The organism is Bowmanella denitrificans (assembly GCF_039522935.1).
Lineage (GTDB): Bacteria > Pseudomonadota > Gammaproteobacteria > Enterobacterales > Alteromonadaceae > Bowmanella > Bowmanella denitrificans.
Window position 1 is genome coordinate 1 of the sequence record NZ_BAAAEI010000023.1, and the last position, 57,671, is coordinate 57,671.

Consider the following 57,671-nt stretch of genomic DNA (forward strand, 5'->3'; position numbering starts at 1 on the left):
CCTAATGAAGTTCTGACTGCATCATAGCAGCTCTAATTAGGTGGCCAAATTAACTATGCCACTACAGCGTTTCACCACCGAGCCGTTGAGTTCGCTAAGATGATTACCTGAAACCTCTGTGAAATCTCCGTGCCTCTGCGGTGACAATTAATCTGCGCAAAGTATAAAAAACCACAGAGACACAGAGATCACAGAGTGGTTAAAGGTATTATCAGTGCGAGCTTTTCTTTGCGCCCTTAGCGTCACAGCGAGAAGTATCCTGGTATCGACCGAAGGTCGGTTCGTGGTCGCCCAATTTATTACCTCGAAAGACACAAAAAACACGAAAACTCTCTCGCTGAGCCGCTGAGTTCGCCAAGAGCAAGCCCTGAAACCTCTTTGAAATCTCCGTGCCTCTGTGGTGAATATCTAACTGCGCAGAAGGATAAAAACCACAGAGGCACAGAGAACACTGAGGGGGTGAAGGTATTTTCACGGCGCGCTTTTCTTTGCGCCCTTAGCGTCACAGCGAGAAGTATCCTGGTATTGACCGAAGGTCAGTTCGTGGTCGCCTAATTTATTACCTCGAAAGGCACAAAAAACATGAAAACTCTCTCGCAGAGCCGCTGAGCTCGCCAAGAGCACGCCCCGAAACCTCTGTGAAATCTCCGTGCTCTCTGCGCCTCTGCGGTGACAGTTAATCTGCGCAAAGTATAAAAAACCACAGAGACACAGAGATCACAGAGTGGTTAAAGGTATTATCAGTGCGAGCTTTTCTTTGCGCCTTAGCGTCACCGCGAGAAGTACCCCTGTCTCTTCTTGTGTATTTGTGGTTAGCACTATTGCCCCAACTGTTCGACCAGAAAGTCAAACACCAGGCGCAAACGGGCACTGGTATGCAATTCCCGGTGGATCACCAACCACAATTCCACATCATAGGCCGGCATACCCGGTAAGGCCCGTTCCACCAAAGGTTCGTTGTCGCCTACATCTTCCACCATAAAGCCCAGACCGGCGCCTTGTTTCACCAATTGCCACTGCACCAAGTGATTGGCCACCACAAAGGGAAAATTGGCAGCAGTCAGGGTAAAGCCGCGCTTTTTCAGCTCGTCCTGCATGATGGTGCTGTGCTCAAAAGCCATAAAGTCCGCTTGGTTTAAATCTGCCGGCACACTGCGGCGACTGAATTTCTGCAAGTAACTTTTAGCCCCATATAAATGGGCTCGTTCATCCCTGAGTTTTCTGGCAATCAGATCAGGCTGGGTTGGGCGATATGAGCGCAGGGCGATATCGGCTTCACGTCTTAGCAGGTCACTGCTTTCATTGGTTGCCAGCAACTCTATCTGGATCCCTGGTGCCTGTTGATGCAGTTTGCTCAGGACTGGCGGCAGAATATGCGCAGCGGCGGATTCTGATGCGCTGATACTGACTTTACCCACCAGGCTTTTGGCATGGCTGCCGGCTGCCATATACAGTTTCTCGGCAGCTTCCTGCATGGCCCGCACATAGACCAGCAGTTCATGGCCGCTGGGGGTCAGCAATAATCCCCTTGCCGAGCGTTCAAACAAGGTCGCCCCCAGTTGCATTTCCAATGCGCTAACCTGCCTGCCCAAGGTCGGTTGCGTGATCTTTAACACTTTGGCCGCTGCTGAGAACGAACCCTGTTCGGCGGTGATTAAGAAGGCTTTTGCATGGTTCCAGTCAAAGTGTCTATCCTGCCAGGTCATACATTTTTGCATAGCTGAAGTGAATATTTCGCCATTCTAACGTCTTTTATGCATGGCTATGATGGTGTTTTGTCAACAAATACGAGATAACCATGCAGGAAAGTGTCAGATTCTGGGATAAGGTCGCACAGAAGTACGCCAAAAGTACCATTGCCGACATCCCATCTTATGAACACAAACTGGCGGTAACCCGGCAATATTTTCGCCCCGACAGCAGGGTGCTGGAACTTGGCTGTGGTACTGGGTCAACCGCGCTACTGCATGCCCCTTATGTGGCGCATATTCTGGCCACGGATATTGCAGCTAATATGCTGAAGATTGCCAGGGAAAAAGCCACCGCCGCAGGTGTCAGCAATATCAGCTTTGAGCAGGGTAGCTACGACGCTTTAAATCCGCAGGTGCCGCTGGATATGGTGCTGGCACTGAATCTGTTGCATTTGGTGAAAGATCGGAAAAGTATGATAGAGCAAGCATTTAAGTGGCTGAAGCCAGGTGGTGTGTTTATTACCAGCACCGCTTGTCTGGGGGACAGTGCCTGGAAATATATAGGCCTGATTGCACCCCTTGGCCGGTTATTGGGTTTAATGCCGCCGGTCTATGTGTTTACTTTGGCGCAACTGCAGCAAAGTATCATTGCGGCCGGATTCGAAGTAGATTATGTGTGGCAGCAGGAAAAAAGCCCCAGCGTTTTTATGGTGGCAAAGAAGCCAGCTTAACGGTTATTTTGCGCTGCTTGGAAAATCCTAATTTTGATTCAGGGAGCAAGATGTCAGCCTTTATCCAGGTCAACAACCTGAGTAAATCCTTTAAGAAACTGCATGCAGTGAAAGGGATTAGCTTTAGTGTGCCGAAAGGAATTTGTTTTGGACTACTCGGGCCAAATGGCGCGGGTAAAACCACCACCATTGAAATGATGGAAGGCATTGTCGGTATGGATGGCGGTGAGATTCTGTATGACGGCGAGCCCCTTAGCCGGGCTATGAATCAGCGAATTGGCATACAGTTCCAGCATACCGCCCTGCAGGACCATCTGACCGGTCGTGAATGCCTGAAAATGTTTGCCAGTTTTTACAGCCATGCCCTGGCGGTGGATGACCTTGTCGAGCTGTGCCAATTGGCCGATTTTGCCGATCAGGATCACCGTAAGTTATCCGGCGGTCAGAAGCAGCGTTTACTACTGGCCATTGCCCTGGTCAATGACCCGCAAATTCTGTTCCTGGATGAGCCTACCACCGGCCTCGATCCCCATGCCAGGCGTAACTTCTGGGATCTGATTAACCGTATCAAGGCATTGGGTAAAACCATCGTTCTTACCACCCATTATATGGACGAAGCGGAGTACCTATGTGATGACATTGCCATTATGGACAAAGGCCTGATTATTGCCCGCGGTGCCCCCAGAGAGTTGTTGGCCGAGCATTTTAACGGGGTGCTGATTCGCTTGCGTCAGCAGCCGTTGTCACAGGAAGTGCTGGAGCAATGCCAGCCGAGACTGGATGGGGCTTATTGGTATATCAATACGGATAAGGTCGAGAAAACCCTGAAACTGCTGGTGGAACAACAGGTGGAAATGGATGGTTTACATGTAAAGTCAGCCAACCTGGACGATTTATTCCTTAAACTCACCGGGCATGGCCTGCAGGGCAATACAGAAACACAGGAGGTGGCTAGTGCTGGCTAGGTTCTGGGCGGTATTTAAAGCACGTAATCTGGAGTTTTTTCGCGACCGTTCTTCATTAGGATGGAATCTGGCCTTTCCCATACTATTGGTGGTGGGATTTGCCTTTATTTTCAGTGGTGATGGCCGGGCTGCCTATAAAATCGGGGTGATGCAGGAAGGCACAGACAACAGCTTCTTTCACTTAAAGCATGTGGAATATGTTCATTATCAGGACTTGATCCTGGCTCAGAACAAACTGAAGCAACATCAGCTGGATTTATTGGTGGAACCCACCAGTCAAACCTACTGGGTCAATCGTTCATCGCCACAAGGCTATTTTGCCGCCGAGCTGCTCACAGGGAAGCTACCCAATTATCAGCGCCAGGAACTGGATGGGCGTGAAATTCGTTACCTGGACTGGGTGCTGCCCGGTATTCTGGGCATGAATATGATGTTTTCCAGCTTGTTTGGGGTGGGCTATGTGATAGTGCGCTATCGCAAGAGTTCGGTGCTGAAACGCTTAAAAGCCACGCCACTTAGGGCCGTGGAGTTTCTGGGGGCGCAGATCCTCTCCAGGCTGTTTATTGTGTTGAGCATTACCAGCTTTGTATTTATTGCCTGCAATAGTCTGTTTGATTTTTACATGCTGGGTAGCTATCTGGACTTGCTGCTGGTGACGGCGCTTGGCGCGGCATCCATAATTGCCATGGGCCTGCTGATGGCCAGCCGCAGCCAAAGTGAAGAGCTGACCGGTGGCCTGTTGAACCTGATTAGCTGGCCGATGATGCTGTTGTCAGGAGTGTGGTTTTCACTGGAAGGCGCACCGCAAGCCATTGTGCAGGTTGCACAGCTATTACCTCTTACCCATTTACTTGAGGCCGCCAGAGCCATTATGAATGACGGTGCCGGTTTGGCCGACATCCAATACCACTTGTGGGCGCTGCTGGGTATGACATTAGGGTTTATGGGCTTGGGTGCTTTGCTGTTTCGTTGGCATGGGGATGGCCGCTAGAAAGCCTTTGAGAGACCGAGGAGAAACATATGTTGCGAATGCTCTTTGTTGTCGCGGTTTGGTTTGCAGCCAGTTCGCCTATGGCGGCGGAAAGCCTGCCAGTCTTCCATCGTTTACTGGCATTTAATCAGCAGGGGGAGCTGCTGGTTGTCAAGATTAAGGACCGAGAGTTGTGGGTAACACCTGGTTGGTATCAGAACAACAATCTAACTGTTAAAGAAGGGCTGGAAAAACTGGCTGGCACTTATGGCTTAACCATTAGCGATCTCAAGTTGAGCGGGGTATTTACCCTGAGGATGGGAAAAGAGCAAAGTCCTTCCACGCGCTTGATATACCTGGCCAACACTCAGGGCCAGGGTGATATCCTTCCTGAAGGAATTGACAAAATAGCCTGGCAGCCACTTACCGAGGCCCTGCAAACCATTAACCTTGCACATATTCGCTACCAGGTTAAACAGATTATTGCGAATCCCCAGACCGTCTGGGGAGGAACCCAGAAAATGCGCTGGGAAGAGGGGATCAATCGATTTGAGGTGGTAGAAGACTTTTATCCGCTATTTGCTAAGGATTAAGGAGTCACCATAATTACCGGTTCGGATTGAGGTTTGTGATTTACTTTGTTCTTTAATCTTCGGCAAAGTAAACCACCATACGCAAATGCCTGTGCTCATCCACCAACAGGGTTTCATGTTGATAAGTTGTTTGCTTTGTTTTGTTTGTGATCAGTGTCATTAATCCCCGGCGCGGTGGTTGATTATCCGGGCTGTTGTACCAACGTTTGAAATCGGCAGACAACAATGTCAGCTCGCTGACCAGGCTTTGCATTTGATTGTCTTCTACTGCGATCGCTCGATCATATTTGAACTGCGCCAGTAATTTCGGGGCATCGTCCTGCCAGTTAACAATACGATTGCGGAAATCCGGGGCCGAAAACACCATACGCAGCAAGTTGCGCTCCTGATGCGACCTTTCGCTGAATGTAAACAGCTTATCTGCCGCAGCATTCCAGGCAATCACGTCCCAACCCAGGTTTATCACATAGGCTGGCCTGGCCAGCTCATCCATCAGCTTTTGGGTAAGAGGGCTGACGGTTAGCAGTTGATGCGCCTCAGGAGGCGGTGGGCGTTTATGGGCCAACATAAATAGATAGCTGCATTGTGCATCATCCAGCTTGAGCGCCTTGGCTATGCCTAATAGCACCTTTTCAGAGACTTGAATATCGCGACCCTGTTCAAACCAGGTATACCAGGTTAAGCCTACACCGGCTAAGGCGGCCACTTCTTCGCGCCGCAGCCCGGGGGTTCGCCTGGTGCCGTGTGACGGCAGACCAACATCGGCAGGGGTAAGCCTGTTTCGCTGCTGGCGCAAGAATTCTGCAAGTTCATGCTTAGTGCGTTGAGCGCCCAGTTCAGTCATGGCTATTACCTTTTATACTAGGATAATTGCTTAAATTGTACTGGGATAATATTGGCAGGATGATGTGCCTTTCGCAATGAATCCAACGTATTTGGGGAGCGTAGAATGGCACAAGGTATTGATTTAATTTCTGAGCAGCGCGGCGTAGGTGAGACTGCCAACCAAAAAGCCGGGCTGAGAGAGTGGCTGGGGTTGGCATTGCTGGCCTTACCGACCTTACTTCTGGGTATAGATTTGACCCTGCTACACCTGGCCCTGCCGGCATTGGCGATTGATTTGCGTCCTAACAGCATTCAGGCGCTTTGGATTATTGATATATATGGTTTTATGATTGCCGGTTTTCTGGTCACTATGGGCGTGTTGGGTGACCGCATCGGACGGCGCAAGTTATTGCTGGCGGGGGCTCTGATGTTTGCCTTGGCGTCGGTAATGGCAACTTATTCGAGCAGCGCCACCATGCTGATTATTGCCCGGGCCTTGCTCGGAGTTGCCGGGGCCACGCTGATGCCCTCGACGCTGGCGCTGATAAGCAATATGTTTAAAAACGCCCATCAAAGAGGCTTGGCCATTGGTGTATGGGCGACTATGTTCGCATTGGGCATGGCGTCAGGCCCTGTTATTGGTGGCTTGTTACTGGCCCACTTTTGGTGGGGAGCGGCCTTTTTGGTTGCCTTACCGGTGGTAGCCTGCCTGCTGGTCCTTGCGCCTTTATTACTACCTGAATACCGCGCGCCTGTTAGCGGGCGAATCGACATACTCAGTATTGGGTTGTCATTGCTTGCCATTTTGCCTGTGGTTTTTGCGATCAAACAGTTTGCTAAATACGGTGCTGTTGTTAGTGCGATGCTGCCATTGGTCATGGGGGCGCTGTTTATACTGTTGTTTATTAAACGTCAGAGAAGGTTATCGCATCCCTTTGTTGAACTCTCCCTGTTTACCAGCCGTCACTTCAATATTGCTTTGATTATACTGCTAGTTGGTCTTATTGGCGTGGGTGGAACCATGCTATTGGTCACTCAGTATCTACAACTGGTGGTGGGCTTGTCGCCTATGGCGGCCGGCTTGTGGATGGGACCTCCAGCACTGGCGATGTTGGTGGCGGGTATTGTTTCGCCGTTGCTGGCCCGGCATATGCTGCCTGGTAGGATAATTGCCCTTGCAATGGGATTATCTGCAATCGGCTATGTACTGATGGCTCGGTTGGATAATTCGCCTCAAGGCATTGTGCTGGTCACAGTCTCCTTCTCTCTGGTGTATCTGGGACTGGGAACCATCGCGTCCCTTGGGACCGATTTAGTCGTCAGTGCTGCACCAGCCAGCCAGGCCGGCGCAGCATCGGCCATGTCAGAAATGGTACAGGAACTGGGGTTGGCCGTTGGCGTCGCCATTTTAGGCAGTCTTTCAACATTGGTTTATCGTGGTTTGATGGATACCGTACCACTTGAGCTGACCGATGGGATGGAGTCAGTGGTTCAGGACAGTCTGGCTGGTGCAGTTTCGGTTTCAAGCGAAATTCCCGCACTGGTGCTGGAACAAGCCAGGGATGCCTTTACTACAGGATTTAATATTGCAGCAGGCATTAGTGGGGTAATGATCATGTGCCTGGCCATTCTGGCGGCAGTTAAGCTAAGGCCTGAATAAAAAAGAGTTGCCTCTGGTTTCACCTGGCCTGTTAGCCTCAGTGCCTTTTGCCATAGTAGCCTTTTGTTTGTTGAAGCTGATAACGCCATGTTGCGAAAACTTACTTATTTACTGTTCCTTGGTTGCGGATTGATGGGACAAACTGTGCAGGCTAACACACCAAAACTGACCCTGAATGAAGCCAATCGGCTAGCGGCCATGCCGCTGCATTGTATGCAGGTGGAATACCCTAACAAGCTTAATCAGGTGCTGGCTGATGCCACTTATCTGCAAGGGCCCAAAGCACTGCATCCCGCTTTTTACGGCTGCTTTGACTGGCATTCCAGCGTGCATGGCCACTGGATGCTCGTGAATTTACTGCGGCATTTTCCGGACTTGACCAATCAGCAGGAAATCCGCCAAAAATTGCTGGAGAATATCTCGGCTGAGAATATCAAGGCCGAAGTGGCGTATTTCTTTATGCCGCAAAATGCCACTTTTGAGCGTACCTACGGCTGGGCCTGGCTGTTGAAGCTGGCCGAAGAACTACATCTGTGGGACGATCCCCTGGCCCGCCAACTTGCACAAAATCTTCAGCCGTTGACCGATTTGATAGTCACTAAGTATCTGGAATTTTTACCCAAGCTTATCTACCCCATTCGTACCGGTGAACATCCCAACACCGCCTTTGGCCTGTCTCTGGCTTATGACTATGCTAATACCCTGGGGCATCCAGAACTGAAAGCGCTGATTAGTAAGCGGGCCAGAGACTGGTTTGCCAATGACAGCCAGTGCCCGTTGAACTGGGAGCCTAATGGCTTTGATTTTCTTTCCCCCTGCTTGCAGGAACTGGATGTGATGCGTAAGGTGTTGGACAAGGCTGCGTTCAGCATCTGGCTGGATAACTTCTTGCCGCAGCTGGCGCAAACGCACTTCACCTTAGAGCCAGCCAGAGTCAGTGACCGGGCCGACGGTAAATTGGTGCATCTGGACGGTCTGAATTTCAGTCGTGCCTGGTGCCTGTACGGGTTGGTACGCGACCTTGGACCAAAGTATGCACATTTACGCTCCATTGCCGATGCGCACGTCCGCCATTCGTTGCCCGCAATAGTGGATGAAAATTACGAAGGAACACATTGGCTGGGCAGCTTTGCGGTGTATGCCATGCAGGAATCCGGGCAATTGGATTAGTCAGGCCTTACTGACAAACTGCGGCCATAAACCTGCGATGCTGTTTACTTGCATTGACGCAGAGCTGATAGCGATGCACTCAAAGCGAAGAAGGCCTTAATTGCAGGCATGGTGCCTGTTGAATAACATGGGGCTAACTATTCGGCGGATTAAAGTGCACTGAGTTAAATACCTTTTCTGCCAGTTCCAAGTTGACCTGTGCGCTGAATTCCAGAGACATGGACAAGGCCATATAGTTTTGCATAACGTCAACATACTGAACCTTGCCAACGTAAAGGGCCACTAGGTTTCCGTCGATAAGCATTTCCGCTTGATACCCATCTATCTCCATGGCTTTGCGACGGGCTTGTTTCAGGCGGCTGAAGTTATCGGCATTGATGCCGTAGTCATAGCGCATTACCAGGTTATCCCCGGTCAGCATACCTGCGGTTGAATCCACTATGCTGGCCTGTTGATTTTGCCAGGACGAAGGATGTGAGAAACAAAACACCTGCGCCGGACAGCTTTGCTGCCAGTTATCCATGCTTGCTTGGCAAGGTAACAAAAGGCCTGTTAACAACAGGCCTCTGATTAACAGAATAACCTGCTTACGCACGGCGGTGGCGTGGTAAAACAAGTAAGCCCAGTAACATTAATAGCAGCGGGGATACGATGGGGACATCGACTGCCGCTACGACCAACACAGGTATGATTTCAATAAACAGTCGGCCAGAAGTGTCAGTTTGGATCAGGCTGCTAGCTAAAATAGTGGCTACTTCCGCTACGCTTAAATCCGTACCGCCATTGATGGTAGGGTCCATCAGGTTAGTGGCGCCTACAATGTGGCCGAGGCCTAGGTTATGGCCCAGCTCATGCGCGAGTAGCTCGGCATTGGAAGCGCTGTCAGCGAATACCGATTCAACAACGAAGTCGTTTCCTGGTGTTTCACCACAGCCTACGTAAAACACATTGATATTACCGCACCAGGTAAGATCGTCGAGAAACCAGAAATTAACCACATTGGCGGCGCCATAATGCGCACTGGTGAGTGTGGCCCACTTGGCCGCCGAGTCCATATTTAACAAAGACGCATCAACGTGCTGTACGGAGGGACCAATACGGATATCAACAGGGGTGTTTCCAAAGCTGGCTTGTGAAAATATGGCGTCCATACCGATTTCATCAATAGTGATGTAGGCTGCGTTTGCAAATCCACTGATGCAAACCAACAGCAGCCCGACACAATGCCTTTTTAGTGCCCCAATACTTAAAATGTTAGGATTAAACATTGCTTGACCTCAGGTTGTGATTATCGGTAATAGCAGAGATATTGGTGCTTTTTTAAACAGCGTTCACCGGGATCAAAAACACTGAGCATAAATTGCGCCATCAATAATTAGTTATATAATTCAGTTAGTTAATTCACATCAGAGATGGTGATGTAATAAAGTTGTAAAAAAATCGGACAAGGTGCCAATTATGCTTGCCCCTTATGCCAGTGAAAATAGCCTGCACCAGCCAGGCGTCAGACAAGTGCAGCGTTCCGCACTCAGATTAAAACGTCAGGGTAAAACAGGCACCGCCTTGAGTTGTATTGGTGGCCGTGATTTGTCCGCCATGGGCAATCATTACCTGGCGGGTCAGGGCCAGACCCACCCCTGAGCCGTCGCGCTTGGTGGTAAAAAACGGCACAAAGATCTTATCCCGCTGGGCAGGATCAATGCCCGGACCATTATCTGTCACTTCAATCACTACATGCCCGCGGCGATTGGTGAAGGCCTTAAGGCAAATCTGCGCGGCGCTTTTTCCCTGTAACGCTTGCTCGGCATTTTTCAGCAGATTTAGCAGCACTTGCTCCAACATATGTGGGTCGGCCATTACGCAAAGTGAGCTGGGTTGCACATCAATATTGACCGACAGATGCCGCTTGGCATCATCAATTCCCGTCATTTGTTTCAGCTGCACAAACAAGGCTGACAGGGCCACGGACTGGCGCTGCGGCGGGGGCAACCGGGTCAGACGCCGGTAACTGCTGACAAACTGCATCAGGCTGTCGCTGCGTCTGGCTACTGTAGCGATGGAATCACGAATATCGGTTAATTCTTCCTTTAATGTGGCGTCAGTGCACTTTTCAGCGGCATCACGGGCCATATCGGCTGAGGTGGCGGCCAGGGAGGCAACCGGGGTAATACTGTTCATGATTTCATGGGTGAGCACCCGCACCAGATCCTGCCAGGCACTAAGCTGTGCTGAATCCAGCTCGCTGCCGATATCCAGCAGACTAAGCAGTTTCTCCTGCCTACCCGCCAGGGTTATCTGTGTGGCGAAAGCCAGTAACTGCTGCGGCATGCCGTCAGCCTCAAACCGGCAGAGGTGGCGCTCGCCGGGTTTCAGTTCATGTAATTGGCCAGCCAGCGCTTCACCAAAGGCAGCTAATTCTTCCAGGTTGCTGATCTGGGCAGAGCCAAACAAACGTCTGGCACTGTTATTCCACAGGTTAAGATGACCATCGTTGTACAGGCTAATCAGCGGAATGGGCACATGTTCCACCATGGCTTTAAAGTGGCGAAGCTGCTGTTGTTGTTGTTCTCGCTCCTGCAAATAACGCTGCATCAGTGCGGTAAATGTTTCACCCAACTGCTCGAAGCCACTGCCGTACTGGCTGTAGTCAAAGCGCTGGGTAAACTCGCCATAACGAATGGCATCCAGAAAACGTTTCAGCTCAGCGTTGGTTTTACCCACAAATCTCAGGGTTTCCAAAACCAGTAAAGCCAGCACCAGCAGCAGTAAAATTTGTGTGGCGTGGTAGCCGGGTTGCAGTAACAGCCAGGCGCTGCACAAGGCAGACAGCACTATCAGCGTAATGCGCCCACTCAGCAGCAGAGAGAAACGATTAAAGACCATGTTTTTCCATCCTGCGGTACAAGGCGGCACGGGTCAGCCCCAGGGCCTTAGCCGCATGACTGATATTGTAACGATGGGCTTTAAGCGCCCCTTCTACCGCCTGGCGTTCCAGTTCTTCGAGATTAAAAGTGGCCACAGCGGCTTGGTTATCGGGCTGCGGCAATTTGGCTTTGCTGGTTAACTGAAAGTCCTCGCCTTCCAGTATCTGGCTCTGACTTAAAATCACCGCCCGTTCCAGGGTATGACGCAATTCGCGGATGTTGCCCGGCCAATGGTAATCCTGCAGTTGGGCCAGTGCTGAAGGGTGTAAGCGTTTGTCGTCCTTCTGATACTTGCGGCAATAATGTTTCAGGTAGTATTCGGCGATAGGGGCGATATCTTCGCGGCGTTCACGTAACGGCGGTAGTGTGATCTCCACGGTATTGAGGCGAAACAACAGATCCTGGCGAAAACGCTGCTCGTCATGCAGTTGTTCCAGCGGCAGATTGGTGGCAGCAATAACCCGGACATCAAAGGCTCTGGCCTGATTGCTGCCGAGGGGGGTGACCAGGCGCTGGGCCAGTACGGTCAGTAACTTGGCCTGCAGATGCAGCGGCAGGTTGCCGATTTCATCCAGAAATAAGGTGCCGCCATCGGCAGCCAGTAAACGGCCGATACGTTCTTCGTTAGCACCGGTAAAGGCGCCTTTGCGATGGCCAAACAGTTCACTTTCAAACAGGGTTTCGGCCACCGCCCCCAAATCCACCGCCATAAATACTTTATTGTGTCTGTGGCTTTGGGCATGAATGGCACGGGCAATCAGTTCTTTGCCGGTGCCGTTTTCCCCCAAAATCAGCACATTGGCATCGGTGGGAGCACTGCGCTCCAGCATAGTCAGCGCCTGCTGCATCGCGTCGGAATCGGCAATAATGGGCTGAGTGTTCTGACTGGTCACTTCGGCGAGCAAGGTATTGGCGCTGCGCAGCTCACTGGCTTCAGCCCGAGAGTGCGATAACTTCACTGCAGAGGATACGGTGGCCAGCACCTTGTCGTTGTGCCAGGGTTTGGCAATAAAATCAGTGGCGCCACGTTTCATGGCCTCCACTGCCACATCCATATCGCCATGAGCGGTAATCATAACAACCACGGCCTGCGGTTCCAAAGACAGAATTTTTTCCAGCCAGCGATAGCCCTGCTCGCCACTGCTTTCACCGGGACCAAAATTCATATCCAGTAAGATAGCGTGGTAACGTTGTGCGGCCAGTAGTTTAGGGATCTGATCGGGAGTATTGCAGATATCTACCTGGCTGAAATGTCTTTTTAACAGCATCTTGCCTGCCACCAGAATATCCTGGTCATCGTCCACTATCAGAATCTGTGCCGTTTGCTGCATGGCCTGTTCCTCCGCCTAAAACTGTTCAGTAGCGTACAGTTAGTGTTCATATTCGTACAGTTTGAATCTGGCCTTATGTTGAAATTTAAGTCTAACTAATTGAAATATATTAGTTATTAATTTTGGAACGGAACTTGTTTAGTTGTTGGCAGTAACCGACAACATCAAGGAATTCTATGCCCATGCAAAAGCTCAGTGCCGTGCATAAGCCCACCTCTCAGGCCGTGTCCGGTGCGGGAATGGACCGCAAGGTCGTCCGCCCGCGAAAAGCCTGGAAACCCTGGCTGGTGGGGGCGGGTAGCGCCGCGCTAATAGGTTTGGCTCTTTACATGATGCCAGGCTTCTCAGGTAAAACCTTAAGTGTGAATGGCGAGCGTATTGCGCTGGCTAGTGTCAGCCGCGGCACCTTTGAGGACTTTATTCCGGTACGGGCGCGGGTGACACCGGCCAAAACCTTATATCTGGATGCGGTTGAAGGTGGTCGGGTTGAACGCATTCTGGTGGAAGACGGCGCCATGCTGGAGGCCGGACAAATGATTGTGGAGTTGTCTAATGCCAGCTTACAACTCAGTGTACTGGGCAATGAAGCCAGGGTATCTGAGCAGCTTAATAACATCCGCAGTATTGAGCTGAGCTTGGAGCAAAACCGACTACAACATAAGCGCGATATTGTGGATATTCAGTATCAGATCAAGTTATTACAACGCAAACTTCAGCGTGAAGCAGAACTGCTGAAGACTCAGGCTATCAGCCAATCACAGTATGACGATACCCAGGATACCCTGACCTGGTATCAGCAGCGTCTGGCGTTAACCAAAGAAAGCCAGGCGTCGGATGCCAGAATGCAGGAAGAGCAACTGGCCTTTTTGCAGGATTCTGGTGCCAGGCTTGAGCACAATCTTGAATTGTCACGCCAGAACCTGGCCAATATGAACGTGCGTGCACCGGTGGCCGGTAAGCTGTCTGGATTTAATGTGGAAGTGGGACAAAGCATCGGCCGCGGGGAGCGTCTGGGCCAAATCGATACGCCGGATGATTACAAGCTGACTGCCCAGATTGACGAGTTCTACTTAAGTCGCGTGGCACCCGGACAGATTGCACAAATGGACGGTTATCAGCTGCAAATCAGCAAAATCTATCCACAGGTCAGTAATGGCCAGTTTGAAGTGGACCTGGCTTTTATTGATGAACAACCGCCAGCGATTCGCCGTGGCCAGACCATGCAACTGAAACTCACACTGGGCGATGCCAGTAGCGCGTTGCTGGTACCCAATGGCGCGTTTTATCAGGACACCGGCGGCAACTGGATCTTTGTGGTTAGCCGCAATGGCGAAGTGGCCGAGCGTAGGGCGGTGCGTATGGGCCGTCGCAACAACCAGTTTATCGAAGTGCTGGACGGGCTGAATGAAGGGGAGCTGGTGGTGATCAGCTCTTACAGCCAGTACCGGGACATCCAGCAACTCCACATTCAAGACTAAGGAATCTGTTATGTTGAAATTAAATAATCTGTGCCGTTCTTATCTTTCCGACGAAGTGGAAACCCAGGCTCTGAATCACGTCAATATTCAAATTGATGCCGGTGAGTTCGTTGCCATTATGGGCCCCAGTGGCTGCGGTAAGTCCACCCTGCTGAATATCATCGGTATGTTGGATAACCCGACCGGCGGTGAATACTGGTTCAATGGTGAAAATGTGGCGGCCTATAAAGAAAAGCAACTGGCGGCCATTCGTAAGCACCATATTGGTTTTATCTTCCAGAATTTTAATCTGATAGACGAACTCAGCGTGCGGGAAAACATCGAGCTGGCGCTGCTATACCACGATGTGCCGGCTGCTGAACGCCGCCGCCGGGTTGAAGAGATGATGGATAAGGTCGGTATTGCCCACCGGGCCAACCATCTGCCCAGTCAACTCTCCGGTGGGCAGCAGCAGCGGGTGGCGGTGGCCAGGGCCGTGGTGGGGGGCCAGTCTATGATCCTGGCTGACGAACCTACAGGTAACCTGGACAGTGCCCATGGTCAGGAAGTGATGTCCATGTTACAGGGCCTGAATGAGGAAGGAACCACCATAGTGATGGTGACCCACAGCCCGGCCCATGCTGATTATGCCAGGCGCACCATCAATCTGTTTGACGGTCAGGTCGTGACCGAAGACGTTAAAGCAGCCTGAGGCTAAGGAGTACCTGATGTTACTTAATTATTTTCTGACCGCCTGGCGCAATCTGCTGAAAAACCGAGTGTTCTCGGCCATCAACATTATTGGTCTGGCTGTCGGCCTGGCCAGCTGTATTCTGATCATGCTGTATGTCAAAGCCGAAAGCGGCTATGACCAGTGGGTACCGGATCATGAGCGGGTGGTGCGTTTGCACACTGCTTATGAGTCACCCGGGCGCGCCCCTTTTCTGACCGTGCGCAGTGCCGGACGTATGATGCCGGCAGTGCGTGACTACCTGAGTGCTGAAATTGAAGACGGTACCAGAATGGTTTTCTGGGGAACCACTATTCAACAAAACGGTGAGGCCTTTGCTGAACGGGTGACTTTTGCAGACAGCAGCTTTTTTAATGTGCTGAATTTGCCATTTGTTAACGGCAGTGCCCAAAGCAGCTTCAATAAGCCCAATGATCTTCTGATTAGCCGGGCCATGGCGGACAAATATTTCGGCAGCACAGACGCTGTGGGCAAAACCCTGACGCTCTGTTGTCTCAACGATCAGCCTGTGGAACTAACCGTCAGCGGCGTTTTGGAAGATTTGCCAGATAATTCACATATGCGCCTGGATTTACTGGTGTATATGGATACTGAGCTATTCGCCCAGTTCCCGGGCATATTGGATACCTGGACCAGCGTCAACGTTTATACCTACTTCAAACTGCGCCCCGGCGTTTCTCTTGAACAGGCTCAGCAGCGTTTAACCTGGTGGGTAAACAATGAAAGTCCGTTTCTGGAATTCGCCAAACAAAATGCTGGCATGATGCAACCAGGCACTCAGGTGTCAGACACCCTGAAACACAAGTTGATGAAACTGGCGGATCTGCATCTGGACGCCCATAAAGACGCTGGCAATATGGGCGATTTGACACCCATGGGGAACCGCAATCTGGTGGCGACCTTCAGTTTGGTGGCGCTGCTGATCCTGATCATTGCCTGCATCAATTTTATGAATCTGGCCACCGCCAGAGCCGGGCAGCGCGCCAAAGAAGTGGCCATGCGCAAAGTGCTGGGTGCCAGCCGCCGTCAGGTGGCAGGCCAGTTTCTGCTGGAAGCCATCGGCCTGGTGATGATTTCGCTGCTATTCGCGATGGTGGCGGTGGAGCTGGTATTGCCCTGGTACAACCAATTGCTAGGCAAGGTGATCCACTTTCGCCTCTTTAGTGAACCAAGCATGCTGTTTGCTCTACTCGGACTGGGTTTGTTGGTGGGCCTGATTGCAGGCAGTTATCCGGCATTAGTGCTGTCCGGGTATTTGCCCGGACAAATCCTTAAGGCCAGCAAAAGTAACGAAAGTCGTGGCTCTGCAAAACTGCGTTATGTGTTGGTGATCTTCCAGTTTGCCGTGTCGGTGACGCTGCTGGTGTGCACCGCAGTGGTGTATATGCAAACCCGCCACGCCAGTAATCTGGACCTGGGGTATAGCGCAGAGCGCAAACTGGTGGTGACTATACGTAGCGCGGGTGACCGCCTGGACAGCCTTAAGCAACAATGGCAAGCCATTCCCGGCGTGCAATCGGTGGTGTATTCCTCTGAGGCCCCCACCCAGGATAATGAAAACAATAATTTTGTTACATTGCTGGGCAGCCAGCAGGGCGATAAGCCGGTAAAAGAATTACTTAATTATCACAATATGGATTATGGCTTTTTCCAGGCCTATGACATTCAGCCTCTTGCCGGTCGCTTGTTTGACGAGGCTTATGGTGCAGATACGCTGACACTGGCCGAAGAGGGGCAGATCACCCAAGCCAGTGCCATCTTAAATGAGAGTGCGGTGCGCAAACTTGGCTTAGATTCGCCGCAGGACGCCATAGGTAAAACCTTGCAGATCAGCGCCAGCGGCGATGGATTGTATCAGCTTACAATCGTAGGCGTGATCCCGGATATCTATTTCCGCTCGGTGAAATTCGCTATCCGCCCTACCTTGTATATGTTAAACCCTGAGCGCTTCAACGTGGCCACTATTAGCTATGATCAAAGTGCAGCTAGCCGGGTGATAAGCGATATCGAGCGGGTGTGGAAGCAGGTTGTTCCTATGCAACCCATTGATATACAGCACCTTAGCGATATGCTGGCGGCTCAGTATCAAAGTGAAAAAATACAGATGCAATTGTTCACGGTGTTTTCGCTGCTGGCGGTACTGGTGGCCTGTTTGGGACTCTATGGCCTGGCGGCATTCACCGCCGAGCGTAAAACCCGTGAAATTGGTATTCGCAAGGTGATGGGAGCCAGTGTCGGACAAATTATGCTACTGCTGGTATGGCAATTCTCGCGACCCATTGTGCTGGCCAACCTGATTGCCTGGCCGTTGTCGGTGTGGTTGATGCTCAACTGGCTGCAGGCCTTTGTGAATCGTATCGATAGCTGGTGGCTGATCCCCATATGCCTGCTGGCGACCTTGTCATCAGTATGTATTGCCTGGTTGACCGTTGGGGGCAATGCCGCCAGGGTGGCCAGAGCCAATCCTATCCATGCACTGCGGCACGAGTAACAGGCACTAGACCTCGGGTGCCTGCGGCCGCAGGCACCTTGGTTGTACAGCTTCTGTTGCCGTAAATACAGCTATGCTGATTTGCCATTGGCGCTGTTTACCGACCAACTATAATTTTCCCAATGTAGTGTTGCCAGACAGCAACTGCTGCCATTGTATGGAAGTTAAGGGTTGATGAGAACTCCCAACAATATTCAATTTGGCATCCAATTGAACAGTAAAAGGAATTGCTTGAAGCTCGTTGCCTAGAGGGCCGTTAATTAGTATTGATGGGCCGTCCATTGCCATCCAGGTATCTCCGGCAAATCCCGTCTTACGTAATGCTGTCTTTAAGGCATCTATATCTTGATCTAATGCAATGGTAACTAATCGGACATTACCTGAGGTCTGATTAGAAATTTTTTGTATTGTTGTCAAAGTATCATAACAAGGGCCACACCAAGAAGCCCATAGATATATTACGACCCCTTTTTTATTAAACTCTGCAAAAGTCCTGGGCTGAAGTTGAAGATCGACAAGTGAAATGTTTTCAATTTTGTCGGGGGTTTTTTGAGTAGCATTATCATTTTCTACCATTAACCATAGAAATGTTGCGATGAATAACGCACACAATGAGAATAAAGGTTTTATTTTAAATTCTGGATGCATTCTTTTCGGCACAAACTTTATTTCTACCGGTGTGTTTGGCTTCATAAAGGAGTTTATCCGCTCTGCTCATCAGGGTAGTGATCCCTTCTTCTGTTTTTACCTCTACAACTCCAATGCTGATTGTGACATGAACCGATACGCCTTCGCAGGTTACCGGCATTCCGGCCACTTCCAAGCGCAAGCGTTCGGCCGCTTGTAATGCCTCCGGCAGGGCTGTACCTGTAAAGCTGACGGCAAACTCTTCTCCGCCAATCCGCCCCAGTATATCCATTTGCCTCATGCTGATGGCTATGCGACGAGCGACTTCTTGCAGCACTTTATCGCCGATTAGGTGACCATGATTGTCGTTGATAGATTTAAAGTGATCGATATCAATCATAGCTAGCGAAAAGGTGGACGTAAGAGAGCGGCTAAGACGAGCCATCTCTCGCGTCAATGCATCAAAAAAGCATCGTCTGTTTGGTACCTCCGTTAAAGGATCGGTATTAACCAGTTGATTGAGTCTTTCATTGACATTGGCCAGTTCCTGAGTCCTTTCCTCTACTTTCTTTTCCAGCAGGCTATTGGCTTCCTCTAACTGCTTATAGAGGCGTAAATTGTGGAAGCTGATTGCTATTTTGGTGCAGAACACTTCCAGCAACACACGGGTTAGCTCTTCGGGCGACGGGCAGTGTAGGTAGGCCACCATACCTGCTTCGTTGGCCTTACCGATAAACAGACAGGTATGCTCCGTGTCATACTGGTTGGTTTTGGTCTCAAAGGTCCGGTAGATCAAGTCTCTGACTTGTGGGCGCACCCTTAATGTCGACCAGGTCAAGTTTTCTTCCAGCCACAGTGGATCAGTTGTCATCACCAGAATACGATCATCATTGAGCTCGTTGTTGGTTTGCTGCACGCATAATATGCCGCCGTCACCCACTTTTAGGAAAGTACCCAGTTGGGCCAGAACCCCTGATGCAAATTTTTTCAGGGAATGCTCCTGATCCAGGCTATCTGTGGTTTCGATTATTTGCTGCAATCCTCGCAGATGTGAGTCAAGCTCGCACAAATGACTATAAGTACGAAGGGCGGTATAGGTCACAGAAAAAAGCTTTTGGGTGCTTAGTTCCGTCTTGTCCTTATAATTGTTGATATCGTACCTAGCTATCACGTCTTTCTCCGGCGCTTGCCCGGGTTGCCCGGTGCGCAACACAATGCGAATTTTTTTATTATGTAGCTCTTCGCGGATAAAGCGCACCAACTGCAAACCTGTGTCCTCCTCTTCCATCACTACGTCCAGCATGGCCATGGCAATATCGTCTTTTTCCAGCAGGATTTGCTGAGCTTCGGCCTTGGTATAGGCGCTCAGTATTTCCAACGGTCTGTTGTGGAACTTAAGTCCTCTCAGAGCCAGGTTAGTCATGGCATGAACCGACTCGTCGTCATCGACAATCAGAATAGTCCAAGGGAGGGCATCTCTGAATATGCTTGTTTCCGGAGCTTTACTGACGAATGTGAGCTTTGACATATCCTTTTCCTGTTTATCGATAAGCCGGGTCAGGCGTTGGTTTCCGAAAACTTTGGAAACTCAATCACAAAAAGGGTACTCCAGGGGGCAACAGCATCATCGATGCGAACTTTCCCCGCCAGGGTGGACGTCACCAGATTATGCAGTATATGCAGGCCTAGTCCGCTTCCTCCTGCATGGCGCTTGCTGGTAAAGAATGGTTCAAAGACTCTGGTCCGCCATTCCTTAGGTATGCCTTTGCCATTGTCGTAATAAGTTAAGCGAATATGTTCACTGTCTTCGTCTACTTCGACCAGGATGCGGCCGTCAGCCTTCCCTTCAAAGCCATGGATAACTGAATTCATCACCAGATTGGTCAGGATTTGCGATAGGGTGCCGGGGTTAATCTCTGCCTCAAGTTCCTCATTACCCTTTATTTCTGTTGAGACCGCTGTTTTTTTCACGGTTGGCGCCAGACTGGTAAACACTTCTTTAATATAGTCTATTAGTCTGATCTTGCGTTTTTCACTCACTGCCCGGTCAACCGCCACCTGCTTAAACGACTGTACGAGATCTGCGGCCCGCTTGGCGTTGAGCTGGATCAGCAGTATGGTTTCACTTGTGGTGTGCAGAAATTGTTCTAACTCTTGTTGTGATAACCCTTCTCCCTTGTAGGTTTTATGCAAGGTTTGGGTTTCCTCAGAAAGCAACGAGCTGCCCGTCACTATGATCCCCAGGGGGGTGTTAATTTCATGGGCGACCCCTGCCACCAGTCGACCCAGAGCGGCCATTTTTTCCTGCTGGAGCAATTGCTCATGTGTTTCTTCAAGCCTTTGATTGGTCTGATGCAGTTTTTCATTGGATGCCAGCAACTCATTGTTCAGATTAGCGAGTTGGGAGTGGCTTGGAATGGCTAATGCGGCGGGCAATAGCTTTATCAACAGGTAAGCGGTGACTATGGAGGCGAGCGCCGTAACGGCCTTCATCGCGCCCGATAGCCAATAAGCGGGATACCAGGTGGTCCATATCTCCAGTGCGTGCGTAGCGCCGCAAGCCAGGATAAAGACGCCGAATGCCAGAAACATCCAGTTAAAGGGTAAATCCTGTCTTTTTCGGATAAAATAGATCAGCGTTACGGGTATGCTCAAATAGGCTAGGGTAATAAAAGTGTCAGAGACCACATTTAACCACAGTAGCGCTGGCGTCCATAAATAACAGTGGCCATGTGGCATAAAGCCTTTGCCGCTAAAAAGTTCAAACAATAACTCCATTTCTATCCTCCTTCTGGGCTAGCCTCTATAACAACTCTTATGCAACAGTCGGGTCAGTCGGCAGCAAATAAGGAGCCTTTGGCGCGAAGTTGTCAGGAGGAATAGCCTAATTATTGTTCAAAATATTCAGAGATCGAATAATATCAATATAGTTAATACACCGACTTTTCTGCATAGCAGATGGTCAACGTAGGAGCTCAACCGTCGGCTGGGGGGACTGTTTATTCGAGGGTAGCATGATTCGACAACTTGAAGGGGATATGGCCGGGAAGCTACATTGGTACCACTGGTTGGTTATCCTCGCATCACTGATCCTGACATTCAGTGCCTGGAAAGTGTCTTCCGAGCAGGTTCATCAGAAGGCGGCCTTCCAGTTTCACTTTCAAGCCGATCAGATTGTTGAATTGGTAAAAGAGCGCATGCGCAAATATGAAGATGCGCTTTGGGCCGGGGTGGCAGCTATTCAATCCCAGTCAGGCAAAACCAATACGCATCACTGGCATCGGTTTGCCAAAACCCTTGCTATTGAAAGCAAATATCCTGGTATCAACGGAATTGGTGTTATCGATTATGTCGCCAAGGATAACTTTGCTAACTACCTTGCGACGGAGCGCCAGTTTCGTCCGGATTTCTCCGTACACCCTGAACATAAGCAGCAAGAGTTCTGGCCCATTACCCATATCGAGCCGGTGGAGATTAACCAGCAGGCGGTGGGATTGGATATGGCCCATGAAATCAACAGGTATACTGCGGCCAAAAAGGCCCGGGACACGGGTAATGTGCAGATTACGGAGCAAATTGTGCTGGTGCAGGATGAACTGCATACGCCGGGTTTCTTGTTCTTTGCGCCTTATTACCGGCAGATACAAACGCCGGGCTCTGTCGAAGAGAGGCAACAACAATTTACCGGCCTGGTCTATGCTCCTTTTATCGTGTCGCGACTTATGGAGGGGACTTTGGAGAACAGAAACCGGCTGGTCAACTTTAATATCCTTGACGGTAACGGATTGCTGTATGACGAGCTACATGTAGGGTCTGCAGACTATGATCCATTTCCCCTTTTTAGCAAGTCGGTGCCAGTGCAAATATACGGGAAAACCTGGACTTTTGAGATCCAGTCCTCGGCCCTTTTCCGGCAACAGCACGCAAACAGCCAGCCACTTATGATACTGGTGGGCGGCATTATTATCGACACCATGTTGATCGCCTTCTTTCTGTTACTCGTAGGGTACAACAAAAAGGCGGTGGCGCTGGCCAACCAGATAACCCAACAGTTGCAGAACACGGAAAGCCATTTAGAGATCACTATAGATAATATGATGGATGCCATGATCACCATTGACAGCTGCCACAGGGTACTCAGTTATAATAAGGCGGCGGAGAAAATGTTCGGTTTTGACGCTGAAGAAGTGATAGGCCGACATGTTAGCGCACTGGAAAATCCCGATGCTGCGGTTCCCGGTATTGGCCGTTATTTGAATAGCAGCAATGTGGAGGTCGGAGAACGAACAGAGCTTATTGTCAGTCATCGCCAAGGGGCAAGCTTTCCCGCTGATTTGATGATTAACAAGGTGATATCTGATACTGACAGCTATTGGATTGCTATTATCAGGGATCTGTCTTTAAAGGTTAGCGCCGAAACAACCAAGGCCATTATGAATGCCGCCATTCAGGCCTCACCGGTCGGATTTGCCATACTGGACAAGAACGGAGGCTTTGTCACCCTGAATAAGGCCTTGTGTGACTGGCTGGGTTACAGCGAGGCAGACTTGCAGAACGGCAATGCCCTGGGCATGGTGCGCCAGCGGGACCGTTGGTACTTCCTGATTAATTTTATCCGGATGTTCAGGGGCAAAAGGGCGTCAGTGTATGTCGAACGCCAATTCCGGCATCGGGAAAACAGACTGATCTGGGGGCGTTTTTCTGCAGCAGGCGTCAAGGAGAGAGAGGGTAAAATTTCTCATATCGTTGTACATATAGCGGATATGCAAAAAGAGAAGGAACTAATGACGGCCATTTTGCAAAAAAATCAAGCGCTTCTCAAAAGTAATTCAGACCTGGAGCAATTTGCTTATATTGCCTCTCATGACCTCAAATCGCCCTTGAATGCGGTCAGACAACTTGCCAGCTGGATTGATGAAGATTGCCGACATTTATTGCCCAGGCAATCCAAGGAGCATTTATCGCTACTAGTGCAGCGTACCGAGCGAATGGCCAAATTACTGGAAGACCTGCTGGATTACTCAAAAGTGGGCCGTTACCAATATAAAGGCATTGAAGTCAATCTTCGGGAGCTTGTAGAAGAGCAATTTCATCTGTTCAACGACGGCAAGCGATTTTATTGCCAGGTCGACAGTGCAGTTATGGTAATCCCGAAAGTTCCGCTTGAGATAGTGCTGAGAAATCTCCTTTCCAATGCGATAAAACATCATGATAAAAAGCAAGGGAAGATTGACGTGACATACAAAAAAGAAGGAGGCAGGCATAAGATAACGATTCGTGACGATGGGCCTGGCATTCCTGTGGGTATGCATAACAAGGTTGTGGAGATGTTTCAAACTCTCAGACCCAGGGACGAAGTGGAAGGGAGCGGTATGGGGCTGGCCATGGTTAAGAGGATTGTCAACCATTATAAAGGTGAATTGGTGATAGAGTCGAACGGCATCAGGGGAACATCTGTGGTTGTTTCCTGGCCGATAGAAGAGTTACAAACCATTATCCGATGCTAAGAAGCGCTGAATAGCAACTAGTCGTTCGCCTTTCATCGAATCGACGCTATACTTTTTTTAGGCTTTTGTGCTTCGGATTGGGTTTTTTTTTTAGGTTGTCAGATGACGAATATGCCGGTCACACTGTTTGTGGTAGATGATGATGACGTCGACGTCATGTTTATTGAACGTTGTGTCCGAAAACATCAGTTGGTGAACCCCGTTGTCAGGGCTAAGGACGGTCTGGAGGCTCTGGAGCTACTTCGAGCTGGGGAAATTACCCGGCCTTTCATTGTGCTATTGGATTTAAATATGCCTCGTATGGGCGGTTTGGAGTTTTTGGCCGAAATTCGGGCCGATGAAGAACTAAGTGATATGGTGGTTATTGTTCTGAGTTCTTCTTCAGACATCAGAGATGTTAACTCATGCTACAAGAAGCAGATTGCAGGTTATTTTGTTAAGCATGACTGTGGCAACGGTTACAGCGACCTCATAGGACTACTGAATAGGTATTGGCAGATCTCCCGCTTTCCAACCAAGTGATATATATCTACAGGTAAGGGTGCTGTATGAGGGTATTATTGGTAGACGATGACGTCGTTGATCGTGAGTTCATCAATCGAAAGCTGCTCAAACACAATGACTTGGATATACAAATTACCGAGGCAAGCTCAGTGGATGAGGGGCTGGTCCTGTACCATAACCAGCATTTTGATGTAATTTTGCTGGACTATCGAATGCCCTCCCGTGATGGTATAGAAATGCTTCTTGAATTAGGCAATGAGCCAAAAACGAATAGTACGGCCATTATAATCACCAGTTCATCTGACGATGAAGAGCTGGCGTTAAGCTGCTTAAAAGCGGGGGCGCAAGACTTTTTAGTAAAGTCGGAAATTACCACCACCAGATTGCGCAGCGCCATGCTGCATGCCTACACAAGATTTGAATTGGAAAAACAGTTATATTTTGAGACCCATTGTAAGACAGGAAATCAGGTTGATCGTCTTACCGGATTGACGGACCGCTATGTTTTTGAAGAGAGTCTAAGACGAGAATTACATCACGGTCTGCGTGCTGGCTACAAAGTGGCGGTATTGTTGATCGATCTGGATAATTTTAAGTATATCAATGATATCTATGGTCACCAAGTGGGCGATTGGCTGCTTCAGGAGGTTGCTAAGCGGGTGCACGGCTGTTTAAGGGGGAATGAATTACTGGCCAGGATGGGGGGTGACGAATTTGCGATCGCCATTAGTAACCTGAAAATAAGAAAGGATATTGAATCCATACTTAAGCGTATCCTGCAGTCCCTGGCAATCCCTTTTATTATTTCGGAATTCGCAATTAAAACCAGCGCCAGTGTCGGGGGCGCTATTTATCCCGAGAATGGTAAAACCACCGATGAGCTGCTTAAACATGCAGATGTGGCATTGTATCAGGCGAAATCCCTTGGACGAAACAGATATAGTTTTTTTCAAAAGCGGATGGAGGAGCAACTTTCACGTCGGCATCAAATTGAGAAAGATCTGGAAACCGCCGTCGAAAACAATGAGCTGCTCTTATATTTCCAACCCGTTATTAATGTGGAAAACGAGAATGTAGTCGGCTTTGAGGCCTTGGTACGCTGGAAATTTAAAGAAAAGATTGTTCCACCTGACGAATTTATTTCGATTGCGGAACAGAGTGAGGCAATCTGGAGTATTGGCCGGTGGATAATAAGAGAGGCCATTGCGGTATTAGGTGGCTGGAATGCCTTAGGTTATGCTGATTATTCAATGTCAATCAACTTGTCATCGGTGCAATTTAAAGATCCTGAACTGGTTTCCTGTATAGAAACATGTATTGAAACTTTCAATGTGCCTGCATTTCAGGTGGAATTCGAAATAACAGAGACCGCCCTGTGGCGTGATTTAAAAGAGTCCAGACGGGTTATTGGCAAAATACGTGAATTGGGTTGCCGAATTGCATTGGATGATTTTGGTACTGGTTTTTCGTCCATCTCTCATCTGCAGAAATTTCCCATAGACACGGTAAAAATTGATAAGTCCCTAATGCCCGGCAGTTTCGATGGAAGCAAAGATATTGCCATTATTATGGGGCTGGTAGCCATGTCCAAAATGCTGGGTATTGACGTAGTTGCCGAAGGCGTTGAAACCGATGCTCATTTGTCACTATGCAAGGCGGCAGGTATTACCAGGATCCAAGGATATCTTTATTCCAAACCCTTGTGTAAAGATACAATAGACGAACTATATATCTTTGCTGCCCGCAGCCAGGAAACACGCTGAGAAAGTCTTTTCCGGGGGAGTTTCTGGTTGTTCATATTGGATTAGGGGGCTTTGGGAATTCAAACGGGTATGTTGGGGCAAGCCGCTTGCCATTGTTCCAACCAAGCGTCAAATTGCTCCGCTGGCATGGGGCGACCAATCAAATAGCCTTGAATGTAATCACAACCTTCCTCTCTCAGAAAATCGTATTGATGCTGGGTTTCAACCCCTTCCGCTATCACTTTCATACCCAGCTTGCCAGCCATGGCAATAATTGCACTGATAATAGTGGCGTCATCCTGATCTTGGGAGACATCTTTGACAAAGGCTTGGTCTACTTTAATCATATCCACCTTAAAATGTTTCAGATAGCTAAGGCTGGAATAGCCGGTGCCAAAATCATCCAAGGAAACGTGAACCTGATGCTGTTTCAGCCGATTCAGGGTGGTGAGGGCTGCGGCGGTATCCTGCATGATAACGCTTTCGGTAATTTCTAATTCCAGCCAGGACGGTTCCAATTCATATTCCTGTAAGAGGGTGAGGACCTGTTCGGCCAGCGCCTGCTGACGAAACTGTAACGGAGAAATATTAACCGCCACTCTGAAAGCGGGATGACCCGCTTGTTTCCATCGACAGGCCTGTATACAGGCCTGTCTTAGCACCCATTCACCAAGAGGGATAATCAGGCCGGTTTCTTCTGCCAGCGGAATAAAATCCCCCGGTGATACCATACCCTGTGCTGGCCGGTGCCAACGTATCAGCGCTTCCACGCCTATAAGTTTATTGTCCCTTAACGAAACTTGCGGCTGGTAGTAGAGCTGGAATTCCTGATTATGTAAGGCACGCCGCATGGCTTGCTCCAGTTCCATCAGTTCTTCCAGTCTAACCGTCATATCAGGGGTGTACATACCATAATTTTTTCCCCCTTTGTCTTTTACCCGACAAGTGGCGATATCTGCGTTGCGCAGTAATGTTTGGGCATCATTGCCATCCTGGGGGCTTAGAGTCATTCCCACGCTGGCGTTCAGATAAAGCCTACAGCCCTGCAAGTTAAACGGACGTTCCAGACTATATAAAATGTTTTCCATAAGTTTAACTACCGCCTGTCTGGAGCCTATGTTCGGCAGCAAGATAAAAAATTCATCGGCGCTGAAGCGTGCCACTACACTGGGTGGTGATAACACGTTTTTCAGGCGGCAGGCCACTTCCTGCAGGACCAAATCCCCGGCATCATAGCCCAGACTGTCGTTAATATTCTTAAACTTGTCCAGATTGACGCATACAACTGCAGTCATGGCTTGGATGGCTTCGCATAATTGCAGACTTTCGCTTAGCTTGCTTTGGAACAGTACTCTATTGGGTAGCTGGGTTAATTGATCATAATGGGTTAAGAATTGCAGTCGTAGCTCCGCGGCACGCCTCTCATGACGAGCCTTAGCATCATCCAACTCCCTGCACACAGCGGGTGTGAGTCGTTTAAGATTGTGCTTCATTATATAGTCTTGTGCCCCGGTGCGCATGGCTTCAACGGCGATATCTTCACCGATGGAACCGGAGACAAAGATAAAGGGCACATCCAGATCAATACTTCTGACAATATCCAATGCCTGCCTGCCATTCATTTGGGGCATTGAATAGTCGCAGAATACAATATCCCACTTACGCGAGGTCAGTTGCTTGCGTAATGCCTCAGGGGTATCAACCCGTTCACATTGCAATCGATACCCGCCGCGACGTAGCTCCTGCAATAACAACAGCATGTCGTCTTCCACATCTTCAACCACCAGTGCTGTTATATGCAGTTTGTTGCTGTCCATAAATTATCACCTAGTCTCGTCATTGTGTGGGAGATTCGTTTAACAATAACCAGTAGAGTCCCAGTTGCCGGATGGCGTCCACGAATTCATTAAAGTCCACAGGTTTTTGTACATAACTATTTGCACCTAGCTCGTACCCTCTGATCAGATCCTGTTCTTCCTTGGATGTAGTGACTATAACTACCGGCAATCGTTTGGTGCGATGGTTACTGCGTATTTCTTGCAATACCTCAAGACCATCCATTTTCGGTAGCTTCAGGTCTAACAATACCACGGCGGGGAGGGCGGGGATTTCTGCACCTGCATATTTTCCCCTACCGAATAGGTAATCCAAGGCTTGCGGACCATCAGATGCAATAACGATTTCATTGGGCAGGTTACTTTTCCGAAACGCACGTATAGCCAATTCCTGATCATCAGGATTGTCTTCCACCAACAGAATGGGGTTGACATTCATATGCGCATCTCCAGTCTGATACCAGATTTTACTGTTGCTATTACCCACGTTTTCAAAGGGTGAGACAGGAGCCAGGGTATGATAGTAGTCTTATTAGACGAGGCAACAAAACCATTCCTACCTGACTTTACGTTGCATTGGGTTTTGAGCCATTCTTTTTTCCATGAACGCTGATTAATCGCCGACCCTATTGTGGCGATGCCTCGATAGACGGCAGAATTTACAAGGGATATCACAACTACTCCTTCTCTTGCCATTTAAATGGCGTCTGCTAATAAAGTGTCGTCTTGTTCAAAATGCTCCCATGCCCAGACGATCAAGCAGGTACTAGAATGTAATAGCTCCGGTAGCCTTATTTAGCAAGTCGCTTTTTTAAGTACAGGTTTTTGGTGTTTATTTAAAGATGATCTACTTTTTCTGGAGGGGTTATAGCGTCTTGCAGTCGGATGGGTTTATCAGGGGAAGGCGGCGTATTGATGGAAGCGCTCGACATGGAAATTACCGGTTTGCTGGAAAGCCTATACTCGGTATATGGCTATGATTTTCGTGATTATGCCAAAGCTCATATAAAGAGACGATTGCTACAGCGTTTAAAGGTGTCGGGCTTGGCATCCTTGTCCGAAATACGCAAACGACTGGACTCAGACCCGGAATTTGTTGCCCTTGTTTTAAAGGACCTGAGCATCAATGTGACAGAGATGTTCAGGGACCCAGAGTTTTACCGCACGGTGCGGGAAAGGGTTGTGCCACTGTTAAAGACTTGGTCATATGTCAGGATTTGGCATGCGGGATGTAGCACGGGGGAAGAGGTCTACTCCATGGCAATCCTGTTGTATGAAGAAGGGCTGTATGAACGTGTCCAAATCTATGCTACGGATTTTAACCTTGTTGCACTGAACCAAGGGAAAGAGGGAATTTACTCAGCCAAACAAATGGAGAGGTATCAGGAAAACTATAAACGGTCAGGGGCAAAGGCAAATCTTTCAGACTATTTTCATACTCGCTATGACTCGGTGATTATGGCTCCTCTGCTGAAAAAGCAAATAGTTTGGGCACAACACAACCTGGTTACCGATAGTGATTTTGCCGAAGTGCATATGGTGATGTGCCGAAATGTGCTGATTTATTTTAATCAGCAGTTGCAGCAACGAGTGTTAAATCTGTTTGGGCGAACACTTGTCAATGCTGGCATTCTTTGTTTAGGCAAGAAGGAAAGTATTAGGTTTACAGACAGCAGCGGCAACTTTGCCGTACTGGATGCCGGACAAAAGATATACAAGAAGAGATACTGCCATGAGTGATACAAGCGGATTTAAACTCTTGGTAGTGGGCTCGTCTTTGGGCGGAATGACGGCGCTGGTGCAACTGCTTGGACGCTTACCCGAGGATTTTTTTCTGCCAGTTGTTGCGGTTCAACATCTGGCTCCGAGCACAGAAAGCCAACTGGCTGAGATTCTGAACCGCCATATTGCATTGCAGGTTAAAGAGGCCGAGGAGAAAGAAAGTATATCTGCTTCCACCGTATATCTGGCTCCCCCAAATTACCACCTTTTGGTGGAAACTGACCTGACCTTTACCCTTACTCTTGACGAGCTGGTTAACTATGCACGGCCTGCCATTGATGTGTTATTTGAAACGGCGGCCGAAGCTTGTGGCCCTGCGGTTATAGGTATTGTTATGACTGGCGCTAACAGCGATGGCGCTAAGGGATTAAGCCATATTAAACAAAAAGGCGGCTGGACCATGGTACAGGAGCCCTCGACTGCGCAGTCAAAAGCCATGCCCGACGCCGCCGTTAAAACAGCAAAACCTGATTTGGTTTTGCCCATCGATGCAATAACGGATTGGTTGTTGGCGCTTCATACAACCCAAAAGAGAAGGACGTTGGTATGAGATTGCATAGCTTATCGCAGAAAATTGCGTTGGGGTATTTGCTGTTGGTTGCTTTGTTGGCCGCGGCTGTGTTGCTGACCATAGTGGAGATCCAGGGGTTGAGCCGGGAAACCGAGCGTTTGATCGACCTGCGCGAACCTACCGCCAAATTAGGTTTAGAGCTGGACAGCGGCATCAACCACAGCCTTTCTGCTTTGCGTGGCTGGATAGTGACAGGCGACGACGAATACAGGTTGAACCGCCGCCGGGTTTGGGCCGAGCAGGTTGAGACCGCATTGCAAAACCTGGATAAATTGTCATCCCAGTGGAAGACAGAGAATGTATTGAGGTTCAGTAAACTGACGCCCATTATTGGAGAGTTACAACTGCAGATGGAGCAGGTCGAGGCCTTGGCGGGTTCGGATCCTGCAGCGGCAAATGCCAGTCTGGAAAATAATGTTATGCCTTTGGTGTTGGCGGGCCGTGATGTACTGAACAATATGCTCGATGATCAACGCAACGCTTTTCGTTCGGAGCTGCTGCAAGTCTCAGAGCGGATTAGTTTTTTAAGCATGTTGGAATGGAGCCTGATGGTTATGGGCCTCGTACTGGGGGGGCTGCTGTCATGGCTGGTGACTAAGGCTGTGACAGGTCCAGTGGCAGACGCTGTCGCTGTGGCAGATAACATCGGGCGTGGAAACCTTGACACTGATATTGTGGTTGGTGGTTCCAAAGAACTGGATGTACTGGGCACCGCCTTGCTTAATATGCGTGAAGCCTTAAAGGACAAGACCAGCCAGAATGAGCGTTTCAACTGGATGAGCACCGGTCAGAACCGGTTGAACGAAGCGATGCGCGGAGACAAACAAGTGGAGCTATTGTCCTCTAGTATCATCAGTTTTTTGGCCAGTTATATCAATGCGTGCATTGGTGCGCTTTACCTTTTGGACGAAAGACAAAACCGTTTGGTTTTGCAGGGTAGCTATGCTCACGGCGGCGGCAGTGCGCCGGAGGAATTTCACCTGGGGGAAGGATTGGTTGGACAGGTTGCGGTCAGCGGGACTCCTTTGTTGATCTCCGAAGTGGATGAAGATTATATCCGGGTGCGCTCTTCCATTGTCGATGGTGTACCCAGGCAGCTTTATCTGTGCCCTTTTCAGTTTGAAGGGAAAAGCCTGGGGGTGTTGGAGTTGGGCAAGATGCAGCTTTTTTCTGGCGATGAGATGGAGTTTGTCCGAGCCAATATGGAGGCCGTAGCGATAAGTTTGAATTCTGCCTTGTCACGCAAAAAAATTCAGATGCTGCTGGAAGAAACCCAGCAGCAGAGTGAGGAGCTTCAGCAACAACAAGAAGAACTCGAACAGTCCAACGAAGAACTGGAGGAACAAACCCAGCAGTTAAAAGAACAGCAAGAAGAGTTGCAGGCAGCCAATGAAGAACTGGAAGAACAGACTCAGTTGATTATGCAGAAAAACCAGGATTTGGAGAAGGCGCAGGAGAGCATCGAAATTAAGGCTAGGCAACTGGAAATCAGCAGTAAGTACAAAAGTGAATTTCTGGCCAATATGAGCCACGAATTACGTACGCCACTGAACAGTCTCTTGATTCTGGCGCAGGACTTAGCCAACAACAATCAGGGCAATTTGGATGATGAGCAGGTTGAAAGCGCCCAGGTGATCAGCAAAAGCGGTCATGATTTATTGCATCTTATCAACGATATTCTTGATCTTTCCAAGGTTGAAGCCGGTAAGTTGGACTTAAACGTCAGCCAGGTTTCGCTGCAACAACTGGCCGACGATATCATGCGGCAATTCAGACGTACCGCAACGGACAAAGGATTGGTCTTTACTGTTTCTTTGCCTTCGGATTTACCCCTGCATATACAAACTGACCGCAACAGATTAATGCAGGTTCTGAATAACCTTATCTCTAATGCGCTGAAGTTTACCGAACAGGGTAAAGTGCAAGTAGATTGGCAGATGAAGGACAACAAGTGGCTTGTCATTAGGGTGACCGATACAGGTATAGGTATTGCAGAGGACAAGCAGGATGTGATCTTCGAAGCTTTCGTTCAGGCAGAAGGCGGAACATCGCGCAAATATGGTGGTACAGGACTGGGACTATCCATCTGTCGCGAGCTGTGCAAATTACTGGGGGGCAGCTTGAGCGTTGATAGCGAGCTGGGTAGGGGCTCGGTGTTTACCCTGAGCATTCCCTTGATATTGAGCAGTCAGGCCGTGCCAGTGCATACCCCTAAACTCAGGGATACTGTGCTAAATGAAGGTGAGGAGCGATTTCTGGACTACCCTTGTATCGCCGATCAACGCGAGAACGTTCAGGACGGCGACAGGGTGCTGCTTATCATTGAAGACGACCGGAGTTTTTCCGAAATACTGGCGGCGCAGGCCAGAAATAAAGGCTTTAAGCATTTGAATACGGCTACCGGAGAAGATGGACTGGTGCTTGCCCGGCGCTATCTGCCCCATGCCATTATTCTGGATCTGGACCTGCCGGGGATGGATGGGCATATGGTGTTGAAGCAGCTTAAGGCCGATCCGGAAACCAGGCATATTCCGGTCCATATTATGTCTGCCCATGAACGCAGTCTGGATCCTATCCGCTCAGGGGCGTTGGACTATCTGACCAAACCTGTCAGCAAGGATGAGCTGGAGATGGCCTTCACCCGCATGGAAGACTTTATCAACAGGAAGATGAAAAATCTGTTGGTGGTTGAGGACGACGACAATTTGCGCAAAGCCATTGTCAAACTAATTGGCAACGGCGACGTGCAATGTTTCGAGGCGGGAACAGCACAGAGAGCATTGGAACTATGTCGTACCGAGCAAGTGGATTGCATGGTGCTGGATGTTGGTCTGCCTGATCTGAGCGGTTTTGAAATGCTCAGACAACTAAAGAGTGAACATCAGGAGCAGCTTCCTCCTGTGATTGTTTATACGGGCAGGGAACTAAACCGACAGGAAAACGACGAATTGCAGCAATACGCCGAGACCATCATAGTCAAAGGGGTAAAAAGCGAAGAGCGTTTACTGGATGAAACTGCGCTGTTCCTGCACAGAGCCATTACAAAATTACCTGCAGCTAAGAAAGAGCTCATTACTCAACTTTACGATGGTGAGAGCCAGCTTCAAGGAAAATGTGTGCTACTTGTTGATGATGACATGCGTAACGTATTCGCCTTGAGCAAGGTGCTTAAAGATAAAGGCATGGAAGTGGTTAAAGCTGAGAATGGTCGGGTCGCTCTAAGCCAGTTGGAAGCAAGTAAAGCCGTAGATTTCGTCCTGATGGATATAATGATGCCGGAAATGGATGGTTATGAGTGTATGCGACATATTCGTGCCAAATCCGAATTCAGAGACCTTCCTATTGTTGCGCTGACCGCAAAAGCCATGAAAGAAGACAGACAGAAATGTCTTGAGGCCGGGGCAAATGACTATATTGCCAAGCCAGTAAATGTGGAAAGACTGATATCCCTGATGAAAATATGGGTGAATAGATGACAATACCAGCAGGTAGCGATAAACCCAAGATCCTGATGGTTGACGACCGGCCGGAGAATCTTCTGGCGCTGGAAAGGTTGCTCAGAGAACTCCCTGTTCAACTGTTTCGGGCCAGCAGTGGCAATGAAGCACTGCAACTTACGCTGCATCATGACTTTGCCTTGGCATTGCTAGATATTCAAATGCCAGAAATGGATGGTTACGAGTTGGCAGAACTGTTGCGCCAGGAAGAGAAAACTGCCCGCATGCCCTTTATCTTTATTTCTGCGATTTACACTGAGCATATCAATATATTCCAAGGGTACGAGAAAGGCGCTTTCAGCTATATCGTCAAACCTTTTGAACCAAGTATCCTGTTGAACAAAGTAAAGCTCTTTATTGATATGTATGAATATGAGCAATCCCTTAAATGTCGAACTCTGGAACTGGAAAAGGCTAATATCGAGTTGGAGGTGGCTAATAAGGAGTTGGAATCTTTCAGTTATTCGGTATCCCATGATCTTCGTGCGCCACTACGCTCTATTGATGGTTTCAGTCTGGCCCTGGAGGAGGAGTTTAGTGATCTGCTTGACGAACAGGGTCAGGACTATCTGCGACGTATTCGTAGAGGCGCACAAAGAATGAGCCTGCTGATTGACGACCTGCTCAGTTTGTCCAGAGTGAGTCGTGTCGATCCAAAATTTAAGCCAGTCAGCATTACAGGGTTGGCAACGGAAATTTGCCAGGAACATCAGGTTGCGCAGCCGGGCAGAACAGTGGTAACGGATATTCAATCGGACTTGGAAGTAATGGGCGATCCAGGGCTGTTGCGCATTGTGCTAGACAATTTACTCGGTAATGCCTGGAAGTTCACAACAGGAACCAAGAATGCCAATATAAGTGTTGGTAGTAAAATACAAGAAGGAGAGAGGGTGTTTTGTGTACAGGATAATGGGGTCGGTTTCAATATGGAACATGCCAGTAAACTTTTTGCCCCTTTTCAACGGCTGCACAGCGTCGATGAATTCCCTGGTACGGGAATTGGGCTGGCAACCGTACAGCGTATAATCCATAAGCATGGCGGCAAAATTTGGGTGCAGGCTGAACCCGGACAAGGTGCATCTTTTTACTTTACATTGCCTGCTCCTTCAGCAAACAAATAATCTGCAAAATCATGGAGACCAAACGAAGGTCGTTTGCCTGTGATTTGCGGTAGGATAGGGGCTGTTGTTGAAACACTATCAGGAGCCCTATGCAATTCACTAAACGTCGATTTCTTCAGGTCAGTGCTGGTGCACTGGGGGCCTTACCCTTTGCCAGCTTGAGTGTTGCGGCCGAACAGCCAAAGCAGGTCGCAACACAACCATTAGCGGAGCTGACCGATCTGACCGGAGAGGTCAAAGCCATCAGTACAAAAGAGCGGCTTGAACGTATCGCTAAAGCCAAACGCCTGATGCAACAACATAAATTGAGCGCAATAGTGCTGGAGCCAGGTCCGGCCATGGATTATTTCACCGGTATTCAATGGTGGCGCAGTGAGCGGTTAACTGCTGTGGTAATCCCCGCCGAGGGCGATATTGCGGTGATTTGCCCGTTCTTTGAAGAGCCCAGCATTCGCGAGTCCTTGGAAGTCGGTGATGATGTCAGAGTTTGGCAGGAGCATGAGAGTCCTTTTGCGTTAGTGGCGCAGGTGCTTAAACACAGAGGGTTGAGCAAAGGCCAAATCGGCTTTGAAGAGTCGGTGCGCTACTTTGTATTGGATGGGGTAATGAGCCAGCTTGGCAATTTTACGCATGCCAGTGCCGACCCGGTTACCCGCGGTTGTCGTATGTACAAAACTGCCCATGAACTGGCATTGATGCACAAAGCCAATGAAATCACCCTGACCGCCTATGCCCATGTTTGGAAAAACCTGCAACTGGGCATGACACAACAGGATGTTAAGGCCCTGATGCACAGTGCTCAGGCCAAGCTGGGAGGCAGCGGTATCTGGAATATGGCTTTGTTTGACCAGGCCAGCGCCTACCCGCATGGCACCAAACAACAGCATGTGCTGAAGGAAGGTTCAGTGGTGCTGATGGATTGCGGTTGTTCTGTGCAGGGCTATCAGTCGGATATCAGCCGGACTTTTGTTTTTGGCGAACCTTCGGCCAAGGTACGTAAGATCTGGAATACCGTGCGAGAAGGGCAGAATGTGGCATTTGCTGCTGCACAGCTTGGTAAAGCCGCCGGGGCAGTGGATGATGCAGTAAGAGCCTACTACGTTAAACAGGGGCTGGGGCCCGATTATAAGTTGCCTGGACTGTCACATCGCACCGGGCATGGCATCGGTATGCAGGGCCATGAACCGGTCAATTTTGTGCGCGGCGAAACAACCCAACTGAAACCCGGTATGTGTTTTTCCAATGAACCGGGCATTTATCTGCCGGGTGAGTTTGGCGTGCGTCTGGAAGATTGTATCTATATGACAGCGCAAGGCCCTTGTTGGTTTACCGAACCGGCTGATTCACTGGATTCTCCCATCGGCAAGTTGGCACCACTGATGGCTTAACATAACAACAGGCAACAATGAGATGAATATGCAAAGAACGATAGTGATGCTGGCATCGGTGCTGACCATGCCAGTGATGGCGGCTGATAAAATCGGTGACGAGCAGGCGCTGCATAGCATTGCCAGCCAGGTATCCGCTGCCCGTATTGAACAGGATGTTCGCAAACTGGTGAGTTTTGGTACCCGTCATACTCTGTCTGACACTGAGTCAGACAGCCGCGGCATCGGCGCGGCAAGACGTTGGATAAAATCTGAATTTGATAAAATTTCCGCCCAATGTGGTGGTTGTCTGCAAGTGTACTTTCAGTCTGCAACCATTCAGGGCGAAAAACGTATTCCCAACCCGGTGGAAGTGGTCAGTGTCATTGCGGTGCAAAAAGGCCTGACGGATCCGTCCCGTTATGTGGTGATGTCAGGGGACATCGATTCACGGGTTTCCGATGTGATGGACGCCAGCTCGGATGCGCCTGGCGCTAACGATAATGCCTCTGGTCTGGCCGGAGTGCTGGAAACCGCCAGAGTGCTGAGCCAGCATAAGTTCCATGGCTCAGTGGTGTATGCCGCACTGGCTGGCGAAGAACAGGGCTTGTTTGGTGGCAAGATCATGGCCGAACAGGCCGTGAAAGATGGCTGGCGGGTTAAGGCCGTGCTGAACAACGATATGATTGGCAATATTGCCGGCATAAATGGGGTGATCAACAACACCACCGCCAGATTGTTCTCTGAAGGTACCCGAGTGGTAGAAACCCCGGAACAAGCCCACAAGCGACGTTTTACCGGTGGTGAGGTGGATTCACCGTCGCGTAACCTGGCCCGTTATATTGATAAAATTGCCGATTCCTATATCCCTAATCTGGATACTATGCTGGTCTACCGTCTGGACAGGTTTGGCCGTGGCGGCCATCACCGCCCCTTCAATGATGCCGGTTTTCCAGCTATCCGTATTATGGAAACCAACGAGCATTATGACCGCCAGCACCAGGATCTGCGCAGTGAAAACGGCATTGTGTATGGTGATACCCTGGATGGCGTTAATTTTGCCTATGCGGCCAAACTTACCGCCTTGAATGCCGTAAGCTTAGCCAGTATGGCCTGGGCGCCCAGCCCACCCGCCAAGGTGGAAATAAAAGGCGCGGTGCAGCCATCCACCACCCTGAGCTGGGCACCTGCCGCCAATACTGAACGAGACCTGGTGAAGGGCTACAAAATATACTGGCGTTATACCGACCAGCCGCAGTGGCAGTTCAGCCGCTATGTGGGCAAGGTCAACAGCTTTACCCTGGAAAATGTGGTGATTGACAACTACTTTTTTGGTGTGGCCAGTGTGGCTGAAAATGGCCTGGAAAGTCCTGTGGTGTTCCCCGGCGCTGCTGGCTCATTCGGCGATTAATCTCACAGATGGTGGCTTGCGGGTCACCATCAATGTGCCTTTTCTCGTATCTCCACAGCACATCAGCGCCTTTGATCCATCTTCCTGTTATCAATAGTGCGAAGTAAGAGATAAATCACCCTATCTGCTGTATTAATCTATAGGCGGGCAGACGAAAGCCTGCTAGGCTGAATAATGAGTTCAGCAAGCTTGCGGCATTACTGCAGTCACCGTGAGTTTCTTGCCTGTAAGTTTTAAGTCGTTTCACTGTCCAGATGAATATACAACAGAACCTTGCCATCAGGCTTTTGCGGGTACTGCGCTACAACAAGGCCAGATACGAACGGGCGCTGGCCTTGCTGCCTGCTGACAAGCGTCCGTTTTTCCATATTTTGCCGTTTTTACTGCATACCAATCACCCCGCTTTCCCCGGCTACATTGATGATGACGAAATTGCCTTCGGTCTGACTAATTACTCACTGAGAAAAGCCGTGAACGAGGCGCTATTACAGGTATTTCCGCAGCACAAAACGCTGCTGGATGACATTCGCCAGCTATGGCCCAAACAACGAAATATTGATTCTCTGGTGTTGATGGGCAGTGTCGGCACCATAGCGCAAACCGATGATTCAGATTTTGACTACTGGGTGTGTATTGACGCAAAGCAGGTATCTGAACGGGGCAGGATACTGCTGCAGGAAAAACTGCATAAAGTGGAAAGCTGGGCGGAGTCACATGGCTTGGAAGTGCATTTTTTCCTGTCGGATATTGATAAGGTCAGACGCAACGACTTTGGTGAAGCAGACGGTGAAAGTTCAGGATCAGCCCAGGCGGTGTTTCTTAAAGCCGAATTTTATACCACCAACCTGGTGGTGGCAGGCAAGCTGCCATTCTGGTGGCTGATGCCGGATAAAATTAGCGATCGCCAATATCAGGAATTGATGGCCAGCCTGAAACCCGGAGAGGCGCCAGACCCTAAGTTGTTTATGGATTTTGGCAACTTGCAGGAAATGGATCCAAACGAACTTTTTGGTGCGGCTATCTGGCAGATTGCCAAAGGCGTGGACTCACCGTTTAAATCTGTGCTGAAGATGGCCAAGCTGGAAGTGTTTCTGGAGAATATTGAGCACAAACAGCCCTTATGTAACTTATTGAAAAAATGTGTGCATACCGGTACCAAGCCCATGGCCCAGCAGGAACACGTGGACCCATACGGGTTGATGTTTGATGAATTAATCGGCCATTACCAGAAAACCGAACATCAGCAGGTGGTGCAACTGCTGCAACTTTGTTTATATCTGAAATGTGGTTGTGCACTGAGCCGTGACACCAGCGAGGCGCAGAATAACTTTAAGCGCGAGATCATTAGTCATTATGTTTGGGAATGGGGCTGGACGCCGGACAAAGTTCGTAAAATCGACCATCTAAGTAGCTGGAGCTTCAGCGAAAAGTCTCAGCTCAGCCGCCAGGTGCATGCATTTTTAATTAACTGTTACCGGCGTATGTCCAGTCGTATAGCCAACCAGAAGCAAACCGTCAGTCAGGAGGACATGACGGTGATTGGGCGCAAACTGGATACCTTCTACTCGAAAAAACCGCACAAAGTTGAGTACCTGCGCAGTGTGTTCGACAACGAACTATATTGTCGCACCGTCACCATTAAGGCCGATCCGGATACCTTGTCAAAACGTAACTGGTCCATGTTTGCCGGAGACCAGATTTCAGCCAGGGCTGAATTGCTGCGAAAGGAACACCTTAAATCCAGCTATAACCCAATCGATCTGATAGTGTGGGCAGTATGGAACCGCATAATGGACAGCCAGACGCGCATTCAACTGGACTACCATACCGAACCTGTGACAGAAGAGGATTTATACAAGTTGGTGGGAAAAGCCGAACTGCTGTTTCCGCCCAGGCGGGTGTCTGAGTTGCCACGGCAGGCATTACTTGAACCTGCCAAGGTACTGAACTGCCTTATCGTGCTGAATTTTGAAAGTCGTCGCTTAAAACCGGATGTGGAAACGGTTCGGGTTATTTATACCAACAGTTGGGGGGAGCTATATTCATTGTCTGGTTTGGAAGCGCTGGCGCCATTACGTCAGGAAATGGGCGACAACAACCTGGCCAAACAGGCCCATATACTGGTACCTGAAGGGGCGCATAAGCAGCGCTTGTATGAAAACTTCGCGATGCGTACCGGGTTGGAATTTCGCCATATCTATTGAATCCCGCCACCTGGCGAGAGGGCTTTTATACTTTGAAACGGGCCAGCATTTTTTCCAGATTGCCGAATTGCATATTTAGGTTATTACATTCCTTGAGGGTGGCCTTGAGATTGGCATTACCCTGTTCGCTCAAACTGTTGACCTGGACAATAGTGTCGTTGAGCTGGGTTATCAGCTGATTCTGTTGCCCGGTGGCATTGGCAACCTGAATATTGACCGATTCCAGAGACTGTATGGCTTGGTTAACGTCTTCCACCCGATCGCCTGCCTGACTGACCAGGCTGACGCTCTGCTCGCAATCTTCTATGCTGGTTTTCATGATACTGACAACCCCGCTTGCCCCGTCCTGCAATTGACTGATGGTTCGCTGTATTTGCTGGGTAGATTCTTGTGTGCGTTGCGCCAGTTGCCGGACTTCGTCTGCTACCACGGCAAAACCGCGACCCGCATCACCGGCCCTGGCTGCCTCTATGGCGGCATTCAGGGCTAACAGGTTGGTTTGTTCAGAAACACCTTCAATAACCTCTAATACCTGATTAATACTGGTGGTGTGTTGTTCAAGACTGTCCACAGCCTGCTGAGCCTGATGCATTTTGCCGGAAAGAGATTGGATTGCCTGAATATTGCTGCCCAGTGCATTGTTGCTTAGCTGGGATTTCTGTTTGGCATCCTGTGTCAGTGACGTGGCCTGTGTGGTACTGTCTGCGATACCAGAAGCACTGTCTGCCAGGTACTGAATGGTCTGGACGGCATGCTCGACATAGCCAGTCTGTTGTTCCTGCATCGACATGCTTGAGTGGGTGTGGGTGAGCAGGCTTTGCACTGACTGTTGTAAGGCGTCCGATGCTATCTTTACTTGAATAAAGGACTGATGCAGTTTATCAATCACAGCATTAAAATCTTTAGACAGCATGCCAAATTCATCTTCCCGTTGTATGTGTAAGCGGCGGGTCAGGTCGCCTTCGCCGGCGGCAATGTCCTCAATGGCGTTTGTCAACTTTTTGAGCGGCTGCATCAGATACTTCAGCAGCAAGCTCATCATTAGCGCGATGGCGGCAATGCCAATCAGCATGTACACAATGGCCCGGTTGCGAAAAGCTTGCAGTGCCGCATAAGCTTGCTGCTTATCCACCAGGCCCACCAGATACCAGTTAACATTTTCCAGTCCTTCAACCGGAGTCAATAAAACCAGTAGCTCCTGTTGGTCTGTCCGGTGTTCAAAATAAGCTGGCTGGATAGCAAGGGATTGACCGAATACCTGTTGGATGTGTTGGTCATTCAGTGATTTTTGTGGATGGCTTAAAATTTTGCCTTGTGCGTCGACCAGAAAAGCATAGCCATAACCGGAAAAATCAATGGACTTTATTTGATTGGCGATGGACAGCATGTCGATGTCGCCACCAGCCACCCCCAATAACTTGCCTTGCCTGACGATGGGCACGACCGCGGTAATCGTCAGATCACCTGTGGTGGCATCAATGTAAGGCGTGGTAAAAGCGGGGGAGCGGGTTTTTTCTGCCAACTGATACCAGGGTCTTAAGGTGGCATTATAATCTGCAGGCAAAGCGATGCTCTGGTCGTCCAGGGTAAAGGTGCCGCTCTTTTCACCTATATAGGTGTTTTTAAAATTACCGGCCTGCGCGCGGCTTTGCACATTTCGCAACAGTAGGTCTCTGCCGTCGGACGGCTGATATTCATCAGCTATGGAGCTTACCAGTGCCAGTTTGCCATTCAGCCAGGTGGCAATATTACTGGCGGCCGCAGACGAATTATCCTTTAGCGATTGCTCAACCTGGGCTTCGGTGTGAGCGCGCATCACAAAATAATTGTTAAGGGTAAATGCGCCGAGAACCGCAACCAGTATGCAGGACGCTGCCAGACTGATCTTGCTGGTGAATGTTAGAGGTTTCGCCATTTTTCAACCTGTATTTTTGTTTGGCGGCAGTGGTTATTCGAGCATAGCAGAGCCTGCCAGACTGATCAGGAAGAGCAAGGATTTGGTCGGCAATAACAGCCCTTTGCTATACCATAAGGCTTTTTAAGGATTTGCCATGCTTATTCAGCAATCGTTCGTTGATATAGAGACGGCCAGTGGCCCCATGCGCACTGCTATCTACCGTCCGCAGCAGTCTGGTCGATTTCCCGCCATTATTTTTTATTCAGAGATCTTCCAACTCACCGCGCCTATCGCCCGCAGTGCCGCGATAATGGCAGGACAAGGATTTGTGGTGCTGGTGCCAGAGATTTTTCATGAACTGAACCCGGTCGGTACGGTACTGGCTTACGATGATGCGGGAAAAGACAAAGGCAATCAGGACAAATGGAGTAAGTCCCTTGAACAGCATGACAGCGATACGCAGGCGCTGGTCGATTTTGCCGCCAGCCAACCATTTTGCCATGGCAATATCGGTGCTATGGGGGTGTGCATTGGCGGGCATCTGGCTTATCGTGCTGCCCTGAATCCTGCCATTAAGGCGGCATTTTGTCTGTATGCCACTGATATTCACAGTGATACCCTGCCAGCGCAGCCGGGCAACCAGTCCTTCGAACGTATGGCGGATATTCAAGCTGAAGTACATTTTATCTGGGGACGTCAGGACCCGCATGTTCCGGCACAAGGACGCCTGAAAATCTACCAGCAGTTATTGGCCAGCGGCATCAACTTCCACTGGCAGGAAGTCAATGCGCAGCATGCCTTTATGCGGGATGAGGGCGAACGTTATGATCCAGCCCTGGCACTGACCATGTACCAACAGGCTGCCGCACTGTTTCAACGTGCGCTTTAAGCGTAAACCGCTTTGCGTTACATCCAGGGGCTTTTTTCGCTCTCTACCTTGTGCAGCGCGGTATTAATCAGCGCATGGCCAATATGGCTTGGAATATAGGGAATTGTCTGGGCACCGCAAGCCAGCACTAATTTGATACTGCACAGGCCGGAGCGTTTCATTAACAGGCTTTGCGAGAAGCGGGTTTGTTGAATCTTATGTATGGGCAGACAATAGCGGTCGATGCCCAGCAGACCTTTGCGGATATACATAAATTCGGCGTCGCTGGCATAGCCCCAGCGCCACCAGCGCAGGGTAAGTAATGCCGCGATGGTGAACAAGGCCAGGCTGGCAATCATCAGTTCCGGCCAGTGTTGTTCATACGCCATGATGCATGCCAGTGGCAGATAAACCAGGGTTGGCAGCAGCATAGTGCGCAGAATATGGCGGCGGCTGATAGGAGTAAAAGTGATATCGGTCAATTGATTGCCAGGCAATGCATCGGCCATTAAAAATTCACATTCATCCGCTTTAACCGACGGCACCATTAGCTTACCTGTTACCGCTACCGCACCGGCATGCTCAAAACTGGCATTGAGTTGTTCAAACTTCAGGTTAATACGACCAAGCACCCGATCCAGCCAGTCCTGCTTGGCCACTATCATTTGCAGGCGGGACAGCTTCATTGACACTTCGTGACGGGTTAACAAGCCACTGCGACGAATATACCTGTCATCTATACGGGTTAGGCGAAAGCCATGAAAGGTCAGCAGCGATCCGCCAATGGACAGCAGCGTCAGTCCCAGCATCAGCAGCAGTACCAAACTGACCAGATAAATGCCATATTGCCACCAGGCCTGGGTGGCCGGGTCAAACATCGCTTGTAAATCCACGCCCAAACGTTCAAGCCAGATAGCCGCACTGTCAAACATATTGTCGTAGAAGGGCGCCAGACCACCGAGGAATAACCAGATACGGTTGCTGGTAATACCATGAATGATTAAATCTTTAGTGGAGCGGGTGTTTAACAGCTGTTCCTGTTGTTCCACCGCATCAGCTTGCGGTTGCTGGTGTTCTGCGCTGGCCCTGTTGTTCAAGATACGGCTTTTTAATTGCTCGGCGAAGGCTTTGGGTAGTGCGTAAATCTTGGCTTCCTGTTTGGCCGACCCTGCCGTATCAAGCAACATGCACACATGGTCGGTGGGGCGGTAAAACAGTGGTTGTTCGAGGCGAATATTCTGAATACGCTCAAATGGCAGATCCAAATGCTTTTTCTGCAAAACGCCACTTTTTATTTGTAAATTGCCCTGATACAAACGGTAGCGATAATAATGAAACTTCAGCCACCCAACAGTGGCGCACAGCAGCAGTAATACAAACAGCGCAGGCAGCCATAACTGTGGGTTTTGCTTTATCTTGTTATAGCTGAGTAATAAGGCTGGCAGCAGATAGACAAAGTTGCCGGCCAGGGCACGAATAAATGCGACCGCGAAATACATGATGGCCACAGGGGACAGACGTTGCCATTGCCCAGGCTCTGCGGCCAGCTTCAGCGTTGCAGTGGCACTGTTATCCATCCTGGCTGACATCCGAATGGCTGAGAATAAACTGTCTCAACTTACGCGCGTCGGCCTCGGGCAGCCCCGGAATCGCAAAGGTATAGAGCGAGCCACCGGCGCTGAATACCTGCAACGTGGCCAGCCCGGCTTTGCGCTCAATGGGGCCACGTTTTAATTCCACATGTTGCACTCGTAGGATTGGTTGGGTGACCAGGCTTTGGAAAAACAGCCCGCTTTGATAGCTCAAATCCTGTTCTCGTACGGCATAGCCTTTGCGTTTATCTGCCAGGTAATCATACAGTAGCCACAGCAGACCGACTGCCACCAAGCCACCGAATATCAGCGGAAACAGATGCTGATACCAGTCAGGCAGGGTAAGCCAGGTCTGCCAACGAATCGCGGCTAGTATTGTCAGTAAGAATAACAAAAAAACTGTGCCGCATAACAGGTTAAGGGGCGCATAGCGGGGGCTTAGCCTTTGCATTTCAAGCCCTGTCACATCCGCCAGGTTATGCACTGACAGTGACTGATTGGTAAATGGAATTTGGCTCATGACGCATCCGTTGACATCCTCAGGCGTAGATTCTGCCTGTGGCTGGATAAGTTAGTCAATGCGGCGGGTGTAACAGGGTTTATTCAAGCCGGGTAGTCAGACTACCCGGCAGTGGCACACTTACAGCAGGTACTTAGCCCTGAGTATCTGAATGTCCTGCTCGGACACGTCCAGTTCCTGTTTCAGGTATTCCAGTACGCTGCCGTGCTTAGCTTCCATGGCAGCAATAGCCGATTCAATCAAGGGTTGTGTTACCCCCATCAGCGGTTGTGTGATGTCCTGGGGTAAACTGGCAAAGAACTTCATCATCGCTGCATATTTTGGATCCATATTGCTACTGTCTTTGGGGATTAAAGACTGAAAGTCCAGATATTGATTGGTGGCCAGGTAGTCCTGAATCACTGTTTGCCTGTCGACGCCCAAAGCGCTTAATACCAATGCTGCGCTGATGCCGGTGCGGTCCTTTCCGGCGGTACAGTGGAACAGCAGGCCACCGTCTTTATCTACCAGGCGGTCAAACATAGCGCGATAATTTTGCTTTTGATCCTCCAGTATATGGGGATACATCTGTGCCATCATGGCCTCCAGCTTGTCCCTGGATAAATCAGGGCTGCGCAATATTTTGCCCAGCTCACCCATGTCAAAGTCCATTTCGTAGTCGGTGCTGATGATTTCTACCTCAGCGGCACGCCATTGGGTGCTTTCAGACTGGCGTTCACTGTTGGCTCGAAAGTCCACGACGGTTTCAATTCCCAGACTGTCGACAAATGCATAGTCTGCCTCGGTCAGGTTGGCTAAAACTCCGGAGCGGTAAATCTTGCCCCACCTGACGGTACGGCCATCCTGAGTCTGATAGCCGCCCAAATCACGGAAGTTGCGACCCCCTTCCAGAGGCATTAAGCGGTTGGCTGTCATCACTGGCTCTCCACCTTCGGGTTTGACAAAAAAGTAGTAGCGTTGGTGAGCGTCTTCTGGTGTCCAGGCGTATTGATGGGCTTTAACATCTTTGGCCAGCAACCTGGCTTTGCCGGCATCCGGATATTGTGACACCAGAATATCTACTTCGGCGTCACCGGGCTGGGGCTGCCAGCTAAGCTGATATTGCTGTTCACTGAAATTGGTTTCAAGGTCTGACAGACTAACCGGAGTCTGAGTGCAGCCAGCAAGACTGACGGTCAGCAGACCCGCCATCAGCAGAGAAGTGTTTTTCACGGTAATTTCCTTTGTCTTAATAGGGAATGTCAGGAGCGCATGATGGCGCTCCCGGATGATTTAGAAGTTAACGCGCACACCGGCCATATAGCGGCGGCCATAGCGCTCAATCTGGTTTGGCGTGGCTTCGCTGCCAAGATAACGAATGTCAATTTCGTCGGTCAGGTTATTGGCATTGGCGTACAGGCTGATGTCCATGCCACCGAGATTGGGCAGGGTGTAGCTCAAGGACAGATCCAGGCGTTTCTGGGCATTCCAATATTCGCCCATGGCGTCGTTTTCGGTGGTGGATAACCAGTCATCACGGAACTGGTAGTTCAGGCGCACCGACAGGCTGTCGTTTTCGTAAAATACCGAGGCGTTGTAGATTAAATCTGAGGTGCCTGGCAGGCTGAAACGGCTGCCGCTTAAGGTAGTAAATTCGCTGTCCAGTATGGTCAGGTTGGCACTAAAACCAACCCCATCAAGGTGCTGACCGATAAAGTCGGACGCCTGGGCAATCAAGTTCAGTTCCAGGCCCTGAAAATGACCGTCCTGGCCGTTAACAAAACCGCTGTAATCCCACTGTTCGCCTGCAAAGGCAGGGACATACAGACCAGCATCCACCTTGGTACTGTCGGCATAGATAACCTTGTCGATATGCCGGTAAAAAGCGCCAATGGCCAGTAAGCTGGCATCCCCAACGTACCATTCCAGAGACAGATCGCCGCCGTAGGCATTTTCGGCTTGCAACGCCGGGTTTCCGCCGGAGATTTGCTTCTCGGTGGTGTCGATGTTGGCCGAGGCACGCCATTCGTTATAAGTCGGGCGGCTAATCGCGCTAGACAGTGAGGCTCTGAACTTCACATCTTCCGCGACGTCCACATTCAGATGCACACTGGGGAGGATATCGGTAAAGCGGTCACTGTGCTGACCTTCGGGGCCGGTGCTGGCGTAATCCGTGCTTTCCAGGCGTAGCCCAGTGACCAGTGAGCCCCAGGCGAAATCGGTGCTAAGCATGGCATAAGCGACACTGATGTCTTCATCAATGTTAATGCTGTTTGCCTCCGTTGGGGTAAAGCGTAAACCACCCGACGCCTTTTCCAAAGCCTGGCGCAGGGCCTGGTTGTTATAGTTGGTTGCATGGATACTGTTGGTGAAATCGGTATCCCAGGCGTCATCAGTTAAAAAGTCAGCAGGGTTCACACCCCATAGATGATACTGTTGGCTGACGTCGGTGCCATGACCCTGTGCCGAGCGGGTGTCATACATAGCACCGAGTTGTAATTGGGCAGACAGGCCAGCAACGCGGACATCGGTCTTGGCATCCAGTTTGTATTTCCAGGCGTCGATATCCAACGACGAGCCATACAGAATAAATAAATCCAGCGCATAGTTGCTGATATCGTTGATGCTGCCACTATCGGTTTTAAGTTCAATCAGAGGATCATGGATATTAGTCAGGTCGTAGCTGGCAAGGCTATTACCGCCTGCACTGTATGGAATCGGCAGGAAAAATTCACTTTGGGTATTGGTTTTGTTGATACGGCCTTCCACCAGCCAGGTGCCCAGTTGAATATCTGCTCCCAGGGTATTGGCCCAGGTGGAGTTTTCGTACAGACCATCCTCCAGCAAACGGTTGATAATCACCAGACCCTGACCTTTAGTGCCTGGCGCTACACTGCTACCCATGGCCTCTGCACCGGCTTTAAAATCCAGTACGTACTGATTACGCTGTTCGTGGTCCTGAAATTCACTGTACAGGCTGCTGAAAAAGAAGCGATCCAGACTGTCCTGTGGGCGGTATTCGAGGCGACCACCATAGGCACTGTCTTCACGCTTTACCTGGTAGCTGCGCATGTCGACTTTGTTGACTACCAGCTTGCCATCCTGCTGTTCCAGGTCGAATTCGCGGTTGTCGGTGATTTGTTCACGGCTGTTCTGAGAGCCGAACAATGACAAGCCAACGTTTTGATTGGACCAGGACGTACGCAGAGACACTTTGTCAATGGTGCCGCCACCCAGACTTTGCTGACCGTAACCGACGTCGGTGGCCAGAGTAAAACCTTTGGTTTCAAAAGGGTTGAAGGTTTCAATATTGATAAAGCCCGCGACGGACTCGGCTGGCATGCTGGCCAGCACGGCTTTATTGGCTTCTATCTTGCGGGTTATTACCGCAGGGAAGCTGTCAAAACGGGGGATCCGGCCATTTTCCGCACCTGGAATGGCAATTCCGTCGATCGCCAGGGTGGTATAACGGAAGGGGGCGCCGCGAAAATTGATGTAGCGGGCCTGACCCTGGTCCCGTTCAATGGCCAGACCGGGAATACGGCCCAGTGAATCGGCCAGGTTTTGATCCGGAAAACGGCCAATAGTGTCGGCAGATACCACGTCAACAAAGTTGCTGGCGTGTTGTTTGGCCTCAATGGCGGCTTTCTGACTGTCACGAATGGGAGAGGCAAGGGCGATCACTTCTTCCATCGTCTGCTGTTCGTTCTGTGCCAGCAAGGTATGCGACAGCAGACTTAAAGATACGAACAAAGCAAGCCGCTTGGGTTGTGTATTGACCATGTTGGTGCTCCTGATTGTTGAATTCGCTGTGCTAAGCGCTGAGCATCATCCAAAGCCAATATGTCACTCAGGTGAAAAGGACATCTTTGCTGGTAAATAAGATATCTCTAAAACTTAACGTCTTGTTTTTCATCAGGATAGATATGGCGAGCGTTGACACTAAAGAGAAAGGAAATTTACTCAGCGGAGAAGGTCAGATGTTCTGCTGGCAGCATTAAGCGATAACGATAGCGGCTGGTTTTCATATCCCGCTCCGTTTCAAACAAGTATTGCCGGGCCAGAGACTCCCCAAGTTGGGCAATCAGATCGTCTTTTATCTTATTGCGATTCTGGTCGAGTATTTTGCCGCGCAGACCATTTTCTTTCAGATCGTTAATTGCCTTGGCATGCCCGCCGTATTTCTCCATCAGTTCAATCAAAGACGTTGCGGCATGATGGTCGGGGCGCGTAACGGCAGGATTGAGTTGCCAACCATCACCTGTAAGGCGAAGCCTGGCATACCACAGGTAATAGAAAAACGGCGTCTTGCCCAAACTAATGGGCAAGCCGTGGACGGTCAGGCTGTGATTGCGCAAATCAAAATGCAGCCCATCTTCACTGCTGGCGATGGCCAGTGCAGTATCTATGCAACTTGTGGCTGTCAGAGCCAGTTGAAACCATTGAAGCTGTTGGTTATTCAGCTCAATTAAGTCCGGTCTGGCAAGCCAATCCAGGGTACTTTGCCATTCTTGTCGGCGCAGCAGTAGCTCTAAGAACTGGTTTTGTTGTGCAGAGAAATGCTCAGTGTTAACCGCAAAACGTCTGGCTCGGCGGGGTGACAAACCCATGGCCTGCAGACGCTGTTGCCAATAGCGGCCGTTTTTATTCAGAGGCCTTGGAAGACAAACAACCAAAATGGTCAACAGCAGCCCAAAGACAGACTGACTAACTACCAAGGTTGTCCAATTTGTCTGACAGTCGAGACTGAGAAGGGTGTGCTGTGTTTTTCCCGCCAGTGGCCACTGCAAATGGATCTGTGCTGCTTGTACATTCCCCTGATTATCCTGATTAAACAGCTGTACGACTTGTGCCTGACATTCTGACAGCAGCGGTAGTGGACCGGTCAGAGGTAGCCGGGCCAGGTCGGCATTGATTTGCTGGCTAATCAGATGGAACAGTCGCTCATCATTGAATCTGTTATGCAAGGCTTCTTCGAGCCTGGAAGGAAGTACTTCCTGTAATTGCTGACTAACGGACTGTGTCAGGCTGTAGCGGCTGTACCCCCACGTCAGTGCACACAGTAGCGTGGTTATACTCAGCCACACTGCAAGCCAACGACTATGGTCTGCCATCACATCCCTCAAGATGTTCCCAGTTTGTATGTGTGTCACTGAGCACGGCGGCAAACTGATTCATGGCCCTGGCGGCCTCACAGTTTATTTGCGGGTTGTTTAATTTTCGAATAAAAAGGGTGGCGGCAATGGCATGGTCGGAGATCAGAGTGCGTTGCAATGGCAAATCGATTTCACCTAATAGCCAAAGCCCACCACTTATCAAATCTACTTGCTGACGGGAAAATGCCTCGAAAAGGCTGACGCCATCATCAAAATAAACCAGTTGATTGTCGCTTAGCTCAATGCCGGCTTCTTTTATTGAGGTCAGCGGCAGCAAGTAATGGGTGTGGCTGAGTTTGTCATTAAGCAAGCCTATCTTTTTGTCGGCAAATCCTGCCTGACTGATGACAGGGGCATCCCCGCGGCTGAACCAATAAACCTGATAATGATCGTATTGCAGCAAGGTGTCATAGTAGTTGGCAAATTCCGGCACCAGGCCCTGCATATTGTGCTCACGGCTCCAGATCAGGTCGTATTCCTCATTCAGAATTTGCGCTGCATTCAGCAGTCCTCTGGGCTTCCAGGAAATAATGATACTTCTGTAGCGCTGTGCCATAACGTCAGATGCGCAGAGTTGGTCGGCAATGTCCTGAGCCAACATGGATGTCACGGTAAGAATACGAAATGCTGGCTGCGCAGCCTGCGGATTGCTGGTCTGACATTGATAACGATGATAATGCCCAAGTGCTAAGGTGCTCACCTTCTGAGCGGAAAACGGTAAGGTGACGACAATCAGAAGTATCAGCATGGCTGACAGGCAAATCAGATAGGCAGGTCTGGTCAGAAGAAACAGCGATGACATGGTTAAAAACTGGGCCTGTCAATAAAGAGCTAGGGGCTGTTTATCTTTCAAGTATAGATTTTGTTCAAATCCAGCCCTTTCTGGTCACGGCGTCGGGCTGCAGGCCTAGTGGGCCTAAGTCAAAGTCCGGCAACACCGAGCAGGAGGGGCTGGGTTGAACCCTTTGGGCAGCGCTTGTGGGCCCTTTCTACGGCGTTATTGCTCACTCATGTAGAATCACTACACCACGTTCACTCTGCCTTGTATAAAGGGCCTACAAACTGCTGCAAAATCATACTTGAAAGATAAACAGCCCCTAGTATATGTCGCATTTGTGACAGCTTTATTAAAAAAGCGTGGCTGATGTTGGTCAATCATCAGACAGTTATTAATGCCAGCCTGTGAATTGTCAGTATTTCTCTACTAAGCTGACTAAACCTCATGGTGTGAGGAGTTAAGCAAATGATTAAAGTGAATAATTTTTAGCTGAGCGAATCTCTGCCTGATTACCAGCAACTGTTGGTATGACAGCTGAAACTCGCTATCTAATCGGCGACCTCTAAGGTAATCAATTGATGAAAAAACTAATGCCGTTTATTGCTCTAAGTTTGCCGGTGCAAGCTGAAACCCTGTGGTCGGATTTTAGTCTGTCATATCTTAATGGCAGCCATTATCAGGTGGGGGACAGTGATCGTCAGGTTGCCACTTTCGAATATGCTACAGGCACAAGCTGGGGGGGAGCATTTCTGTTTATTGACAGATTGCATTCGGATAATGGCGATAAAGAAACCTACGGGGAATTTTCGCCCAAATTTACATTGCATGAATTTGCTGGAACTGGCTGGGTAAAGCGCCTATCTGCGGCAGCCACTATCGAAGTGGGAGAAGAATTCACCCATTACCTTTATGGGGCAGGTATTGGCTTAAAGCCTGCTGGTTTTAACTACCTGAATGTGGATTTATACCGGCGCAATAACGATAGCGGCAAAGACAGTTGGCAAACCACCATCACCTGGGCGGTGCCGTTCAAACTGGCTTCCAGCCAATGGCTGTTCGATGGCTTTCTGGACTGGAGCTCGGCCATAGGCGAACAGGGAACCGCGGCCAGCATGAACTGGACGTCGCAACTTAAATGGAATCTGACGCCTTATCTGGGGCTGAAGTCGCCTTTGTACCTGGGCATGGAGTATGCGTACTGGAATAATAAATACGGTATTCAGGGCGTGCATGAGCGCAATGCCAACTTGCTGATTAAATGGCATTTTTGAACAAAGGAGCGGTGTCAACCGCCCCTGCACCAGCGCAAATATTCAGGGCATAGCCTTCATAAAACGGTCAAACTTTTCCTGCCCCTTTACTACCCATCTTGGCGCTGTTTCACCCGTACCAATTTGCTTCAGCCCGGGATGTTGCTGCAGTATTTCCGACAGAACCAATTCCTGGCTCTGATCCACATCGACAAACAATATGTGATGCCCTTTGGCCAGTAATGTCTGGAAACGTTTGAAACGACGATTCGGCACCTGAATACCTATCAGGCCACCTTCCCAGGTACAAAAGCCCAGTACCACAACGGCCAGAAACACAAAAGGCAGCCAGCCTGCAGCCGTATCTGTCCAACCCAGCCAATAGGCCATGGCGAGAATAAACACCGCGGCCAATATGCCAAACAGTGCACCGGTTTCAGTAGAATGCACCACATCTTTCTTTAATACCGGCTCAATGGCATTCAGGTGATGCTGTTCCACCTCGGCATCATGTTCACTGAGAACATGAAAATGTGGCTTACTGAATCCCCGGCGCTGCATGTCCTCCTCGACCTTGGCCAGATCATGCAAATCATTGCTCAGATAATAATACCGTAACATGACATTTCCTCCTTTTGTGCGCCGTGGTGGTTGTGACGGAGCACAGGCGTAAAGAAGCGAAGTTGTTGTAATTATAGTCGCTTCTATACTTTACAGCTTACCGGTGCAATTAATGGGTGGCACCACCTGAATAAACTTCAGGCAACAGCACCATCTTGACGCGTCAGGTACTTCATCCGTCGCACTCATACTTACCCATATCTTTTGTGTGGGTAAAATTATGGGTTTTCCCGATAGATCCCCTCAGGGAGCCGTCAGACAGGACATTCAGGAGGACATTTGACCACTCTGCAACTCAGATTCGACGCTATTCAACAGGCCATCACCGATGCCGCAGTCGATGCCATTGTCATTATTGACGACCGGGGAATAGTGCGTTTTTTCTCGCCCTCGGCCGAGCGATTGTTCGGCTTTAACCGGGCAGAGGTGATCGGCAACAATATCAATATGCTGATGCCAGCCAAAGATGCCAAACTGCATGATGGCTATATCCAAAGTTATAAAAGCAGTGGCCGGGCCAAAGTGATTGGTATCGGCCGCGATGTGCAGGGGCGTCGCAAGGACGGCAGTACCTTCTCCATGCATTTAAGTGTTGGGGAAGCACAAACAGAGCAAGGGCGGCTGTTTGTAGGAATTTGTCATGATCTCAGCGAATATAAGGCGCTGATGGAGCAACTCAGCTCCGCAGAAAGACGCTACAAAGATATCGTTCAATATCAGCGAGAGTTTATTTGCAGGCTCACCAGCAGCTTCAGACTGAGTTTTGTCAACAATGCTTTGCCAGCAACTGGGCTATCAGGAATCCGATGTTATCGGCGTGTCGCTGGCTGAATTTATTCATGAAGATGACAGAAGCAAAGTCGACAGATTATTGCAGACGCTGCGCAATGAACGTGGTGAAGCAAGTCTGAGTGTTGCCAGTGCGGTGTTGGACAACATGGGCGGCACACACTTTATCGAATGGACCTTCAGAACTGTGCCAGCGAGTTCGGAGTTTCATCATGAAATACAAGTTATTGGCAATAATATTACCGAGCAGGTAAAAGCCAAACAACATGCTCGTTTTTTGGCTGAGTACGACAGCCTGACCGGCTTTTTTAACAAAGACGGGTTAATGCAGGCTTTTGCCAAAAGCCATGATCCGCAGCGCCTGTATGCGGTTTTTTTCAGTGATTGCTACCGCTTCCGGTTGATTAACGAGAAATATGGTCAGGACGTTGGGGATTTGATGCTGATGGAAGCGGCTCAGCGCATTAAATCCGTGATGCCGGCTGATTGTCTGGCATGTCGCCCCGGGGCCGATGACTTTGTGCTGGTGCTGCCATTGCGTGAGCAAGCAGATGCTTTGCTGCTCGCCGAGCAACTGCTGCAAAGCTTTGTTCAGCCCTATTATCTGGCCGGTGAGAAACTGGTGCCTTCAGCAGCCATTGGCATCAGTTTTTACCCTGATGGTGCAACAGAACTACCGCTGCTGATTCGTCAGGCCGAGTCCGCTATGTTTGAAGCTAAAGCCAGCAACCAAGCGATTAGAGTATTTCATCAGGACATTCACCAGCAACTGACACAACGGCTGGAAATAGAACAGGGTATACGCCGGGCGCTGGATCAAAATCTGTTTGAAGTGGTGTTGCAAGCGAAATACAACCTGCAAGACATGCACCTGAATGGTTATGAAGCCCTGATTCGCTGGCATGATCCGGAATTGGGCACTGTACCGCCCGACGTGTTTGTCGCCATTGCGGAGCGGGTCAATCTGGGAGAAGAGTTGGATCTGTGGGTGTTGTCCAATGTGTTGCAACAGATTGCCACTTGGCGTCAGGCCGGTTACCAGGTGAAACCCATTGCCGTGAATATTACTGCGGCGCACTTTTCGCAGCCGGAACTCTTTAACCGGGTTGCTGAGATGGTCAGCCACCTGGATCTCAGCATGGACTGTATCGAACTGGAGATTACCGAAGGCGTGGCAATGGGTAATTCCCAGGTGATCCTGGACAATTTACAGGCGTTCAAAAACAAAGGAGTCAATATTGCCATTGACGATTTTGGCACCGGCTACTCGTCGCTGGCATATCTCAAAGACTTACCAGTGCAACTGCTGAAAATTGACCGCGCATTTATTCAGGACATAGAGCATCCGAAAAATTTTGGCTTAGTGAACGCCATGATTGCCATGGCCGATGCAGTAGGTATGCAGGTGCTGGCCGAGGGCATAGAAACCGAGCGGCAACGGGACATTCTGCTAAAAATGGGCTGTGACCTGGGGCAGGGTTACCTGTTTGCCAGGCCTGTCAGTTATGCCGAAATTGAAAAGGGCTGGATTTGAACAAACTCCCTATTCAAAAAGTCGACAGGCTCTAAGGGATAACAAACAGCTCAGGGTTCATCACTACCAGAATTTTGTAAGCTTCAACCCGGGCACTCAGCATGGCATTTTCCAATTCCGCCTCGGTCAGTTTCAAATTTCGCAGTATGTCTGCATTAATGAGTCTGGCGTAACTATATTGGTCTTTGAAGATGGTCATTAACGCCAGTCTTACCGCCAGATAGACAATGGCTACGTCGGTCTGTTGCAGTGACAAATCCAGATTATGCTGGTTTGCTATTGGGGTGAACAATGTCGAGGGTAGATTCCAAAGCATCAGAATCTGTCCACTGCATTCGGCGTAGGTGAAACCCAACTGTTGTTGTTGCCAATCCCAGGGCAAAATATCTGCAGCGACGTCCTGGCACTGGCTGGCTAATTCGGGAGAACGGTTTGCCACTGCCAGTTCGCCAAAGTTGTGCAGCAGTCCCAGCAAAAAGAAGCGTTCTGCATCTTTCTGACCGGTTTCCTGGGCCAATTGTTTTGCAATCAGGCCGGCAAATACGGACTGCTGCCAGAATCGTTCCAGGTCAATGGCATTATTTTCAAAATGTTTGAATGCACTGCGGGCGGTTTCTGTCATCACCAGGCTATACAGAGCTTTTCCGCCAATAACATTAACCGCACGACTGATGGTACTGATCTCCGTGCTGAGATTATAAAGCGCGCTGTTAGCCAGCTTGAGCAGTTTACTGCTTAAGGACGGGTCCAGCGACACCACTTCTGCGATATCACTGGCAGTGGAGCTGGGGTCTTCAAGCAGTTCTTTGATACGGGTGCAGGCGTCGGGCAGGGCAAAAGAATCCGTTACTGCCAGGGCGTAGTCTGTAGCTTGCATAAGAACATGTTTCCAATCAGATAGTTTGCCTGAATTCAGAATAGACGAAAGCATCAAAGTTTAAACTGTGATTGGCAGAATTTCGTCCGGTATTCATCCCACTGGCATCAAACCTTGCTTGCCAGATTGACTTGGGTGCGTATGATTTGCAGTAACACGGGTTACGAGATGTCATGCAATTGGACTGGCTGAAGCAAATTTTTACCTATCCCTCAGACAATCTGCTGCTGTATGGCACTTACGATATCTGGTTGGTGTTGCTATCTATTCTGGTGGCGGTGTTCTCTTCCACTATGGCGATGCAGATGGCTGGTCAGGCAGCGCAGGCAAGCTCGCGACGTGCTTTGGTATTGCTGGTAGGCAGTCTGGCGCTGGGCACCGGTGTGTGGTCGATGCACTTTATCGGTATGCTGGCCTTTGACCTTTGCACGCAAGTGGATTACGCCACCGATCTGACGCTATTTTCTATGCTGCCCAGTATTGGCGCGTCGTGGGTAGCATTGTCCCTTATTGGTCGGCGACAGGTCAGTATTGGACAACTTAGCCTTGGCGCTGTGCTGATGGGGGCTGGTATCGGCACGATGCATTATGTCGGTATGGCGGCCATGCAGATGGCACCAGCGCTAAGATACGATCCCTGGCTGTTTGCCCTGTCTATTCTTGTCGCGGTCTTGCTGGCCTGGCTGTCTTTATGGGTACGTTTTGGTATTAAGGCCTTAAAGGCTGGCAAGCTTTCTTCCTTAACGCTGAACCTGGCCGGGGGCACGGTGATGGGGCTGGCCATTTGTGGAATGCATTATACCGGAATGGCCGCAGCGCGTTTTGTTCCGCCAACCGATATGCAGAATACCGCGCAAACTCACCAATCCGAAGTTCTGGCACTGGGTATCGCGATTATGACAGTGCTGATAACAACCCTGGTGGTGATTGCCAACCTGTTGTTTAAGTATCGGGATATCAGTCAGGTGGCCAGACGCAATGAAACGCGTTTGCAGGCCATGATGGATACCGCTGTGGATGGTGTGGTTACCATCAGTGCCGACGGAAAATTAATGGGATTAAATCAGGCGGCAGAGCGCATCTTTGGTTGGCAGGCAACAGAAGTCCTGGGCAAAAATGTCAGCATGTTAATGCCCGAGCCTTTTCAAACTGAACACGATGATTATCTGACGCGTTATCTGCAAACCGGTGTGGCGAAGATTATCGGCACAGGCCGCGATGTGCTGGCATTACACAAAAGTGGCTGGCATGTGCCGGTGCGACTGGCCATCGGCCATGCCAGATTGCCTGATGAGGATGTGTTTGTTGCCTTCGTCACCGATATAAGTCAGCGCCTCAAGATGGAAAAGGCGCTTAAAGAAAATGAGGCCAAATACCGTTCACTCATCAGCAATATTCCAGGAGCGGCATACCGATGCCAGCCCAGCACCGACTTTCCCATGCTGTTTATCAGTGAAGCCGTGGAACAGATAACCGGCTACCCGGCCAGTGACTTTATGTTGCCTGAGCCAAATCGCTATTTTGCTGAGCTGTTTCATCCAGAAGATCGCGACAGGTTGTTGGAAATGGCCGCGTATCAAAGCCATTTCTGTGTTGAATACCGTATTATCGATAAGTTTGGCAACATCCGTTGGATCCTGGATAACGGTGGTGCCGTGCGGGACGAACAAGGGGAAGTACTGTGGCTTGACGGCTTTTTGATGGATATCAGCAGCCGTAAGCAAATGGAACAGGAATTGGTACTTGCCAAAGAGCGTGCCGAGCAGGCTGCGGCGGCACGTTCCGCCTTTCTGGCCAACATGAGCCACGAAATTCGTACTCCGATGAATGCCATTATTGGCTTTAGTGAAGTGCTGATGAATAGCAAACTGGAGCAGGACCAGCGCAAACATCTGTTGACGATTAACCAGTCGGCACGTTCGTTACTGCATTTGCTGAACGATATCCTCGATAGCGCCAAGCTTGAAAAAGGCAAACTTGAGCTGGAGTGGCGGGACTTTTCACTGACCGAATTAATGGATGAGGTGGTATCCACACTCTGGTTACAGGCGCGTAAAAAAGGACTGGAACTGGCACTGCACCT

Annotated in this window: 44 protein-coding genes (1 of these 44 running past the window's edge); 24 read left to right on the plus strand and 20 right to left on the minus strand. The window is 49.8% G+C overall.

The features are described 5' to 3' along the window. Window positions 1-818: 818 nt before the first annotated feature. Window positions 819-1,706, minus strand: coding sequence for a LysR family transcriptional regulator (locus tag ABD028_RS17765; RefSeq protein WP_343846694.1), 888 nt, complete (start codon window positions 1,704-1,706; stop codon window positions 819-821). A 92-nt stretch (window positions 1,707-1,798) separates the two neighbouring features. Between ABD028_RS17765 and ABD028_RS17770 the strand changes: the two genes are divergently transcribed. From ABD028_RS17770 to ABD028_RS17785, 4 genes are read left to right on the plus strand one after another with little or no spacing between them, the layout of a single operon-like run. After that, complete coding sequence (locus tag ABD028_RS17770) at window positions 1,799-2,422, plus strand: class I SAM-dependent methyltransferase (RefSeq protein ID WP_343846696.1); 624 nt, start codon at window positions 1,799-1,801, stop codon at window positions 2,420-2,422. Between the two features lie 50 nt (window positions 2,423-2,472). After that, window positions 2,473-3,387, plus strand: coding sequence for an ABC transporter ATP-binding protein (locus ABD028_RS17775; protein ID WP_343846698.1), 915 nt, complete (start codon window positions 2,473-2,475; stop codon window positions 3,385-3,387). Beyond that, the gene (locus ABD028_RS17780) at window positions 3,377-4,378 is read left to right on the plus strand and encodes an ABC transporter permease (RefSeq protein WP_343846700.1); all 1,002 of its coding nucleotides are present in this window, start codon (window positions 3,377-3,379) and stop codon (window positions 4,376-4,378) included. The genes ABD028_RS17775 and ABD028_RS17780 overlap by 11 nt, the downstream gene beginning before the upstream one ends. 29 nt (window positions 4,379-4,407) lie before the next feature. Then, window positions 4,408-4,950 (plus strand): hypothetical protein, encoded by a 543-nt coding sequence (locus ABD028_RS17785; protein ID WP_343846702.1) that lies wholly within the window; start codon window positions 4,408-4,410, stop codon window positions 4,948-4,950. A 52-nt stretch (window positions 4,951-5,002) separates the two neighbouring features. On the opposite strand, the gene ABD028_RS17790 is transcribed toward ABD028_RS17785, so the two are convergent. Further along, window positions 5,003-5,794 (minus strand): helix-turn-helix transcriptional regulator, encoded by a 792-nt coding sequence (locus ABD028_RS17790; RefSeq protein ID WP_343846704.1) that lies wholly within the window; start codon window positions 5,792-5,794, stop codon window positions 5,003-5,005. A gap of 105 nt (window positions 5,795-5,899) precedes the next feature. On the opposite strand from ABD028_RS17790, the gene ABD028_RS17795 reads away from it, so the two are divergent. Further along, entirely contained in the window at window positions 5,900-7,435 is a 1,536-nt protein-coding gene (locus tag ABD028_RS17795) for an MFS transporter (RefSeq protein WP_343846706.1), read from the plus strand. A gap of 87 nt (window positions 7,436-7,522) precedes the next feature. Beyond that, window positions 7,523-8,605 carry a DUF2891 domain-containing protein gene (locus ABD028_RS17800; protein ID WP_343846708.1) on the plus strand — a complete coding sequence of 361 codons (1,083 nt, stop codon included), beginning with the start codon at window positions 7,523-7,525 and terminating at the stop codon, window positions 8,603-8,605. Window positions 8,606-8,738: 133 nt separating this feature from the next. Here the strand turns inward: ABD028_RS17800 and ABD028_RS17805 are convergent, their stop codons facing one another. The 4 genes from ABD028_RS17805 to ABD028_RS17820 all read right to left on the minus strand — a co-directional run bounded on the left by ABD028_RS17805 (window position 8,739) and on the right by ABD028_RS17820 (window position 12,860). Next, a complete protein-coding gene (locus ABD028_RS17805; RefSeq protein WP_343846710.1) occupies window positions 8,739-9,128 on the minus strand; it encodes a hypothetical protein in 390 nt (129 codons plus the stop codon). 64 nt (window positions 9,129-9,192) lie between these two features. After that, entirely contained in the window at window positions 9,193-9,873 is a 681-nt protein-coding gene (locus ABD028_RS17810) for a matrixin family metalloprotease (protein WP_343846712.1), read from the minus strand. A gap of 265 nt (window positions 9,874-10,138) precedes the next feature. Then, entirely contained in the window at window positions 10,139-11,488 is a 1,350-nt protein-coding gene (locus ABD028_RS17815) for a sensor histidine kinase (protein WP_343846714.1), read from the minus strand. After that, window positions 11,478-12,860 carry a sigma-54-dependent transcriptional regulator gene (locus ABD028_RS17820; protein WP_343846716.1) on the minus strand — a complete coding sequence of 461 codons (1,383 nt, stop codon included), beginning with the start codon at window positions 12,858-12,860 and terminating at the stop codon, window positions 11,478-11,480. The genes ABD028_RS17815 and ABD028_RS17820 overlap by 11 nt, the downstream gene beginning before the upstream one ends. 182 nt (window positions 12,861-13,042) lie before the next feature. Between ABD028_RS17820 and ABD028_RS17825 the strand changes: the two genes are divergently transcribed. From ABD028_RS17825 to ABD028_RS17835, 3 genes are read left to right on the plus strand one after another with little or no spacing between them, the layout of a single operon-like run. Beyond that, window positions 13,043-14,338, plus strand: a complete 1,296-nt coding sequence (locus ABD028_RS17825) for an efflux RND transporter periplasmic adaptor subunit (protein ID WP_343846718.1) — start codon at window positions 13,043-13,045, stop codon at window positions 14,336-14,338. Between the two features lie 10 nt (window positions 14,339-14,348). Further along, on the plus strand, window positions 14,349-15,029 hold the full coding sequence (locus ABD028_RS17830; protein WP_102798185.1) for an ABC transporter ATP-binding protein: 681 nt from the start codon (window positions 14,349-14,351) through the stop codon (window positions 15,027-15,029). Window positions 15,030-15,045: 16 nt separating this feature from the next. Further along, window positions 15,046-17,559, plus strand: coding sequence for an ABC transporter permease (locus ABD028_RS17835; protein ID WP_343846720.1), 2,514 nt, complete (start codon window positions 15,046-15,048; stop codon window positions 17,557-17,559). A gap of 108 nt (window positions 17,560-17,667) precedes the next feature. Here ABD028_RS17835 and ABD028_RS17840 read toward each other — a convergent pair whose 3' ends face one another. From ABD028_RS17840 to ABD028_RS17850, 3 genes are read right to left on the minus strand one after another with little or no spacing between them, the layout of a single operon-like run. Continuing rightward, window positions 17,668-18,252, minus strand: coding sequence for a TlpA family protein disulfide reductase (locus ABD028_RS17840; RefSeq protein ID WP_343846722.1), 585 nt, complete (start codon window positions 18,250-18,252; stop codon window positions 17,668-17,670). Continuing rightward, window positions 18,191-19,714: a diguanylate cyclase gene (locus ABD028_RS17845; protein ID WP_343846724.1), complete on the minus strand. Its 1,524-nt coding sequence runs from the start codon at window positions 19,712-19,714 to the stop codon at window positions 18,191-18,193. Before ABD028_RS17845 ends, ABD028_RS17840 begins: the two co-directional genes overlap by 62 nt. A gap of 29 nt (window positions 19,715-19,743) precedes the next feature. Then, window positions 19,744-20,964, minus strand: coding sequence for a sensor histidine kinase (locus tag ABD028_RS17850; RefSeq protein ID WP_343846726.1), 1,221 nt, complete (start codon window positions 20,962-20,964; stop codon window positions 19,744-19,746). Window positions 20,965-21,200: 236 nt separating this feature from the next. Between ABD028_RS17850 and ABD028_RS17855 the strand changes: the two genes are divergently transcribed. The 3 genes from ABD028_RS17855 to ABD028_RS17865 all read left to right on the plus strand — a co-directional run bounded on the left by ABD028_RS17855 (window position 21,201) and on the right by ABD028_RS17865 (window position 25,960). Beyond that, entirely contained in the window at window positions 21,201-23,693 is a 2,493-nt protein-coding gene (locus ABD028_RS17855) for a CHASE domain-containing protein (protein ID WP_343846728.1), read from the plus strand. Window positions 23,694-23,795: 102 nt separating this feature from the next. Continuing rightward, window positions 23,796-24,215, plus strand: coding sequence for a response regulator (locus ABD028_RS17860; protein WP_343846731.1), 420 nt, complete (start codon window positions 23,796-23,798; stop codon window positions 24,213-24,215). Window positions 24,216-24,241: 26 nt separating this feature from the next. Continuing rightward, window positions 24,242-25,960, plus strand: coding sequence for a two-component system response regulator (locus ABD028_RS17865; protein ID WP_343846732.1), 1,719 nt, complete (start codon window positions 24,242-24,244; stop codon window positions 25,958-25,960). A gap of 59 nt (window positions 25,961-26,019) precedes the next feature. Here ABD028_RS17865 and ABD028_RS17870 read toward each other — a convergent pair whose 3' ends face one another. Beyond that, window positions 26,020-27,756 (minus strand): EAL domain-containing protein, encoded by a 1,737-nt coding sequence (locus tag ABD028_RS17870; protein ID WP_343846733.1) that lies wholly within the window; start codon window positions 27,754-27,756, stop codon window positions 26,020-26,022. A 19-nt stretch (window positions 27,757-27,775) separates the two neighbouring features. Next, complete coding sequence (locus ABD028_RS17875; RefSeq protein ID WP_343846734.1) at window positions 27,776-28,213, minus strand: response regulator; 438 nt, start codon at window positions 28,211-28,213, stop codon at window positions 27,776-27,778. A 476-nt stretch (window positions 28,214-28,689) separates the two neighbouring features. On the opposite strand from ABD028_RS17875, the gene ABD028_RS17880 reads away from it, so the two are divergent. The 7 genes from ABD028_RS17880 to ABD028_RS17910 all read left to right on the plus strand — a co-directional run bounded on the left by ABD028_RS17880 (window position 28,690) and on the right by ABD028_RS17910 (window position 39,727). Continuing rightward, window positions 28,690-29,514: a CheR family methyltransferase gene (locus tag ABD028_RS17880; RefSeq protein ID WP_343846736.1), complete on the plus strand. Its 825-nt coding sequence runs from the start codon at window positions 28,690-28,692 to the stop codon at window positions 29,512-29,514. Further along, on the plus strand, window positions 29,507-30,106 hold the full coding sequence (locus ABD028_RS17885) for a chemotaxis protein CheB (protein ID WP_343846738.1): 600 nt from the start codon (window positions 29,507-29,509) through the stop codon (window positions 30,104-30,106). Before ABD028_RS17880 ends, ABD028_RS17885 begins: the two co-directional genes overlap by 8 nt. Next, window positions 30,103-33,603 (plus strand): response regulator, encoded by a 3,501-nt coding sequence (locus ABD028_RS17890; protein WP_343846740.1) that lies wholly within the window; start codon window positions 30,103-30,105, stop codon window positions 33,601-33,603. The genes ABD028_RS17885 and ABD028_RS17890 overlap by 4 nt, the downstream gene beginning before the upstream one ends. After that, a complete protein-coding gene (locus tag ABD028_RS17895) occupies window positions 33,600-34,745 on the plus strand; it encodes a sensor histidine kinase (protein ID WP_343846742.1) in 1,146 nt (381 codons plus the stop codon). Before ABD028_RS17890 ends, ABD028_RS17895 begins: the two co-directional genes overlap by 4 nt. Window positions 34,746-34,834: 89 nt before the next feature. Continuing rightward, window positions 34,835-36,133: a M24 family metallopeptidase gene (locus ABD028_RS17900; protein WP_343846744.1), complete on the plus strand. Its 1,299-nt coding sequence runs from the start codon at window positions 34,835-34,837 to the stop codon at window positions 36,131-36,133. A 46-nt stretch (window positions 36,134-36,179) separates the two neighbouring features. Continuing rightward, window positions 36,180-37,523 carry a M28 family metallopeptidase gene (locus tag ABD028_RS17905; RefSeq protein ID WP_425542141.1) on the plus strand — a complete coding sequence of 448 codons (1,344 nt, stop codon included), beginning with the start codon at window positions 36,180-36,182 and terminating at the stop codon, window positions 37,521-37,523. 254 nt (window positions 37,524-37,777) lie between these two features. Further along, entirely contained in the window at window positions 37,778-39,727 is a 1,950-nt protein-coding gene (locus tag ABD028_RS17910) for a class I adenylate cyclase domain-containing protein (RefSeq protein ID WP_343846746.1), read from the plus strand. A 25-nt stretch (window positions 39,728-39,752) separates the two neighbouring features. Here ABD028_RS17910 and ABD028_RS17915 read toward each other — a convergent pair whose 3' ends face one another. Then, window positions 39,753-41,642 carry a methyl-accepting chemotaxis protein gene (locus tag ABD028_RS17915; protein WP_343846748.1) on the minus strand — a complete coding sequence of 630 codons (1,890 nt, stop codon included), beginning with the start codon at window positions 41,640-41,642 and terminating at the stop codon, window positions 39,753-39,755. A gap of 136 nt (window positions 41,643-41,778) precedes the next feature. On the opposite strand from ABD028_RS17915, the gene ABD028_RS17920 reads away from it, so the two are divergent. Next, on the plus strand, window positions 41,779-42,513 hold the full coding sequence (locus ABD028_RS17920) for a dienelactone hydrolase family protein (RefSeq protein ID WP_343846750.1): 735 nt from the start codon (window positions 41,779-41,781) through the stop codon (window positions 42,511-42,513). 17 nt (window positions 42,514-42,530) lie between these two features. On the opposite strand, the gene ABD028_RS17925 is transcribed toward ABD028_RS17920, so the two are convergent. From ABD028_RS17925 to ABD028_RS17950, 6 genes are all read right to left on the minus strand, one after another. Further along, window positions 42,531-44,081: a PH domain-containing protein gene (locus ABD028_RS17925; protein WP_343846752.1), complete on the minus strand. Its 1,551-nt coding sequence runs from the start codon at window positions 44,079-44,081 to the stop codon at window positions 42,531-42,533. After that, window positions 44,062-44,604 (minus strand): PH domain-containing protein, encoded by a 543-nt coding sequence (locus tag ABD028_RS17930; protein WP_343846754.1) that lies wholly within the window; start codon window positions 44,602-44,604, stop codon window positions 44,062-44,064. The genes ABD028_RS17925 and ABD028_RS17930 overlap by 20 nt, the downstream gene beginning before the upstream one ends. A 120-nt stretch (window positions 44,605-44,724) precedes the next feature. Beyond that, window positions 44,725-45,816, minus strand: coding sequence for a tyrosine-protein phosphatase (locus ABD028_RS17935; RefSeq protein ID WP_343846756.1), 1,092 nt, complete (start codon window positions 45,814-45,816; stop codon window positions 44,725-44,727). Between the two features lie 60 nt (window positions 45,817-45,876). Further along, window positions 45,877-48,366 (minus strand): TonB-dependent receptor, encoded by a 2,490-nt coding sequence (locus ABD028_RS17940; RefSeq protein WP_343846757.1) that lies wholly within the window; start codon window positions 48,364-48,366, stop codon window positions 45,877-45,879. A gap of 176 nt (window positions 48,367-48,542) precedes the next feature. Beyond that, complete coding sequence (locus ABD028_RS17945) at window positions 48,543-49,697, minus strand: hypothetical protein (protein WP_102798195.1); 1,155 nt, start codon at window positions 49,695-49,697, stop codon at window positions 48,543-48,545. After that, window positions 49,684-50,541, minus strand: coding sequence for a type 2 periplasmic-binding domain-containing protein (locus ABD028_RS17950; protein ID WP_343846759.1), 858 nt, complete (start codon window positions 50,539-50,541; stop codon window positions 49,684-49,686). Before ABD028_RS17950 ends, ABD028_RS17945 begins: the two co-directional genes overlap by 14 nt. Before the next feature lie 554 nt (window positions 50,542-51,095). Between ABD028_RS17950 and ABD028_RS17955 the strand changes: the two genes are divergently transcribed. Next, window positions 51,096-51,788 (plus strand): nucleoside-binding protein, encoded by a 693-nt coding sequence (locus ABD028_RS17955; RefSeq protein ID WP_343846760.1) that lies wholly within the window; start codon window positions 51,096-51,098, stop codon window positions 51,786-51,788. A gap of 42 nt (window positions 51,789-51,830) precedes the next feature. Here the strand turns inward: ABD028_RS17955 and ABD028_RS17960 are convergent, their stop codons facing one another. After that, window positions 51,831-52,388: an NAD/FAD-utilizing enzyme gene (locus ABD028_RS17960; protein ID WP_102798197.1), complete on the minus strand. Its 558-nt coding sequence runs from the start codon at window positions 52,386-52,388 to the stop codon at window positions 51,831-51,833. A 279-nt stretch (window positions 52,389-52,667) separates the two neighbouring features. Between ABD028_RS17960 and ABD028_RS17965 the strand changes: the two genes are divergently transcribed. Together ABD028_RS17965 and ABD028_RS17970 are read left to right on the plus strand one after the other, a co-directional pair. Further along, complete coding sequence (locus ABD028_RS17965) at window positions 52,668-53,219, plus strand: PAS domain S-box protein (RefSeq protein WP_343846762.1); 552 nt, start codon at window positions 52,668-52,670, stop codon at window positions 53,217-53,219. Beyond that, window positions 53,161-54,711 carry a sensor domain-containing protein gene (locus ABD028_RS17970; RefSeq protein WP_343847152.1) on the plus strand — a complete coding sequence of 517 codons (1,551 nt, stop codon included), beginning with the start codon at window positions 53,161-53,163 and terminating at the stop codon, window positions 54,709-54,711. Before ABD028_RS17965 ends, ABD028_RS17970 begins: the two co-directional genes overlap by 59 nt. A 31-nt stretch (window positions 54,712-54,742) precedes the next feature. On the opposite strand, the gene ABD028_RS17975 is transcribed toward ABD028_RS17970, so the two are convergent. After that, a complete protein-coding gene (locus ABD028_RS17975; protein WP_172449444.1) occupies window positions 54,743-55,588 on the minus strand; it encodes an HDOD domain-containing protein in 846 nt (281 codons plus the stop codon). 173 nt (window positions 55,589-55,761) lie between these two features. Here ABD028_RS17975 and ABD028_RS17980 point away from each other — a divergent pair, with 173 nt between their 5' ends. Beyond that, window positions 55,762-57,671: the 5' portion of an MHYT domain-containing protein gene (locus ABD028_RS17980; protein WP_343846765.1), read on the plus strand. Its footprint extends 1,417 nt past the window's final position; 1,910 of the gene's 3,327 nt are visible here — the first part of the coding sequence; its start codon is at window positions 55,762-55,764; the stop codon falls past the right edge of the window.

What these genes read in the sequence shown, in the direction of transcription:
- ABD028_RS17795 (WP_343846706.1), top strand. Translation starts at nt 5,900, where the DNA reads ATGGCACAAGGTATTGATTTAATTTCTGAGCAGCGCGGCGTAGGTGAG.
- ABD028_RS17950 (WP_343846759.1), bottom strand. Translation starts at nt 50,541, where the DNA reads ATGTCATCGCTGTTTCTTCTGACCAGACCTGCCTATCTGATTTGCCTG.
- ABD028_RS17835 (WP_343846720.1), top strand. Translation starts at nt 15,046, where the DNA reads ATGTTACTTAATTATTTTCTGACCGCCTGGCGCAATCTGCTGAAAAAC.
- ABD028_RS17765 (WP_343846694.1), bottom strand. Translation starts at nt 1,706, where the DNA reads ATGACCTGGCAGGATAGACACTTTGACTGGAACCATGCAAAAGCCTTC.
- ABD028_RS17945 (WP_102798195.1), bottom strand. Translation starts at nt 49,697, where the DNA reads ATGGCAGACCATAGTCGTTGGCTTGCAGTGTGGCTGAGTATAACCACG.
- ABD028_RS17975 (WP_172449444.1), bottom strand. Translation starts at nt 55,588, where the DNA reads ATGCAAGCTACAGACTACGCCCTGGCAGTAACGGATTCTTTTGCCCTG.
- ABD028_RS17915 (WP_343846748.1), bottom strand. Translation starts at nt 41,642, where the DNA reads ATGGCGAAACCTCTAACATTCACCAGCAAGATCAGTCTGGCAGCGTCC.
- ABD028_RS17920 (WP_343846750.1), top strand. Translation starts at nt 41,779, where the DNA reads ATGCTTATTCAGCAATCGTTCGTTGATATAGAGACGGCCAGTGGCCCC.
- ABD028_RS17855 (WP_343846728.1), top strand. Translation starts at nt 21,201, where the DNA reads ATGATTCGACAACTTGAAGGGGATATGGCCGGGAAGCTACATTGGTAC.
- ABD028_RS17825 (WP_343846718.1), top strand. Translation starts at nt 13,043, where the DNA reads ATGCAAAAGCTCAGTGCCGTGCATAAGCCCACCTCTCAGGCCGTGTCC.
- ABD028_RS17865 (WP_343846732.1), top strand. Translation starts at nt 24,242, where the DNA reads ATGAGGGTATTATTGGTAGACGATGACGTCGTTGATCGTGAGTTCATC.
- ABD028_RS17785 (WP_343846702.1), top strand. Translation starts at nt 4,408, where the DNA reads ATGTTGCGAATGCTCTTTGTTGTCGCGGTTTGGTTTGCAGCCAGTTCG.
- ABD028_RS17790 (WP_343846704.1), bottom strand. Translation starts at nt 5,794, where the DNA reads ATGACTGAACTGGGCGCTCAACGCACTAAGCATGAACTTGCAGAATTC.
- ABD028_RS17815 (WP_343846714.1), bottom strand. Translation starts at nt 11,488, where the DNA reads ATGGTCTTTAATCGTTTCTCTCTGCTGCTGAGTGGGCGCATTACGCTG.
- ABD028_RS17910 (WP_343846746.1), top strand. Translation starts at nt 37,778, where the DNA reads ATGAATATACAACAGAACCTTGCCATCAGGCTTTTGCGGGTACTGCGC.
- ABD028_RS17970 (WP_343847152.1), top strand. Translation starts at nt 53,161, where the DNA reads ATGCTTTGCCAGCAACTGGGCTATCAGGAATCCGATGTTATCGGCGTG.
- ABD028_RS17940 (WP_343846757.1), bottom strand. Translation starts at nt 48,366, where the DNA reads ATGGTCAATACACAACCCAAGCGGCTTGCTTTGTTCGTATCTTTAAGT.
- ABD028_RS17925 (WP_343846752.1), bottom strand. Translation starts at nt 44,081, where the DNA reads ATGTCAGCCAGGATGGATAACAGTGCCACTGCAACGCTGAAGCTGGCC.
- ABD028_RS17860 (WP_343846731.1), top strand. Translation starts at nt 23,796, where the DNA reads ATGACGAATATGCCGGTCACACTGTTTGTGGTAGATGATGATGACGTC.
- ABD028_RS17810 (WP_343846712.1), bottom strand. Translation starts at nt 9,873, where the DNA reads ATGTTTAATCCTAACATTTTAAGTATTGGGGCACTAAAAAGGCATTGT.
- ABD028_RS17955 (WP_343846760.1), top strand. Translation starts at nt 51,096, where the DNA reads ATGAAAAAACTAATGCCGTTTATTGCTCTAAGTTTGCCGGTGCAAGCT.
- ABD028_RS17800 (WP_343846708.1), top strand. Translation starts at nt 7,523, where the DNA reads ATGTTGCGAAAACTTACTTATTTACTGTTCCTTGGTTGCGGATTGATG.
- ABD028_RS17875 (WP_343846734.1), bottom strand. Translation starts at nt 28,213, where the DNA reads ATGAATGTCAACCCCATTCTGTTGGTGGAAGACAATCCTGATGATCAG.
- ABD028_RS17960 (WP_102798197.1), bottom strand. Translation starts at nt 52,388, where the DNA reads ATGTTACGGTATTATTATCTGAGCAATGATTTGCATGATCTGGCCAAG.
- ABD028_RS17870 (WP_343846733.1), bottom strand. Translation starts at nt 27,756, where the DNA reads ATGGACAGCAACAAACTGCATATAACAGCACTGGTGGTTGAAGATGTG.
- ABD028_RS17895 (WP_343846742.1), top strand. Translation starts at nt 33,600, where the DNA reads ATGACAATACCAGCAGGTAGCGATAAACCCAAGATCCTGATGGTTGAC.
- ABD028_RS17820 (WP_343846716.1), bottom strand. Translation starts at nt 12,860, where the DNA reads ATGCAGCAAACGGCACAGATTCTGATAGTGGACGATGACCAGGATATT.
- ABD028_RS17845 (WP_343846724.1), bottom strand. Translation starts at nt 19,714, where the DNA reads ATGTCAAAGCTCACATTCGTCAGTAAAGCTCCGGAAACAAGCATATTC.
- ABD028_RS17770 (WP_343846696.1), top strand. Translation starts at nt 1,799, where the DNA reads ATGCAGGAAAGTGTCAGATTCTGGGATAAGGTCGCACAGAAGTACGCC.
- ABD028_RS17885 (WP_343846738.1), top strand. Translation starts at nt 29,507, where the DNA reads ATGAGTGATACAAGCGGATTTAAACTCTTGGTAGTGGGCTCGTCTTTG.
- ABD028_RS17890 (WP_343846740.1), top strand. Translation starts at nt 30,103, where the DNA reads ATGAGATTGCATAGCTTATCGCAGAAAATTGCGTTGGGGTATTTGCTG.
- ABD028_RS17930 (WP_343846754.1), bottom strand. Translation starts at nt 44,604, where the DNA reads ATGAGCCAAATTCCATTTACCAATCAGTCACTGTCAGTGCATAACCTG.
- ABD028_RS17880 (WP_343846736.1), top strand. Translation starts at nt 28,690, where the DNA reads ATGGAAGCGCTCGACATGGAAATTACCGGTTTGCTGGAAAGCCTATAC.
- ABD028_RS17805 (WP_343846710.1), bottom strand. Translation starts at nt 9,128, where the DNA reads ATGGATAACTGGCAGCAAAGCTGTCCGGCGCAGGTGTTTTGTTTCTCA.
- ABD028_RS17850 (WP_343846726.1), bottom strand. Translation starts at nt 20,964, where the DNA reads ATGGAGTTATTGTTTGAACTTTTTAGCGGCAAAGGCTTTATGCCACAT.
- ABD028_RS17830 (WP_102798185.1), top strand. Translation starts at nt 14,349, where the DNA reads ATGTTGAAATTAAATAATCTGTGCCGTTCTTATCTTTCCGACGAAGTG.
- ABD028_RS17840 (WP_343846722.1), bottom strand. Translation starts at nt 18,252, where the DNA reads ATGAAGCCAAACACACCGGTAGAAATAAAGTTTGTGCCGAAAAGAATG.
- ABD028_RS17905 (WP_425542141.1), top strand. Translation starts at nt 36,180, where the DNA reads ATGCTGGCATCGGTGCTGACCATGCCAGTGATGGCGGCTGATAAAATC.
- ABD028_RS17900 (WP_343846744.1), top strand. Translation starts at nt 34,835, where the DNA reads ATGCAATTCACTAAACGTCGATTTCTTCAGGTCAGTGCTGGTGCACTG.
- ABD028_RS17775 (WP_343846698.1), top strand. Translation starts at nt 2,473, where the DNA reads ATGTCAGCCTTTATCCAGGTCAACAACCTGAGTAAATCCTTTAAGAAA.